A 57,671-nucleotide genomic window follows, 5' to 3' on the forward strand; every position below is an offset into this window, starting at 1 on the left:
AGTCCCAGTCCCAGTCCCAGTCCCAGTCCCAGTCCCAGTCCCAGTCCCAGTCCCAGTCCCAGTCCCAGTCCCAGTCCCAGTCCCAGTCCCAGTCCCAGTCCCAGTCCCAGTCCCAGTGCCGTGCCGTGCCGTGCCGTGCCGTGCCGTGCCGTGCCGTGCCGTGCCGTGCCGTGCCGTGCCGTGCCGTGCCGTGCCGTGCCGTGCCGTGCCGTGCCGTGCCGTGCCGTGCAGCAGGATCATGCATCGAACCCTACGCCCCTTAAAGCAGCGGCCGCGCCATGCTTGAGTCATGCGCGAAAAGTTTATGCGCATAAAGGTGCCTGCGCGTGACGGCTCGCGGGACACAATCATGGCCCGGATATGCCTCGATGCTGCTAACAGCTGGGCATGCAAAAGCGACGCGGCAAGACCAACCTAGAGAAACGGGACAGCGTCGAATCCGACACGACCGACGCAACACGAGCCCAAACCCGAGGGCGCAGTCTCACAACGCGCTGGATCCTAAAGTCGGCTCCTCCCCACTCGATACCCCATAGCGCCTGACATCTCTCAGGCGTCGCAAACCTATCGCCGTTGATCCCCTTCACACCCGCTACGCTTTCGCGCAACCACGCCGCACCCTTTATGCGCATAAACCTATCCGATCGGCTAATTCTTCTCGCGTTTACACAAAAACGATTGAAATGCAAATTCATCCAGGTAAAATCCTTTTGCGTCTAAAAAGAGGAGGTGAAGATTGGCAGCAGAAATCATCGCGGTAACTCAGCAGAAGGGTGGGGTCGGGAAGAGCACAATCGCGATGCACCTCGGGGCTGCGTTCCATGAAAAAGGCAAACGCGTCCTCGTCGTAGACGCAGATGGTCAAAACACCCTGGTCCATTGGGCCAGTGCATCATCAGACGGCGAAACCGGCATTCCCTTCCCAGTCGTCAACCTCTCCGAAGCCGGCAGCCAGATCCATCGCGAGATCAAGAAGTTCGTGGCTGACTACGACATCATCGTCGTCGACTGCCCGCCCTCCATCACCGAGAAAGTCTCCGGCGTCGTGTTGCTCGCGGCGAGCGTCGCGATCATGCCAACGTCGTCGTCGCCCGCCGACTATTGGTCGAGCGTCGGACTAGTGAAACTCGTGCAGCAGGCCCAGGTCATGAACGAGGATCTGCGGGCCGTCTTTCTGCTGAATAAGACCGAAGAGAAACGGATGCTGACGCGCGAACTGAAGCGTGCGTTGGAAGAGCTCGGTTTCCCACTGCTCAAGACCCAGATCCCGACGCGCGAAGCCTACAAGCAGGCAATGGCGTTAGGGCAGACAGTGCTTCAGATGAACGATCGCGGCGCCAAGCTCGCCGCCATCGAAGTACGGGCGTGCGCCAACGAGATCGCAGCCCTGCTCCCCTGAATTTATGCGCATAAAGGACCCTGAATGAAACCCTCCCAATTCGCCAAAGGCTTTCAAGCACGTCCTGATACGACTAGCAGCGAAAAGCGAACCGCTCTCGACCGCCTGAACGCGATCGACGGTTTGGTCAAGAATGGCGCCCCGACTGGCGATGTACCGAACCGCGTCATCCAGCCGGTCCTGTCCCAGGACGTCACCGAACTCGAAGCGGCGGATATCGCCAATGAGTCGGCCGCCTACCGCGCCTGGCGGATCGAACACGCGTACCGGCCGGGCCAGGTCATCGAACTCGCGCTCAAGACGATCAAACCGAGCCCGTTCAATCCGCGCCATTTCTATCTGAAGGCGTCGATTGCCGAGCTTGCTGTCAATCTGGCGAAGCAGGGCCAGCAGCAGGCAATTCACGTCATTCCCGATTACGACAACCCCGGCACCTACTACGTAAGCGATGGCGGCCGGCGCGTGCGGGCGCTTAAAGAAGCGAACAAGGAATCGGTGAAGGCGATCGTCATCGATCTGCCGATCGGCATCCAAAGCTATAAGCTCGGCTACGACCTCAACGTCCAGCGCGATTCGCAGACCGTGTTCGACAACGCCGTCGTCTGGAAACGCTTTCTCGACGATCGGCATTTCCAGAGCCAGAAGGAACTCGCCGAACATCTCGGTCTAGACGAGTCAACCATCGCGGTCGCCCTGTCGATTGCGAAGCTACCCGAGGCGGTGATGCATGAGATGGTCGCAAGGCCTGACCGCTTTGGTTCAAACATGGCGTATCAGGTGGGTCGCTATCACACCGCCCGCGGCGCCGACGCTACGCTGCGCCTGATCAACAAAATCCTCTCGGACGACCTGAGCACGCGACAGGTTGCGGACATCGTCAAGGGCAGAGCAAGCGCGCAGGAAAGCACCAAGCCGGCGGGTCGGCAGCGCTATGCGCAGCGTCTGGAAATCAAGCTCGGCGGCGTCTCAGTCGGCGATCTGAAATCGTATGGGGACGATCGAATCGAACTGCGCCTGAAGGGTCTCACGCGTGAAAAGCGTGACGACATCCTTCGTCAGATTGAAAAGATGCTGAAGTAACGAAGGGAGAGCATCGGCAGGAAAAGAAACGGCGGCACACGAAAGTGGCCGCCGTTTTTCTTGATGCGATCTTGACGATTACGCCGCGCGCGATTGGCTCAGCGTGAAGGCGAGCAGGTCGCCATCGGTGGGTTCGCCCCAGGTTTTGCGAGCCAGCCAATCGAAGAACGCCGTTTCGACGATCTTCGAATCCAGCCCACGACGACGCCAGTCGTCCCGCATGTGTGTGCCGAGATCCGGCAACACGTCGTCCTCAAACGACTTCCGCGCGATCTCCCGTTCGGACTCACCTTGCTCGTCGTAAAGCTCGCGCGCTTCCTTGCGCCGAACCGCCGAGTATTCGCCAAGCAGCCGCGCTTTCAGGTCGTCCGCCGGCGCAGCCACCGCGGCCTTACCGCCGCTACCGGAAGCCAGCGCCTCGACCGGCGGCGCATAGCCCTTCTTCAACGCATCCTTGAACAGAGCCGGTGCGCTACGCACAGCGGGCAAGGACGTGCTGCGCATACGTTGCTCAGTCATCTGCAACGCCGCACGAATCCGGTTTTCTTCGCTATCGGCGTACAGTGTTTGCGCTTCTTTCAGCGGAATGCCGATCTTCACCATCCGGTCGACCAGGGTGCTATCGAACACATTCGGGTGTTCGTCGAGTGCAAGCATGGGCTGCTTGCGCTCGGTCACACGGAACTGGATCTCGGCAACACGCCGCCCTTCGCGGTGTTCGATCAACTCGACGAAGATGTTGGTGACCGCATTCACCTCGGCGATGGCCGGCCGCAGGTAATCGCGTTTGAAGTACTTGTACTCGCGCTTCGCCTCGTCACCCGCTTCAGTGTCTGGCGTGCCGGAGAGAATAGGGCGCCACCATTCCCATGTTTCGCGCATCGTCAGATGGCTCGGGTTAGTCAGGTAGCGAACGCAGATCTCGTAAAGTGCGAGCCCCGCGCTACTACGCAACTGGCTCTGGAACTGCAGACTCAAGCGCGCATACTGAACCGGATCGAGCAGCTTCTTTTTGATCTTCGGCGCAAACGAGAACTCCACCCATACGCGGCGAGTGGTGGGATCTTCGAGAATTTCCGCGTCCGCAATCAGCGTGGAAATGCCCCATTTCCGGCCCGGCTTCTGGCTGGACGTACCGGTACTCCATTCGACCTGCACCGATACCATGCGCCGCAGGTGCTCTTTCACGAGCGCCGTATCGTTCGAATCGAATGCCGAATTGGCGACGATGTCGGACAGCAAGGCCCGATAGGTATCGCCGGACTCGTCAGCTTGCTGAGCGACGGCAAGGAGAACGTTGAACAGCTTGCGGGTGAGGAGCGTGATCTTGCCGCTCTTGGGCTGGATGGCGATCGCCTCGACGGCCTTACGTAATTCGGCCGAGCTCGGGCTGACTACATCTGTCTTCTTCGCGCGCTTCGTGGCCATGCGTCTGGTCGAGGAGGGATTTGGCGAGAGCATACCGGCTGTGGTGATACGCGTCTATAGCACGGGTCTCACCGTTCCCGGTGAAGTGAGTTTACGAGGCACAACTCACCTCGAGCAACTCCCGAAAACCCTCACCTCACCCGTTTCGCGCCAGGTTCAGGGCATCCTTACAGGTCGCGGCCTCCAGAAAATTGACCCATTTCTGACCTGCCGCGAACCGGAGCTATTCGATCCCGAATCTTCTCACCTCAAAAATTTTTCGTGAATTTTGGCTGCACGCACGTAGCGAGCGAGGCGCACTCGTACTCGATCGGTGGCTTGGATGCACTTCTGCCGATTTCAGCGGATAGGGGAGGGGAGAAATCCGGCAAGCGCGCCGGGCCTCTTCCTAAGCAGGCACCACGCCGAAGCCCGCCGGCACGCATATGCGTCGATTGCGGCCATGTGGCCTTCGGAGCACAGATGTACACGGCGATCGCCGCATGTTCGATTGAGCAAATGGCCCGTGAACCTGGCGGCAAGACACCTGATTCACGCGGCAGTGAGATCCGAATCGCGACAAGCTCCCCCGAAAAAGCTCACCTTAACGCTAGCTGAGCGCTTGGAAGGACGCGGCCTCCAGACCTGGGGCGCTGAAAAAACACCGATAAATAGTCCCGAAAAGCCTCACCTATGAGCCCGAAACAGGTCTACGCAGTGCATGAAAAAGGCCCCCCGAAAAACCTCACCTTTGCGCAGCGCACAAAAATTATCCAATAATTTCATCGACTTATGGGATCGCCATTCACCGAGCGAGCGGTACGCACTCCCGTATATCCTCACCTTTAGCAGCTTTTCAGTGAAATTCGACGTTTCCGGTCGCAACCCAAAGGGCCCCGAAAAACCTCACCTTAAGATTTTCGCAGTCACAAAATCAGAATGACTCTGACAGCGTCAGTAGGGCTTTTCCGGCCCGTTGTGGCGATTTCGGTCCTGTATTTCCTCACCTTAGCGAACACAAACGTCCCAAAAGGCTCCCGAAAAACCTCACCTCAGGTCCAAAACAGGCTTTTTGACGAGCCGGCTATCGCCTCGATCCAGGCCTCCCGAATTCGCTCACCTTTCCGCAAAGCGTGATCGACGACCCCGTCGACGCACCGAACCGAATTTCGGTCGAAATCAGCTTCAGCTCCCGCAAACCCTCACCTTAAGCGTCCAAATGCACAAAATTGAGGCAAAAATGACGCCTCGGTCCCGGAAAGTCTCACCTTCGGTTCGCGTTTTCTCCTGTCTTGACTCACCAATGGGGTTAACGAGGCCAAAATAAGGTCAAAAATTGGCGGCCGCAGTGGTCCCGAAAGCGCTCACCTTAAGGCCCATCGAGCTCCGCACCTACTTTTGAGCGCTGCCGGGCGATCCCGGACGCCCAGGTCCCGCAAAATCTCACCTTTAGCGAAACCGCACTTTTGGGGTAGCTCCTGAACCCGCTCACGTTCTGTCCCGGACCCCCTCACCGAGGCCCCCGAACCTCATCACTCAACACTCCCGCAAGACCTCACCACCTCTCCCGTAAAGCTTCACCTTGCCGGGCTGGAACGCCTGCCTGGTAAGGGTTTGCCATGGCGTTAACGTTTTTAACATGGGTTCAAAGGTGTTTACTTTTATTACTCTCTAGACTTTCCCCGCGCGTCCTTCGGACAAGACCGCTCCACCCCCACCGCTCCCATTACGCCTTCGTGAAACAGTGAGCGATCAAAAAGAAACTGTCGAAATCTCTTTATTTACAACGGCTTATTGGCTAGTCTTCGTTTTGTTTCACGGAAAAACCAAGCTCGCTCCGATCTTGTGACCTATCAGCAACGTCAAAACACGCCAGTTGGCCAAATAACACTCGTCCCCAACAAATACGTAGCAAACAATACGTAAATTGTTATGATTCATCCAATTCGAGCGACATCGAGGTATACATGAATCTGGACCAGGAACGGCAAGCCATCCGTGACGAGCTTGAATCGTTGAGGGCTAGCGGGGCACGGCGGCAAGAACTGTCGTTGCATGCTTGCAAGCGACTTTTCTTCGATTTGGGCATTCGCCCGTCCATGGCAGCCGTTCGCGACTTGACGCAAACAGGCAGCGCCAGCGACATCCCGAAGGACATCGACCATTTCTGGGAACGCATCCGAACGGTGTCACGCGTAAAAGTCGGCGCCGGCGCTATCCCGAAAGCACTGGAAGATCGCGCCGGTGAATTATTGGGCGCCCTTTTCGAAGAAGCCGTCGTGCATGCCCGCTCTACCCTCGACAGCGAACGGGAGGAAATTCGCGCCCAGGTCACCGTCGCCGACCAACGCGCCCGAGAAGCAGAAATTCGCCGCGACGTGTCGGAAGAAGCGATCAAGCGCAGCGAGCTCAGAGCCGAAGCCGCGTGGGAACGTGTTCGCGCACTCGAGACCGAGCTCTCCAGCGCCACCACACATGGGACCGCTCACCAGGAAGGTTTGCAGGCCACGGTCCGTCGACTCGACAGCGAAAACGAAACGTTGCGCCAACGCCTCGATGCCGAACAGGCCACTAACGCGGCGCTCCGCGACCGGATCGATGCGCTGCATGTCGAATTGCGCCAAAGCACCGAGCACTATGCGCAACAGATCAAGGACGCCGTCGCCGAAGCTGAGCGCCGTGTGAAGCCAATGCTGGTCGAACTCGATTCCTTGCGCAGCATGGCGGCCACCTACCAATCGGGGGTGCGTGACGCCAGTCGCAAGGAATTCGAGTTTATTCAGCAACTCGCTGCCGCTAAGGCGCGCGGCGACCGGCTCGACGCGCAGCTGCGCGAGCAGTCGGATGAAGTGGATGTTTTGACGAAAGAAGTTGCGGCGCTGCGCAGCCAGCAGGACATCGATCCCGCTGTTGCAAATCTGTTGTGTTCGCTGGTCGAAGCGGGCAGGCTCACGGCCGATGAGCTGGCGGTGATCGGTACCGCGGCGGACGGCCATGTCAGGCTGCCGTTGCGCTGCCCAAAATGTGAGGAAGGTGAGCCCGAGTTGTCGCAAGTGGATCACCGCTTCGAGTTGCAGTGTCCGGAATGCGATCACTCGTCGGGACCCGGCGAATCAAGGCTGGAGGCGGTTAGCCGGTTTTTGTCGAGTGGGTCGATTGCAGCTTCGGCGTGACCCTCGGCGCACACGTCATAACGGATAAATCGCCAAAGGTGAGGAAATTCGGGACCCGATGGGTGAGTATTTTCAGGACCCGCCTCCTCACCCTTTCCTCGTCAAACGCCCGTCGCGCCTAGGCGTGGGCAATGGCGGAGCGGCTGGATCCGGTTCATCGACGATCGGCAATTCCTGCTGATCCATCCACCTTTGCCATGCCCGATACAACCGGTTGGCAGACACGGCCTGGACAAATCCCAGCCACTGCCCGACCTGTTCCGCCTCAACTCCACTCTCGAATAGATCTGCCGCGAAGGTGTTGCGCAAAGTTTGTGGACTGGCGCGCGAGGCTCGCGACGCGGCAATGCCTGCGGCGTCGATTAACGCATCGACGCCGCGCAGCATGGTCGCCTTGTGCATTGGGCGTCCCGAAGGCGAAGCGGGAAAGACCAGATTGCCGGCCAGTTCGGAAAGCCGCCGTTCCGCGAGCCATGCGTCGAGAACGGCGGCCGCGAAGGGCGCGAGCCGGGTACGGCGCGTCAGCATCGGATTCGCGGACTCGATCGTGACCCACGGTGAGCCAACATTCACGCAACTAACCGTAAGTGCCGCCGCCTCTCCAGTCTTGACACCACCACCGAGAAACACAGCGATCAATGCACGGTCACGTCGCTCTCTCCAGCGCTGCGCCATGGACAAAACCGGCAAGGGCGAAAACAGATATGCAATGAGCGCGGCGCGTTCTGCATGATTGAGAAACCCGGTCGGCTCGTTATCGCGTGCATTCCGCCATGCTGCTTCGCCATCCTGAGCAATGAAACGTGCAGGATTGGTCGACGCGGATTCGATTTCGCGCACATGATCCAGCACCCGCTCGATGAGCCGCAAATACCGGACACGTTGCGGTTTTCGGATCTCAAGGCCGCCCACGAATTCCGCGATGGTTTGCGTATCGACCGTGACCAGACTCTTCTGGCGAACCGCAAGCCAGTCGAGGAAAAGCCCCCACTGCGCTTGATAGACTTCAGCAGAAGACCGCCTGAAATGTTGCTTGGCAAGCCACGCGTCGAACGCGATTTGCGGATCGCGGCGCCAGTCTTCCCGTTCCTGATCGAAGAGATCGGTTGACGGTGCAGGGCGTGGAACCGGGTCGGACAGATTAGGAGGTGACATACGCTATCTTTCCGTTAGTTGCGCATATTGTAGGTGGCAACCGATGAAAGTACAGCGCTTGGTTAGTCGCCCCATGCCCGTGCGTGCTTTAGCGGCGCGTCTTTAGAAGCCGGTTGTGCGGCACGGCGTGCCGCCTCTTCATAGGCCGAGACCGCGAATGCAAATACTGCAGGCAATGCCGTGGATGTACCGAAGTCCACCGCCTCGTCCGTTTCCGGATAGGGCAACTCGGACGGGCGCTGGAACAGCCCGAGCATGATCGCGTCGTGCCGGCTCGCAAACCCGAGGTCTGCCAACGCTTCGGCTTCGATTGCATGAAGCAGGCGCCACGAGAGCGGCACCTGCTGGACGATGTAGCGCGCGGCGATGTTGCGCACGATGTGTTCAAGATCGCGCGCCGCGGTTTGATAGCGCAGCGCGGCCAGAGCATGCTCGGCTTGTTCGGTGGTCAGGTCGTTCATTATCGGCTCCAGTCGACACCCTGTACTGTACAAATATACAGTGTCTCGCGCAACCTCGGCCGAGCGGACAATTCAGTCCAATTCAGACATCAACCTGCACCGGTGCGCCCACCCCTCAGCCGTGAATCACCACCAGCAATGCTTTCGCCTCGCCCTTCCCGGCGTTGCGGATTGCGTGCGGTTCGTCGGCGACATAGCGCGCGGTGTCCGCGGCCTTAAGCCGCTTCGTCGCGCCCGCCGCCTCGATCTCGATCGATCCCTGCAGCACGGTCAGATGCTCACGCGTGCCGGGTTCGTGCGCGTTCGACACCAGCGCCCCACCCGGCTGCAACGTCAGCTCGTACCACTCGAACTTGCCGGCCAATTCGATCGGACCCCAGACACGCAACTGATACTTGGCCTCGTGCCCGCTCAAAGTCGGGATGTCGTGCGGACCGGAGACGGCAATCGCCTCCGGCGCCTTCTGCGGCGCGAACAGCGAATCGAGACTGACGCCGAGGGCGTTCGTCAGACGCCACGCGACCGCGATCGTCGGATTGGCCTTGTCGCGCTCGATTTCCGATAGCATCGATTTCGACACGCCGGCCGCGCGCGACAGGTCGTCGAGCGTCATGCGCCGTTCGGCACGCAGACGCTGAATCTGCTCGCCGACGCGAGGCGGCGCCGCGATCGCCGGGACCGGAGTCGCGCCTGAAATGGGGGCCGCGTTGGCTGCTGCGCGGCGGATTCCCGAACTTGCCATTTACTGACCTATCGTTTAGAGTTGTTCGACATACCGGATTTTAGTTCGGAAAAACGAAAATATCCGATAAAACTGACAGCCGACTATAACAGCCCGCCTCGACGTCGAACATGCCGCAAGTGCCGGACATGTGCTGGACATGTCGGGGTGCACCACCCTTTCAGGAGTCTGGTTCATGCGTGACCTTTACCTCGCCCATCTGCGCGGCACACTCGAGCAAATTCGCGCCGACGGTTTTTACAAGAACGAGCGCGTGATCGCCAGCCCCCAGTCGGCTGACGTGCGTCTTGCGAACGGCGCGGAAGTGCTGAATTTCTGCGCGAATAACTATCTTGGTCTGGCCAACGACGAACGGTTGATCGAGGCCGCGAAGCTTGGCCTGGATAACGACGGCTTCGGCATGGCGTCGGTGCGCTTCATTTGCGGCACGCAAACAGTGCACAAAGACCTCGAAAAAGCGCTGGCCGCATTCCTGCAAACCGACGACTGCATCCTCTACTCCAGCTGTTTCGATGCGAACGGCGGTCTGTTCGAAACCCTGCTCGACGACAACGACGCCATCATCAGCGACGAGTTGAACCACGCGAGCATCATCGACGGTGTGCGGCTGTCGAAGGCGAAGCGCTTTCGCTACAAGAACAATGACCTCGCCGATCTCGAAGCGAGGCTGAAAGAGGCGGATGCCGCGGGCGCACGCTTCAAGCTGATCGCTACCGACGGCGTCTTCTCGATGGACGGCATCATCGCCGACCTCGCAGGCATTTGTGATCTCGCGGACCGCTACGGCGCGCTGGTGATGGTCGACGATTCGCACGCGGTCGGTTTCGTCGGCGAACATGGGCGCGGCACGCCGGAACATTGCGGTGTGCTGTCGCGCGTCGACATCATTACCGGCACGCTCGGCAAAGCACTGGGCGGCGCATCGGGCGGCTACGTTGCAGCGCGCCAGGAAGTCATCGATCTGCTGCGTCAACGCTCGCGTCCCTATCTGTTCTCCAACACGCTGACGCCGAGCATCGCCGCCGCCTCGCTGAAAGTACTTGAGTTGCTCGCCAGTGACGAAGGCGCGCAACTGCGTGCGCGCGTCCGCGAAAACGGCGCGCATTTCCGCCGCGCGATGAGCGCGCTCGGGTTCACGCTCGTACCCGGCGAACACCCGATCATTCCGGTCATGCTGGGCGACGCGCAACTTGCATCGAACATGGCAGACGCGTTGTTGAAGGAAGGCGTGTACGTGATCGGCTTCTCGTTCCCCGTGGTGCCCAAAGGTCGCGCACGCATTCGCACGCAAATGAGCGCCGCGCACACGGCGGAACAAATCGATCGAGCTGTCGACGCATTTGCGCGCGTCGGCCGTCAACTCGGTGTCATCTGAAGCGGGGGCGCACATGAAAGCATTGGCAAAACTCGAACGCGCACCGGGCCTCACGCTAACGGATGTGAAGAAGCCCGAAGTCGGTCACAACGACGTGATGATCCGCATCACGCGCACCGCGATTTGCGGCACCGACATCCACATCTGGAAATGGGACGACTGGGCGCAAAAGACGATTCCCGTACCGATGCATGTCGGCCACGAATACGTCGGCGAAATCGTCGAAATGGGTCAGGAAGTGCGCGGCTTTGCGATCGGCGATCGCGTGTCGGGCGAAGGACATATCACCTGCGGCTTCTGTCGAAACTGTCGTGCAGGACGCCGGCATCTGTGCCGCAATACGGTGGGCGTCGGTGTGAATCGAGAAGGCGCATTCGCCGAATACCTCGTGATTCCCGCGTTCAACGCGTTCAAGATCCCGCCTGAAATCTCCGACGATCTCGCCGCGATTTTCGATCCGTTCGGCAACGCAACGCATACGGCGCTGTCGTTCAACCTGGTCGGCGAAGACGTGCTGATCACCGGCGCCGGGCCGATCGGCATCATGGCAGTAGCGATTGCGAAACACGTTGGCGCACGCAATGTGGTGATCACCGACGTCAACGACTATCGCCTCGAACTTGCACGCAAGATGGGCGCAACGCGTGCCGTGAACGTCTCGCGTGAATCGTTGCGCGACGTGATGGCGGATCTGCACATGGCCGAAGGTTTCGACGTCGGGCTGGAAATGTCAGGTGTGCCGAGCGCTTTCACCAGCATGCTCGAAGCGATGAACCACGGCGGCAAGATTGCGCTGCTCGGCATTCCGCCCGCGCAGACCGCGATCGACTGGACCCAGGTGATCTTCAAGGGCCTCGAAATCAAGGGCATTTACGGCCGCGAGATGTTTGAGACCTGGTACAAGATGGTCGCGATGCTGCAGAGTGGGTTGGATCTGTCGCCGATCCTCACGCACCACTTCAAGGTCGACGATTATCAGGAAGCGTTCGCCACGATGCTCTCAGGTGAGAGCGGCAAGGTGATTCTCGACTGGACTGCTGCGTGATTTGAAACAGCGCTGCACTCAAGCGTAACTGCTGAAACAAAACGCCCGCACCGCGCTCACGCGCCTGCGGGCGTTTTTTCGAACTCAGCCTGAATACGCACATGAATATCGTCGCCGACAGCCGGATACCACGTCGACAAACCGAACTTCGCGCGGCTGAAATGCCCTTCCGCGGAAAAGCCGAGCGTGTCTTTTTTCGTGAGCGGATCGGGCGCGAAGCCATTGAAGGTCACATCGAGCGTCACAGGTTGCGTCACGCCGTGAATCGTCAGATCGCCGGTCAACGTGCCGCGCGATTCGCCGGTGCGCCCAAAGTGCGTACTGGTGAAGCGCAACTCCGGATACCGTGCGACGTCGAGCATGCTGTCGCTTTTCACCATCTTGTCGAGTAGCGGCACATTCGTATCGATGCTTGCGGCGTCGATCGTGATCGCTACGCTACTCTTGTCCATCCCGCCTTCGTTCCAGTCGAGTTGCCCCTGCCTGCGATCGAAGCGCATCGTAAAGCGCGAGTACTTGAAGTGATCGATGTCGAAGGTAATGCTGCAATGGTCCCGATCGAGATCGTAGCGGCCAGGCGGCACGCGTGCTTCGTTCTGGCTGACTGTATGGGTGAGCACCTGTAAAGGCGTGCAGGCCATCGAAGTCAGCAGCGCTGCGCTGAGCAACACACGTACCAGCGTTGTGCGCATAGGAGAGCGACTCATGAGATTCATTCCAGTTGATCGATCCTCATCACGATAGCAGCAAGCGTAGCAATCCGCCGAAGCGCATAAAAACTTGACGAAGGAGAATGATCGTTCTACCCTTCGCACATGGCTACTCAAAACCCAATCGAATCGGCTGCATCCGGCAGCGCGCGTGAAAGGCTGCTCGATGCCGCGGAGGCGTTGATCTACGCCGGCGGTATCCATGCCACCGGTGTCGATGCGATCGTCAAGCAATCCGGCACCGCGCGTAAAAGCTTTTACACGCACTTCGAATCGAAAGACGCGCTTGTCGCCGCCGCTCTGGAGCGGCGTGACGAACGCTGGATGAACTGGTTTATCGCGGGCACGTTGCAGCACGGCAAGACTGCGCGCGCGCACCTGCTCGGCATGTTCGACGTGCTGCGCGAATGGTTTGCGTCGGAGGACTTTCACGGCTGCGCGTTTCTGAACGCCGCCGGCGAAATCGCCTCCGCGGATGATCCGATCCGGATCGTCGCGCGTGAACACAAGGAACGCCTGCTCGTATTCGTGCGAACCCAGTGCGATGACTACGCGGCCGAATCGGGCATGGACGCGCGCCGCGCCGCGCGCTTGTCGCGCCAATGGCTCATCCTGCTCGACGGCGCCATCGCTGTGGCGTTGGTGAGCGGCGAGGCCGACGCCGCGCTCGACGCGCGAGCCGCCGCCGAAGCTTTACTCAATACCGAGTCCGCAAACGAATCGAACCCACTCGCAGGTAAATCCGCGAGCAAGTCCCCAAGTGAAGCCCGAAGCAAACGACCGCCATCCCGGCGTACAGAAACCTGACTGAGGAAACACACACCATGGCCGAGCCGATCGAAACCCGCCCGCCACTCCCGCCCTTCACACGCGAAACCGCGATCCAGAAGGTGCGCGCCGCGGAAGATGGCTGGAATACGCGCGACCCCGAACGCGTGTCGCTCGCGTACACACCGGATAGCGTCTGGCGCAACCGTGCCGAGTTCACGCATGGCCGCGCGGAGATCGTTGGCCTGTTGCGCCGCAAATGGGCAAAGGAACTCGACTACCGCCTGATCAAGGAACTATGGGCTTTCACGGATAACCGCATCGCCGTACGCTTCGCTTACGAATGGCACGACGACTCCAACAACTGGTTCCGTTCCTACGGCAACGAGAACTGGGAGTTCGATGAGCACGGGCTGATGGCGCGCCGTCATGCCAGCATCAACGATCTGCCGATCCGCGAGGCCGACCGTCTTTATCATTGGCCGCTCGGCCGCCGTCCTGACGACCATCCCGGCCTGTCCGACCTCGGCCTCTAGAGCTCTTCCCGCGATTGAAGGTGGACACCTGCCGGGTGTTCACCGCTCTGCCATCGGTTCTCCGTTATCGTTGCGTCTGCGCCGTGGGGCACGTGCCGTGCCCGCGCGCCCGAGCGTGTCCTCCACATCGCCCGTGCGGGTTGAGGTACAGTGCGCGACGGACGACAAGCAAGAATACCTAGAACATAGATGACACCGGCGTTCGATCGGTGGCGGAGAATACATGCATTTTCGTCAGACAAAAAAGCAGATTCGACACGCGGCCGTAGCGCTTGCCGCGAGCCTCGCCGCAGCGTCCGCTGCGCATGCGGGCAATTGGTGTGACGGCGGCGTATGGGTCGACGCCATGCTCGGCTCGTATCACATCAATCCCGACCCCAATACCCATTTCGAGCAGTTCAATCCTGGCCTTGGCGTCGAATGCTGGCTCAACAATCAATGGGCGTTGACTGCCGGCGGCTTCCGCAACTCTTTGCGGCGCCCTTCTTACTATGGCGGCGGGGTCTGGGCGCCGGAGTTCGCGCACTGGGGCATCGTGCGGATTGCGGCGATGGGCGGGATTATCTCGGGCTATAACTACGGCAACTGGGGTCTCGGCCGTAACCACACGATCGGGCCGGTGGTTGCGCCGATCGTGATGGTCGACTACAAGCGCGTTGGGGCTAACTTCATTGTGATTCCGCCGATCCCCTCGGACAATCTTCCGTTCACGATCGGGTTCCAGGTGAAGGTGAAGTTCTAAGCTGGCGTAATAAGCTCCGGGCCTGGCGTAAAAGGCCGCTTGCGAATGAGTGGGCGGAACCCGGCGCAAATATTCGCTACCGGTTCGGCACCTCACGCTCTATAACAGGTATTTGCAGGGCGATTATTCCGTGTCGACGGGTTCACGAAATCCGTTGACACTGCCAGTTAGCACGCCATCTTGCGCCCCGGGACCTCGGCTCGGCGCACTGCTCTCGCTATTTTCACCATCACCTAAAAAAACTTTGGCCTCGGGCAATTCGCCTGCGGACCCGAAGCGCGTTCGTGCGCCCGAAATTCCGCTATCCATGCGCTCTTCCGAGCCCGCGGATAACGAATCGCATCAACGAAAAACGTACCCTCAATTAAGGAGCCAAAAATGAAATTGCATCTGATGGCGGCTTCTGCCGCCGGATTACTCGTCATGGTTGGATTCGCGCATTCGCAAAGCATGCCGGCAACGCAACAACCTGCTCCACAGGAAAACGCAGCGACTCAAGCAGTTCCCTCGGACACGGCGACGCAGGCATACGGCGGCATGTCCGACACGAAAATGCAGAGCGGCTGGAAACATGTGAAGCCGTGCAGCACAGACCCGCAATGCAATATCTTCTTCGGTGGTAGTTGAAGGCAAGCTGATGTTGCGCGCGAAAAAAGCGGCAAACGGACGGGTTCGCGCCGGGAAATATGAGTGACATTTGCGGTCCTGCGCGACCATCCGTTCAAAGGTGAGCGATTCCAGGATGGTGAGGAATTCCAGGAGATGGTGTCATCGTGATCAAAGATGAGGATCGCCAGGAAATCTCGTCAACACCGCCAAAGGTGAGGAATTCCAGGAGACGCAGCCACCTCGACGAAAGGTGAGCCGTTCCAGGGAGCATGACATCACGTCTTTGAGAGGTGAGCGGTTCCAGGAGGTGTCGCCATATCAGCGAGAGGTGAGTCATCTCATGAGCCGAACTGCACCGTGGAAGAAAGCAAAGCCACGCCAAGGTGAGGCGTTCCAGGAGGTCGCTCGCCAAAGGTGAGCGATTCCAGGAGGTGAGCAATCGCCGCGTTGAGTGCGCACCTGAAATAAGGTGAGGATTTCCAGGGAGTCGTTGTCGTAGCCGTAGCCGTTAACAGACCACTACGACACTAAGTGCTTTCCCGCTCGATCAGACTGAACCCCACATCGATGATTGGCTCACTGCCAGCGCGATTTTCAATCCGATCGACCAGCATGGTCGCCGCAAGCGTTCCGATTCTCGTGCCGTCGACTCTCATGGTCGACAACGGTGGCGTGGTGTCCTTCGCGAAATTCAGATCACCGTAGCCAATCACACGCAGTTTCTCCGGCACTGAGATATCCCGGTACTCCGCTTCCATCAACACGCCCAGCGCCAGAATATCCGCGCCGCAAAAAACGGCGTCGATATCGGCGTGCGTGTCGAGCAAGCCTCTCAGCGCTCGTCGCCCGTCGCCCAGATTCGCAGGTGACTCGACCGTCACGACAGGGATGGAGGAGATTGCTTTGCCATTTCCGAACGCTTTGAGGAAAGCTTTGGTGCGGGCCTGCGCGCGCCGGTCGCTGGGCGTGACGACAGCGGGCCGCCGCACGCCACGCGTCTTCAGAAAGTCCGCGGCTGCCCTCCCGACGTTCTCATGAGAGAAGCCGACCAGCATGTCGATAGGCTCGCGTGTCAGGTCCCAGGTCTCGACGACAGGAATGCCGCACGCGCGCAGCTTTTGCCTCGCACTCTGGGAATGAATGACGCCGGTCAGTACGATGCCGGCGGGCCGTCGGCCGATCACCGCGTCAAGCAGGGCGTCCTCGCGCGACTCGTCGTATCCGCTTTGTCCAATCAGCAACTGGTAGCCTGCCGCGGCAAGCTCGGTCGTCAGGGCGCCGACGGTTTCCTGAAACACGCTCCCGGCCATCGCCGGAATCAACGCGACGATGAGATGGCTGCGAGTCGACGCCAGCGAACCGGCGATGAGGTCAGGCGTATACCCGGTTTGCCGGACGGCCGCCTGGACACGCTCCAGCGTATCGACCGAAACCAGTTCCGGCGTGTTCAGTGCGCGTGAGACGGTCACTTTCGTCACGCCGACGAGCGCCGCGAGATCGCTCAGCGTCACTCGGCCGGAATTCTTGCGGGCGCGCCGGGAGGCGCTGCGTTCGACAGGGGCAAGCAGGGTAGTAGGCGGTTTGCTCACGACGTGGATCACTCAGGCCCGAAAAAAGTTGCTGGCGATTATGGCAAAACCATACTACCATGCGTCGTATGTTACCGGTTACATGAACCGGTAACATCAATCAGAAAAAGGCGATTGGCGCGACCCGAGTGCGTGCGCCCAGAACTTGAGAGACAGGAGAGCAGCATGTCGCAGGCTGGTACGGTGTTGAGCGAGCCGCTGATTCGGCTTAACGCTGCGGACAATGTACTGATCGCGCGAGAATCGCTGTCGATCGGGCAGCAACTGTGCATCGGCGAGGCGACGATCCGCATCCGCGCGCAGGTCACCGCGGGCCACAAAGTCGCCGCCTGCCGCATTTCGCGTGGTGCGCCGATCCGTAAGTACGACACGGTCATTGGCCGCGCGGCTCGCGACATCGAGGCGGGTGATCACGTTCACACTCACAACGTCGAACTGATCGATTTCGAGCGCGATCCGGGCTTCTGTCTCGATGTGCGTCCGGTCGAGTACGTGGCGGAAGCTGAACGGGCCACATTCAACGGCATCGTTCGGCTCGATGGGCGAGTCGCGACGCGCAACTTCATCGGGATTCTGGCATCGGTCAATTGTTCGTCGACGGTTATCAAGAACATCGCCGCCTGGTTTACGCCGGAGCGGCTTGCACCTTATCCCAATGTCGATGGTGTGGTCGCGTTCGCGCAGACAAGTGGCTGTGGGATGTCCTCACCGAGCGAGCACTTCGACGTGCTGCGCCGGACGCTCGCCGGCTACGCGCGTCATCCCAATCTTGCCGGGGTGCTGATTGTCGGGTTGGGCTGCGAGCGCAATCAGGTGAGCGACCTGCTCGATTCACAAGGGCTTCATGTCGGTACGTCGGTCCACGCGTTGGTGATGCAGGACGAAGGTGGCACCCGGGCAACGATCGAAGCGGGGATCGCTGCCATACAGAAGATGCTGCCGTCGGCGAACGATATCGAGCGTCGCCCGGTGTCGGCGAGCCACATCAAAATCGGTCTCGAATGTGGCGGCTCCGATGGCTTTTCGGGCATCACGGCCAATCCGGCCCTAGGCGCGGCCATGGACATTCTGGTGCGCCATGGTGGTACGGCGATTCTTTCCGAAACCCCTGAAATTCACGGTGTCGAATACATGCTGACGCGCCGTGCGGTGACACCGGAAGTCGGCCAGAAACTGCTCGACCGGCTTGCGTGGTGGGAGCGTTATACACGCGGGCACAACGGTCAGTTCAACGGTGTCGTCGGCCCGGGTAATCAGAAGGGTGGACTCGCCAACATCTTTGAAAAATCGCTCGGATCGGCGATGAAAGGCGGCACAACGCCGCTGCAAGCCGTCTACGAATACGCCGAGCCGATCGATCAGGCCGGCTTCGTCTTCATGGATTCGCCAGGCTACGATCCCGTTGCGGTGACCGGGCAGATTGCAAGCGGCGCAAACCTGATCTGCTTCACGACCGGCCGCGGCTCCATGTTCGGCTCGAAGCCCGCGCCCACGCTTAAGCTCGCGAGCAACACGGCGATGTTCAAGCGGCTCTCCGACGACATGGACATTAATTGCGGACTTGTCCTTGATGGTGAGCGGTCAGTCGAGGAGATGGGGAAAGATATCTTCGAGCACATCCTGCGGGCCGCGTCGGGTGAGCGCACCCGTAGTGAATTGCTCGGGCTGGGCGATCACGAATTTGTGCCCTGGCATATGGGTATCGTGAGCTGAAACGCCACCTCATTCCTACAAAAAAAGCGGAGACAGAGATTGAACCAAGCCTTGCAACAGGCGCCACGCAGCAAAGTGCGCTGGCTGGTGGCCGGTCTGATGTGGTCGGCCATCGCCATCAACTATATCGACCGCACGGTGCTGTCCGCCGCGGCGCCCCATCTTCAGGCGGAGTTTCATCTCAGCGCGATGGAGATGGGCATCGTGATGTCGGCGTTTTTCTGGTCGTATGCGTTGCTGCAATTGCCTGCGGGCATGCTCGCCGATCGCTTCGGACAGAAGATCGTGCTGGGTGCGTCCGTGTTCTGGTGGTCGCTTGCGACGGCCGTTACCGGACTCGCCACCGGCTTCAAGTCCCTCGTGCTCCTGCGGGTCATGCTGGGCATCGGCGAAGCGGGCGCCTACCCCAGCAACGCGGGCATTGCCTCGCGATGGTTTCCGCGCAAGGAACGCGCAACGGTGGCCGGCATCTTCGATAGCGGATCGAAGCTTGGGGGCGCGGTGGCGCTGCCGCTGATCGCCTGGCTGCTGGCGACGTTCGACTGGAAGGTCACCTTTGCGATTACCGGTGTGCTGGGTCTCATCTGGTGCGTCGTCTGGGTGTTCGTGTTCAGGGATTCGCCGGCGGATCACAAACGCGTGAATGCGGCCGAGCTTGCCCATATCCGCGATGGCGAAGCGGTGTCGCGAAGCGACAGCGTGGGCGCGGCCGCCGATGTACCCTGGCACAGGCTGTTCGCGCATCGGAACATCTGGGCGATGTGCATCGGCTTCTTCATGATCAACTACAACTCGTACTTCTTCATCACCTGGCTGCCGACGTATCTCGTCAAGGAACGCGGCATGAGCCTGATGGAGATGGGCTTCATGGCTTCGCTACCGCTCGTCCTTTCGATGATCGTCGAGGTATTTGCGGGCTGGGCCTCCGATCGTGTGTATGCATCCGGAAAGTTGTCGCTCACCGCGACCCGAAAACTGTTCCTCGTGGTCGGTCTGGTGATGGCGTCGAGCATTGGACTTGCGGCGTTCGCCACTTCTCCGCTCGTGGCCGTCGCATTGCTCTGCGTGGCGAAGTCGGGCACGACCGTCGCCGCATCGCAGGTCTGGGCGCTACCGGGCGATGTCGCGCCGGGGAACATGGTGTCGCGGGTGGCGGGCATCCAGAACACCGTATCCAACATGGGCGGCGTGGTCGGTCCGATCGTCACCGGCGCGATCGTCGGTGCAACCGGCTCTTTCGTCCCCGCGCTGCTGTTCTCGTCGGGGCTGATCGTGATCGCGATCCTCAATTACCTGTTCCTGCTCGGAAAGGTGGAGCCCATTCAATTCAATCAAGTCCCCGTGGAGGCCAGAAATCGTGATGAACGCAACGTCGATGTCAGCGCTTAACCCATTCAAGGCGGCGCTTGCAAATGGTCAACGACAGATCGGCTTCTGGCTTTCGATGGCCGATGCGTACCTGGCCGAAGTCAGCGCGACCGCCGGCTTCGAGTGGCTGTTGATCGACGCCGAGCACGCTCCGAACGACGTGCGCAGTATTCTTGCGCAATTGCAGGCAGTCGCGCCGTATTCCTCCGAAGCCGTTGTGCGACCCGTGAATGGCGATCCGGCGCTGCTCAAGCGCTTACTCGATATCGGCGCACGTAACCTTCTCGTTCCGATGATCGATACCGCGGATCAGGCCCGCGCGTGCGTGGCCGCCGTACGCTATCCGCCTCACGGAATTCGTGGTGTGGGCAGCGCGGTGGGACGTGCGTCGCGCTGGAGTTCGCGGACCGACTACCTCGACATCGCGGACAGTGAAATCTGCCTGCTCGTGCAGGCTGAGACGGTCACCGCGCTCGACAATCTCGAAGCTATCTGCGCGGTTGAGGGCGTGGATGGCGTATTCATCGGGCCTGCGGATCTGGCCGCGTCGATGGGCCATCGCGGCAAGCCCGGCCATCCGGAAGTGCAGAACGCGATCGAAGCCGCGATGCGTACCATCATCGCTTCCGGCAAGGCTGCCGGCACGTTGACCTCCGACCCGGTGCTCGCGCGTCGCTATCTCGAGCTTGGATGCACGTTCGTCGCGACCGGCGTGGACATCCTTACGTTTGCGAACGCAGCACGCAAGCTCGCCCGGGAATTCATCGAGCAGTGAAGAATGGTGAGGAATTCCAGGAGATGGCGCCACCTCGACCAATGGTGAGGAATTCCAGGAGACGACATCATCTCCTTCAGAGGTGAGTCATTCCATAAGTCGAACAGCACCTTAGGAGCAGGCTAAGACGCGCTAAGGTGAGGAATTCCAGGAGATGATCTGCAAAGGTGAGCGATTCCAGGAGGTGAGAAATCGCCTCGCTGAGCGCGCACCTTAAATAAGGTGAGGATTTCCAGGGAGTCTTCGTCATGGTCGCCGTCGGTGATGCAGCGAGCGCTCCAAACCTCACCCTGATACGTGCAAGAGCAAGACCGATACCGCCAATCTCCTTACATCCTCTTCCATATACAAACAAAGGGTGAGCGCGGCAGCTTGCGTTGGGTCACGTCGCAAAGGCCGTGCTACCTGCGCCGCACGGCGATACACACCGCAGCTTGTGCGCACCAGAAGCGGCCAAACTTCGCCATCTTGTAACGCTCTCGTAAAACATGATCTTTCGCTCGTTGATAAGTTGCGGATAACGCGTGTCGTCGCCACTCGAGCAACGACTTTGCGTCACCGTAGATCTATCGATGGAGCAAGCATGAAGAAGCTGTTGGCAATCGCGGCACTGGCCGCACTGAGCGCAACCTTGAGCGGATGCTGGTGGGGGCCGCCTCCAGGTTGGGGCGGCGGAGGCCCGGGCGGGGGTGGGCCTGGTGGCGGCGGACCGCACGGTGCGATCGTCGTTCCTGGCCAAGCCGCTCAGGCCTAGGCCAGAAACTAGGCGGGAAACGTAAGCGTCACCACGAACCCGCCGGCGGCGGCGTTATCGGCATGAAAAACGCCGCCGTTATACCGCACGAGGCGCCGCACGATCGCGAGCCCGAGCCCGCAGTGCGCATCGCCGCTACGCGCTTCATCGAGTCGCACGAACGGTTGCAGCGCACGGTCCAGTTGACCGCTGGGAATGCCGCCGCCGTGATCGCGCACCTCGAGCGTGTACTGGCCGTCGCGGCGGGACGTCGAAATTTCCACCGGCGGCTCGCCGTAAGTGAGCGCGTTCTCGATCAGATTGGTCAGAATCCGGTCGAGATCGACAAGCGGCAACCCAAAACCATCGCCAGCTTGTAGATCGAGGCGCACGAGCGCGTCGTCCGCGAGGCTGTCGCCGTAATGCCGGCGACAGTGAGCATCGACGCTGGTGCTCGGCGAGGTATCCGCTGTCTCACGTGCGAAGTCGAGAAACTGCGTGACGATGCGTGACAACGACTCTGAGTCCCGCAGGAAACCGCGGCGATTCGCTTCATCAGGCAGCAGATCCGCGCGCACCTGCATGCGCGTGATCGGCGCACGCAGATCGTGCGCCACGCCGGCCAGCATCACCGCGCGCTCCTGCTCGGCCTGCGCAAGTTCATGCACCATCTGATTGAAGTCGCCGATTAGTTCTTTCAGCTCGCGCGGGCCGCTCGCCTTCACGACCGGCGCGCGATGGCCGACGCGGAACTCGCGCGCGGCGAGCGCCAGCCGGTGCAATGGCCGCTGCAATTGCCACGCGCCGAGCAGTGCGATGATCACTGCCAGCACCAGCATCGTCGCCGATGCGCCCAGGAAGCGACGCGCCGGCAGCGTCGCGTTTTGCATTTTGAGCCAGCCTGGATTGCCAGCGTAATGGACCCAGACCGTGCCGTTCTCGCCGTCGGATACGACCTGGCTGCCTGTTGGCAATTTCTCGCGCAAGTCGTGTTCGAACGGACCAGAAGTGTTCTCACACGGCGCGGGACAGCCATACCGGATCGCGTCTTGTGCGCTCACATAGGACACGCCGAGCGTTGCCGCGACGTGGGAAGCGGCGAGCGGGCCGTCGCGTCCCGCCTCAACCGCGAGCAGCAAAGCGCGTTGCGCATGGCCCGCGTCGATCTGGCCGCGGTCACGGTCTACGAGAACGATTGCGGTGATGTGCACCAGCACGATCAGGCTCACCGTCATCAACGCGAGCCGGCCAAACAGTGTGTTAAAGGGATTCTTCATCGTCATTGCTGCCGGGCACGAACATATAGCCGATGCCGCGTATGGTCTGGATCCGGCGCGGATTGGCCGGGTCGTCTTCAAGCAGACGGCGCAGGCGCCACACCGGTACGTCGATACCGCGTTCGGTTACTTCTGAGTTCGGCCCATGCAGCAGATCGACGAGCTTCGAGCGCGACAGCGTTTCCATTGGATGCGCGGCGAGCACTTCCAATAGCGCGTACTCGCCGCCGGTCAGCTTGAGCGCTTCGTCATCGCGAAACAGGGTGCGCCTCGCGAAGTCGAGCCGGAAGCGGCCGAAGCGCAGCGCTTCACGCTTTTCGAGCACCGTAGCCGTGGACCCCGATGGCTGCGCATGCCGGCGCAACACCGCGTGAATACGCGCGAGCAGTTCCTGCGGCATGAACGGCTTGCCGAGATAGTCGTCGGCGCCGAGTTCCAGACCTACTATGCGATCCACGCCGTCCGCGCGCGCCGTCAGCATGATCACGGGAATCGTGTCGCCATGCGCACGCAATTGCCTGAGCGCGCTGAGTCCGTCGACGCCCGGCATCATCAGATCGAGCACGATGATCGACGGCCGCTCGCGTTCCAGCCGGCGTGCCAGATGGTTCGCGTCGTGCAACACGGACATCTCGATGCCGCGTTGTTGAAAGAAGGTTCTGAGCAGGTCACGAAGGTCGGCGTCGTCGTCGACCAGTAATACCTGGATGGGCGTGTCTGACATGGCTGGGCCCTGATCGATGAGGACAATTGACGGACGGCGCGGCCACGCGCCTATCGCACGCCGCAATATAGCGAATCGCGCGGCGGCAGCGGTTTCGGGTTCTTATCTGCGCTTACAGTTTATTACGGTGGCTGCCTTCGGTTCTATCTGGCTGCGTGACGCAGCCATTACCGGTCAGCGTCACGCCGCCCGATTCATCGCAACACCATCCGCCTCGTTACAACTCGTAATCCTCGCCTAAGCCACCGTAAGACGCCGCTCACTATGCTGGGCCACTTCTCGCCGCTGGTGGCGTTACGCGGTTTCTTCCGGGCTCAGTGGGTTGATTTGCGTGCAGATTCAAGCGCGCGGTCGACCGATACGTTTTCACTCGCCCCGCTTTAGCGAACAACGCATGCCAGACGGCCCTTTGTCGAATTGAGTCGAAGGATGCCCACAGCATGCCGAATAACCCTAGCGCGTCCGGACCTTCCTCGCGCGTACTGAGATTCACCTATCTTGCCGCCACAGTCGCCGTCGCCACGTTTTGGCTGGCGGGTTGCGGCGAGCAGGCGCCGCATGGCCCGCCACAGTTGATCCCCGAAGTTGGCGTCCAAACGATCGCGCCGCACGCCGTGGTGTCGAGTACCGAATTGTCTGGGCGACTGTCGGCGATCCGCGTCGCCGAAGTCAGGCCGCAGGTCGAAGGCATCGTCCGAAAGCGCCTCTTTACAGAAGGCTCGCTGGTTGCGGCCGGGGCGGTGCTGTATCAGATCGACCCGTCCAGCTACCAGGCAACTTACGACCAGGCCGTCGGCACGCTGGCCAAAGCCGAGGCGACAGCGAGCGCCGCGCAGACCAAGGCCACCCGCTACGCCGAACTATCGAAGATCGAAGGCGTGAGCAAGCAGGACTATGACGACGCCGTCGCCTCCCTGGAGGAAGCGAAGGCCGACGTGGTCGCCGACCGTGCCGCATTGAAGACCGCCGCAATCAACCTTGGCTACACGAAGGTCGTTGCGCCCATCGCGGGACGCATCGGCAAATCGAGCGTGACAGAAGGCGCGCTCGTCACCGCGGAGCAGACCACCGCGCTCGCGACGGTCCAGGCGACGACCGAGATGTATCTCGACGTCACGCGCTCTTCCGCCGACTGGTTGCGGCTGCAGAAAGAATTCGCCAGTGGCCAGTTGCAACAGGCGGGCTCGGACGGCGCAGTCGTTCATCTCGTGATGGAAGACGGCAGCACGTACGCGCAGCCAGGCAAGCTGCTGTTCTCCGATATCACCGTCGACGCCACCACCGGCTCGGTCACCTTGCGCTGCGTGTTCCCGAATCCGGATGGCGTGCTGCTGCCCGGCATGTTCGTACGCGCCCGGCTCGAAGAGGGCGTGAACCAGCAGGCGATTACGGTGCCGCAACTCGCGGTCTCGCGTGCATCCGACGGCTCGGCGAGCGTGCTGACGGTCGGTGCCGACAACAAGGTCACGCAAACGCCCGTCACGGCGGACACCGCTTCAGGCGCCGACTGGCTCGTCACGCGCGGCCTCAAGGCAGGCGATCGCGTGATCGTCGCCGGATCGCAGAAAGCGCGCGCGGGTGGCGTTGTGAAGCCGGTTGAATCGCCTGCCAATTCGGGTGCGCCCGCCACCGCGGACACGACGTCGGCCGCACATAGCTAAAGCGAGACACTCATGGCAGGTTTCTTTATCAATCGACCGATCCTCGCGTGGGTCATCGCCATCGTCATCATGATGATCGGCGGTGCCTCCATCGGGACGCTTCCGGTCGAGCAGTATCCGAGCGTGGCGCCCGTCTCCGTGCAGATCACAGCGACGTATCCGGGCGCCTCGGCTGAAACCGTGGCGACCACCGTCACGCAGGTGATCGAGCAGAAACTAAGCGGCATCGATCATCTGCTCTACATGTCGTCCACCAGCAGTTCGGCCGGGCAGGCCACCATCACGCTCACGTTCCAGCAGGGCACCAATGCCGACATCGCCCAGGTGCAGGTACAGAACAAGGTCGAGCAGGCCAGCTCGTCGCTGCCGCAGACGGTTCAGGACCAGGGCGTGCAGGTGGCAAAGGCAGCCAACGCGTTTCTGATGATCGTGTCGCTCTCGTCCTCTGACGGCAGCATGAATTCCATCGATCTCGGCAACATCATCGCAACGCAGATTGAAGACCCGCTCACGCAGATCGACGGCGTCGGCGACGTCACGCTGTTCGGCGCGCAGCACGCCATGCGCATCTGGCTCGATCCGGTGAAGCTGCAGGCCGTCGGTCTGACTGCCGGCGACGTCACCACCGCGATTACGAATCAGAACGTGCAACTCTCGGTCGGCCAGATCGGCGGCTCGCCCTCCACGAAGACGCAGGCGCTCAACGCGACCATCTCGGCATCGAGCCTGCTCACCACGCCCGCGCAGTTCGGCGCGATTCTGCTGCGCGTGAATAGCGACGGCTCGAAGGTCATGCTGAAGGACGTCGCGCGGGTCGAGGTCGGCGGCGACGACTACAGCACCGACTCGCGTCTGAACGGCAAGCCGGCGGCCTCGCTCGCGGTCAAACTCGCGAGCGGCGCGAACGCGATGAGCGTAGCCAAAGCGGTCCGCGCGAAGCTGAACGAAATGAGCGGGCAATTGCCGCACAACGTGGTGGTCGACTATCCGTACGACACTACGCCGTTCGTGCGCATTTCGATCGAAGAAGTGGTGAAGACGTTGATCGAAGCGGTGATGCTGGTCTTCGTCGTGATGTACGTGTTCCTGCAAAATCTGCGCGCGACGTTGATCCCGACCATCGTCGTGCCCGTTGCGTTGCTCGGCACATTTGCTGTGATGTCGGCAGTGGGCTTTTCGATCAACGTGCTGTCGATGTTCGGGCTCGTGCTTGCGATCGGGCTGCTGGTGGACGACGCGATCGTGGTCGTGGAAAACGTCGAGCGGCTGATCGCGGAAGAGGGCCTATCGCCGGTCGAAGCCACGCGTAAGGCGATGAAGCAGATCACCAGCGCACTGGTCGGCATTACGACCGTGCTGATTGCCGTGTTTATTCCGATGGCGTTTTTCTCGGGGTCCACGGGCGCGATCTACCGGCAGTTCTCGATCACGATCGTCGCGGCGATGCTGCTTTCCGTGTTTCTCGCATTGACGCTGACACCGGCGCTGTGCGCGACCATGCTGCGGCGCGCGGACGTCGAGCACCACACGAAGCGCGGCGTGCTCGGCTGGTTCAACCGTGTGCTGACTCGTGGAACCGATCGTTACGACTCGACGGTTGCGCGTGTGATCGGCAAGCCGATGCGCTATATGGTGATCTACGTGCTGATTGGGGGCGTGGTTGCGCTGCTCTTCATGAAGCTGCCGTCGTCCTATCTGCCGGACGAGGATCAGGGGATCATCATCACGTCGATTTCCGCGCCTGTCGGCACGCCCGCCGCGCAGACGCTGGAAGTCGTGAAAAAAGTCGAGGCGTATTACCTCGGTCTGCCGCAGGTGGACAAGATCATCGCGCTGACCGGTTTCAGCTTTAACGGCTCGGGGCAGAACAACGGCCTTGCATTCGTCAGACTCAAGGACTGGAGCACGCGGCGCGGCAGCGATGGTTCGGCGGCGGCGATCATCCAGCGCGCCAACATGCATTTCGCCGCCTCGCACGACGCGCAGATTTTCGCGCTCAATCCGCCGGCCATTCAGGAGCTTGGGACGCAGAGCGGTCTCGACTTCGAACTGGAAGATCGCGCCGGGCAGGGCCACGACAAGCTGATGGCCGCGCGCCAGCAATTGATCGCGCTTGCCGCGCAGGACAGCGCGCTAGCCGGCATGCGTCCGGGCGGCCTCGACGATACGCCGCAGTTCCATGTGGATATCGATCGCGAGAAGGCGAGTGCGCTTGGGCTTTCAATCGCCGACGTCAACGACACCTTGCAGACCGCGTTCGGCTCGACTTACGTGAATAACTACGTCGATACGGGACGCATCCAGAAGGTCTACGTGCAGGCCGACGCACCTTACCGGATGATGCCGTCCGATATTGGACGGTGGTATGTGAAGTCCAGCACGACGAGCAGTTCGAGCACGAGTACCAGCACTTCAAGCAGCTCGACCACAAGCACTAGCAGTACGACCACCACAAGCTACGACGGCCAGATGGTCCCGTTCTCCGCGTTCGCTACAGGCAAATGGACCTTCGGGCCGCCGCAGATCGAACGCTTCAACCGCACGCTGGCGATGGAAATCACCGCGCAAACCGGTGCGAACACCAGCACGGGCCAGGCGATGGCCGCCGTCGACGCGCTCGTGAAGAAGCTGCCCGCCGGCTATGGCATCGACTGGACCGGGCAATCGTACCAGGAACGCCTTGCCGGATCGCAGGCGATCTACCTGTACGCGATTTCGCTGGTCGTGGTGTTTCTCTGTCTGGCCGGTCTGTACGAGAGCTGGTCCATTCCGATCGCGGTGATTCTGGTTGTGCCACTCGGGGTGCTCGGCGCGGTACTGGGTGCGCATATTCGCGGACTGTCCGACGACATCTACTTCAAGGTCGGCTTGCTCGCGACCATCGGGCTCTCCACCAAGAACGCGATCCTGATCGTCGAATTCGCCAAGGATCTGCAGGCGCAGGGCCGCAGTCTGATCGACGCCACGCTGGAAGCCGCGCGATTGCGTCTGCGGCCGATTCTGATGACCTCGCTCGCTTTCGTGTTCGGCGTATTGCCGCTTGTCATCAGCACAGGCGCCGGCTCGGCGAGCCGGCATGCGATCGGCACCGGCGTGATGGGCGGCATGATCGCCGCGACGCTGCTCGCCATCTTTTTCGTGCCGGTGTTCTTTGTCGTCGTGCGCCGCCTGTTCGGCGAACACGGCGATGCCAAGCAACAGGAAGGTGTTGAATGATGAGACTCAAATTGAGCGCATGCATGGTGGCGTTTGCCGTTGCCATGCTGACGGGGTGCACGCTGGACCCGCACTATGAACGGCCCGCGGCACCCGTCGCGGTGGCTTATCCAAAAGGCGAGGCGTATGAGAGCACTAGCGCTGCGGCAGCTTCCACCGCGGCTTCAGGAACGGCTTCAGGAGCCGCAACGCCGGCCACGACTACTACCGCACCGCCGCTTGCCGCCGACGTGGCCTGGCGCAGCTTCTTTCGCGACGAGCGTCTGCAACGGCTGATCCAGATCGCGCTCGACAACAACCGCGACCTGCGCGTCGCCGCGTTGAACGTAGCCGAGTACGAAGCGCAATACCGCATCACGCGTGCCGCGCTCGCACCGTCGATCAGCGCGAGCGGCAGCCTGACTCGCGAGCGCACTTCAGGCGTGACGAGCAGTTCCAGCGACGTGAGCGTGGGCACCACGTCATGGGAGATCGACTTCTTCGGACGCTTGCGCAGCCTCGAGCGTCAGGCGCTCGAAAACTATCTCGCGACGGACGCCTCGCGGCAGAGTACGCAGATCAGCCTGATCGCGACGGTAGCGACCGACTACCTGACGCTCCTGTCCGACGAACGTCTCCTGCAAATCACCGAAGACACGGTCAAGGCGGACCAGTCGACGTACGACGTGACCAAGCGCATTCAGCAGTTGGGCAATTCGTCGATGCTCGACGTGCAGCAAGCGCAAAACTCGTTGGCGAGCGCGAAGGCGAGCCTTGCGTCTTACCGGCGCGCCGTCGCGCAGGACCGCAACAACCTGGTCGCCGTGCTCGGCGCGCCGATTCCCGACGACCTTCCACCCGCCCGCGAATTTGACGACGAGTCGATGTTCGCCGACATCGGTGCGGGCGTGCCTTCGTTGTTGCTCACCCGTCGTCCCGACATCGTGCAGGCGGAACATGCGCTGAAGGCGGCGAACGCGAACATCGGCGCCGCGCGCGCTGCGTTCTTTCCGAAGATCGAGCTGACGGCTTCGGCTGGCACATCGAGTTCGACGCTTTCAAGTTTGTTCAAAGCGGGCACGGGCGCCTGGGCATTTGCGCCGAGCGTGTCGGTGCCGATCTTCGATTACGGCAGCAACAAGGCATCGCTCGACGTCGCCAAGATCGAGAAGCAGATCGAGGTCGCCGATTACGAGAGCGCCATTCAGACAGCGTTCAAAGAAGTCTCGAACGCGCTGACAGCGCGTGCCACTTACGTCGATCAGGTGGAGGCGGATCGCGATTATGTGACGTCGGCGCAGCGGTACTACACGCTTGCTCAGGCGCGCTACAAGGCGGGCACGGACAGCTTCCTCACGTTCCTCGACGCGCAACGCACGCTCTACACCGCACAGCAGCAACTGGCATCGGATAGTCTGTCGCGACAGGCCAATCTTGTGACCTTGTACAAGGTGCTCGGCGGCGGCTGGGAGGGGAGCTGAAAGCCGAAAGGTGAGAACATTCGGGAGCGCGTGAGGTGATAATGTTGCTACCTGTCGACGCACTTTCGATTCGAAGGTGAGAAGATTCGGGAGGCCTGCGCCAAACGCAAACGCAGTCATCTGCGCGTTACTTTCCATTCATATGGAGCACGTTCCCAATGACGCCTGACGCTTTCGGTGAAGAAATCAAGGCAGCGCTGGCTCCGCACGCGGATGCCGGGCGCGCCGTCGCGATGCGCGCCTACATGCGCGACCAGTTCGACTTCATCGGGGTGCCGACGCCGCTGCGGCGCAAAGCGATATTGCCGGTCTTCAAGCGGCTGCCTGTTGAAAACGCGAAACACCTGCTCGCGTGCGCGCGTGTCTTATGGGCGATGCCGCAGCGCGAATACCAATACGCGGCTACTGATCTGCTGGCGCGCAAGTGGAAGACGTTGGCGATCGCGGACATCGAGCATCTGCTAACGATCGCTCAACGCAGCGCGTGGTGGGATTCGATCGATCCGCTGGCGGGTGTGGTCGGCGACATTCTGAAGTCGGCACGCGGACAGACGCCGCACGCGCAGGCATGCATGGACGCGGCGCTCGATCATGAATCGTTGTGGGTTCGCCGTATCGCGATGATTCATCAACTCGGCTGGCGTGACGATACGGACGAGACGCGTTTGTTTGGCTATGCGCGCTCGCTCGCCGCAGAGCCGGACTTCTTTATTCGCAAGGCAATCGGGTGGGCGTTGCGGGACTATGCGTGGCATGCGCCTCACGCAGTCGGCGGTTTCCTGATGACCGCGCGAGACATCCTGTCACCGCTTACGTTGCGTGAGGCGTCGAAGCATCTGCCGCCGATTCGCTGATACGTTGAGCGTGAAACATTTGCCGTTCAGTGCGCGAGGCGCGTCAACGCAACGCGGGTGTTGGTAAAAAAACCGCAGGCCGCGGAGCGCAAAGTAGCAGCCGTTTACGGCGTCGAAACTAAAAACTTTAGAAGAATATTTAAGCTCTCGGGTGTGGCCAAACGCTCTGTAGTCATCGCTTAGTAATATGCGCCAGCAATACTCGGCAGCGCTGCAAGCTTGACTCAAATTAGCAAATAACGCGCTGCCCCGATCGAGGGCGGACGCGAAGGCCATACCCCCGGGGGTTTCACATGACTATCCGTCATCGCATCACGCTATTGGTTGTCTTGATGTTCGTCGCCTTGTCGGCAATCGGTGGCTACGCCGTGTACCAAACGCGCGGCAGCGCAGGCGAAGTGCGCAAGGTGACCGAGGGAGTTGTCCCCAGCGCGCTGGCTTCCGCCGACCTCGTCTCCCAAGTCAAAGACGTACAGCTCGCGACCATGACCTTGGTCTACGCGCCGGACGCCAACATGGTCGCTCAGGCACAAGACGAACTGAAGAAGAAAAAGGCCTCGTTGCAACAGGCTCTCGCGCTGCAAGGCAAAGATGCCGCGAGCCATGCCCAGCAAGGCCTTGTCTCCCAGGCCAACGACAGCCTCGAGAACTACTTCTCCGCAATCGCCGAGACGGCGAAGATGAAGGCCGACGGCAAGAACGAACTCGCGCAAGCGTATCTGTTCGCCAACGTTGCCCAGTATCGCGACGAACTCGAAGGCATTGTCGAAACCCTGCGTGTTGAGAAGAACCGCCAGAAAGACGATGCGATCACCGCACTGAACGCCACGCTTGCCACCACCACGACGGCCATCGCCATCGTTACCGGTATCGCGATCATTCTGCTGACTTTCATCGGTACGCTGCTCTACCGTCAGATCACCCGTCCGCTCAGCCGCATGCAGGCCATGATGAGCGAGATCGCGTCGAGCCAGGATTTCACGCGTCGCGTGCCGGTGGGTCGACTGGATGAGATCGGTCATTCGATCGTCGCCTTCAACGGCATGATCGAAAAGATTCAGGAAAGCTCGGCGCAACTCAAGCAGAAAACCGCCGACATCCAGGCGATGTTGCAGAACATGCAGCAAGGTATCTTGACGGTGGTCGACGGCGCCGTGATCCACTCTGAGTACTCTGCGTATCTGGAAGACATCTTCGAAACGAAAGACATCGCCGGGCGTGGTCTGATGGATCTGGTGTTCTCGGATACCGATCTCGGCTCAGACGTGCTCTCGCAAGTCGATGCGGCTACGCATGCCTGCCTCGGCGAGGACTGCATCAATTTCGCGTTCAATCAGCATCTGCTGGTCGGTGAAATTTCGAAGCGCATGCCCGATGGTCGCGTGAAGATTCTCGACCTCAGCTGGTCGGCAATCACCGACGAAAACGACGTTATCGGGCGTTTGATGCTGTGCGTGCGCGACGTTACCGAACTGCGCAAGCTCGCCGCGGAAGCCAGCGAACAGCGCCGCCGTCTCGACATGATCGGTGAGATTCTCGCGGTGAGCGAAGAGAAGTTCCATCACTTCATTGAAAGCTCCGCCGGTTTCGTCAGCGAGAACGAGCGCATCATCCGCAAGCACTCAGAAGCGGACCATGCAGCGATCGCCGAACTGTTCCGCAACATGCACACCATCAAGGGCAATGCGCGGACCTATAACCTGGCGCATCTGACCAACGTCGTTCATGAAACCGAGCAGAGCTATCACGAACTGCGCCAACCGGATGCGGACCGCTCGTGGGATCAGGAACACCTGATGCAGGAGCTGACGCGCGTGCGCGAGGCGATCGAGAGCTACGCGAAGATCAACGAACATAGCCTCGGCCGCAAGAGCAAGGCCGGAGCGAATAACGCCGGCAATGCGGGTCGCTATGTGATGGTCGAGAAGGAGCAGATTCAGCAGACCTTGAGCATGCTGGACAAGACGAACGCCGGCGAACTCCACGAATTGCAGTCGATGCGCGACGCGCTGCGCCAGACCTTGCGCGCGTTGGGTAGCGAAAGCGTGAGGGACGCGCTCTCCGGTGTGCTGGATTCGCTACCTTCGTTGGCGCAGGAACTGGGCAAGCCGGCGCCGGCCGTACGCATCGACGACAACGGCTACCGTCTGCGTGGCCAGGCGGGCGGCACCCTGAACAACGTGTTCATGCATCTGCTGCGCAATTCGATGGACCACGGCATCGAAACCGCTGAGGCGCGCAGCGCACACGGCAAGACGCCGGCCGGCACCATCGATATCGAAGTGGGCGTGGACAACGGCGCGCTGCAGATCACGCTCAGCGACGACGGCCGCGGCCTCGCACTCGAACGGATTCGCGGCATTGCCGTCGAGCGCGGCTGGATCGGCAGCGACGAACACCTGAGCGACGAAGCCATCGCCGAATTCATTTTCCGGCCAGGTTTCTCGACCGCCGCAACGGTGACGGAAGTATCGGGCCGTGGCGTCGGTATGGACGCGGTGCGCGACTTCCTCAAGCGCGAGAGCGGCCGCATCGAACTGCGCTTTACCGATGACCACAAGGGCGCTTCGTTCCGTCAGTTCCAGACGATCGTCTGCCTGCCGGATAGCTTTGCCGTCGACACGCTGGGTGTGGCAGCGCGCGGCGATGCGGGTGAACTGCAACTCGACGCAATGGCGGATTGAACGTTGGCAGAACGCGGATTGACGCGCTTCGCGACGGACTTCGGAAGGATAGGTTGTGATTCAACAGTACGTATTGGCGGCGATGGCAGGCAGCGCGGTGACCGCGCTGCTGGCTTTTGTCGTGCACAAGTTGCAAAGCGCGAGGCTGACGGCACGGTTGCGTGACGAAGCAGATGCACGGCTCAAGGCGTTATCGGCGGAACAGGCGGACCACGGCGAAGCGATTCGCGAACGCGAACAAGCCGCGCAGGAGATGGAAGCCCTGGCCGCAAAGTTGCGCGAGGAGTTGAGGCAGCAATCGGCCAGCGTCGACGAACTGCGTGCAACGTTGAAAGCAGCGACTGACGACAAAGACCAGTGGGCGCATCAAGCCCGACAGATCGCCGCCGAGGCCGCGCGTCTGAAGAGCCTCGGCGCGACATTCGAGCGTTGGCACGAGCAGATGATTTCGCTGATGACGCAGAACCACGACATGCACGCGAAGAATCAGGAGCTGTCGTCGATCGTCCGGCATGTGGTGATCGTGTCGCTGAATGCGTCGATCGAGGCCGCGCGCGCGGGCCCGGCCGGACGCGGCTTCGCCGTAGTGGCGAGCGAAGTTCGCGCGCTCGCTGCGCGTTCTGAGGAATTGTCGAAAAGCTATCGCGACAGCCTGCACCGCAACGATCTGACCACTACCTCCACGTTTCAGGACATCCAGGCGGGCGGCAAGATGATCGCGGCGTCGCTCTCCAGCGTCGAATCGCTCGCCAATCAGTTCCACTCGAAGCTGCACCAGGTGCCGGCGTGATCACGAGCCAGGCGAAGGACAGCTTCGAACGCATTTTCCGCAAGGCGGCACAGGCGCGTTTGCCGCAGGATTCCGGCGATACGTGTGAGATCACGCCGCTCGCCGAGGCCAGCGCGGGCGCAACGAAGGACACTCAGGTGGTCGTGCTGACCATCTCGTCGATCGTGTTCAGACTGCTGCTGATCCTGCATTTCGACGAAAACGACAGCACCCGCGGCTACTACCTGAAAGAAGGCGACGAGCGGCCGTTTCAGGAAGCCTTTCTGGAAATCTGCAATCTGTGTTGCGGCGCGATGAATCAGGAACTGCTGCGCTATTTCCCGGACCTCGGCATGTCGACGCCTTATGTCTTGAGCGCGCGTTGTCTGGGGCATCTGCCGGCCTTGAAGCCGGGTTTGCTGTCGTCGTATTCGGTCACGCTTAACGGTTCCGTGCAGCTTGCCGCGACGGTATGCGTCTGCGCCCATGCGCCGATCGACTTCGTGGCCGACACGAGCGCAATCGAAGAATCCAGCGGTGAGCTGGAGTTGTTTTGAGAGTTTGGTGTTGACCATGACGTCGATATCCGCAGCGAGCAGGAACGCGAAATGAACATGAACAAGCCGGTCAGCAAGGTGCTGGTGCTCGACGATTGTCCCGTGCACAAAGAGGCGCTGAAGCGCTTTTGCGACGAGCACAATCTGGTTGGCGTGAAGGTCGGCAAGAACCGCTTGCAGTCGGTGCTGCGCTCGAACATCGATCTGGGCGCGGTTCTGTTTGCTGAAGGCTACGGTGGCTCAGCCGAAGCGAGCGCCGAGATCGCAATCAGGATCAACGCGGTGCGCCCCGAGTTGCCGATCATCATCCGGCGGGATAACGATTCGAGCGTCGAGAGTCTGCCGGAGAGTTTGCGCCGTGTGGTCTGCGCGGCCTACGTCGCACACGATATGGCGCCCTTGCGCAAAGTGATCGACGAATACATCTTCAGCCTGGACTATCCGAACGCGCTGGTGCGCGGCATCGCCGACATGACGCAGGCGATTCTCGGCGACGTGTTCAAGGACCTGAGCATCACGTGCGACACGCCTTATATCGTGCGCGACCGGATCATCTTCGGCGAGGTGTTCAGCCTGATTCCGCTGGAAAGCGCGTGGTGCCGCGGTTACATGATGATGCAGGCGGAAGAGGCGCCGATTCTCGAACTGATCGATCGTTATCGGATGAGCGAGCACGCGGAAGACGGCGAAGCAAACTTCCGCGATCTGAATGGCGTGCTCGGTGAAGTGACCAATCTGATCTGGGGGTCGTTCAAGAATCGCTATGTCGGCGATGCGGACGCCTGGCTGCGCAGCCAGGTGCAGGTGCCGCTGCTGGTGAATCACAAGCACAAGTACATCTCGTTCGGCAGCGGCAACCCGCAGCTGTGTTTCACGTACTCGCTGACGGACCCGCAGACGGGCCGCTCGGTCAAGCTGCATCAACGTTTTGTGTTCAGCCTGAGCTGGTCGCCGGAGGACTTCAAGGAAGTCACGGACGACGTCGGCGCGATGGTCGAAGCGGGCGAACTGGATCTGTTCTGAATGTTGTCATAGGAAACAAACATGTCGAAAATTCTGGTGGTAGATGATTCGAGCACGGTGCGCGACGAAGTGGCCGGCTTTCTGAAGAAGAACGGTCTGGATGTCGATACTGCAGTGGACGGCAAGGACGGCCTCGCGAAACTGAAGGCCAGCCCGGGCATCAAGCTGGTGATCAGCGACGTCAACATGCCGAATATGGATGGCCTGACGATGGTCGAAAAGATTCGCGGCGAACTCGCAAACACGACCGTCAACGTCATCATGCTGACCACCGAAAGCAGCCCGGCGATGAAAGAGCGCGGCAAGGCGGCGGGCGTGAAAGGCTGGATCGTCAAGCCGTTCAAGGGCGACGCGGTGCTGGAAACGTTCCGCAAGCTGGCGAGCTAGACGCCGCATGCCGCGGCGGGCCGGCCAAAGGTGAGGGTTTTCGGGAGCCTGCGCGCCGGTGATTTGCAAAGCATGATTCGCTATAACGGCGGCGCTTGAAACACGCTAGTCTGCGAGCATGTGCCAACTGCTCGCCCTCAGCTGCGCCGAACCCACCGACGTCAGTTTTTCGCTGACGGGCTTTGCGGCGCGCGGCGGCCTCACCGACCATCACGTCGACGGCTGGGGCGTGGCGTTCTACGAGGACCGCGCGTGCCGCGTGTTCGTGGATGAGAAGCCCGCGTATCAGTCGCCGGTGGCTGAGTTTCTGAAGAGCCATCCGATCAAGTCGCGCAACGTCGTCGCGCATATTCGCAAGGCGACTCAAGGCGGCGCGCGCGTGGAGAACTGCCATCCGTTCATGCGCGAGTTGCGCGGCCAGCAATGGGTGTTCGCGCATAACGGCGACCTGCAGCCGCTCGGTGAACCGGAGCAAGGTCCGTATGCACCGGTCGGCACGACCGACAGCGAAGCGGCGTTCTGCTTCATCATGAATCGCCTCTACGCGCATTTCGCCAATCATGCAGACACCGATGACATCGACGCGGTATTCGACGTTATCGAGCAGGCGACGCACGCACTGAACCCGTATGGCATTTTCAACTTCGTGCTTTCGAACGGCACGGCGCAGTTCGCGTATTGCTCGACGCGTCTGTCGTACGTGATACGTCACTGGCCGTTTTCGAGCGCGCGTCTCGTCGATGGCGATCTTTCAGTCGATTTCGCCGAGCGTGGCACGCCGGCAGATCGCACGGCAGTGATCGCCACCACACCGCTCACCGATGAAGTCTGGACCATCTGCCAGCCCGGCGATCTGTTGATGTTCCGCAGCGGCGCACTGTTGCGGCGCGCGCATGTCCCCGTTCCCGCCGAAGTCCTCGCGACCGCGAAATACGCACCTTCCGAACTGTCCGCCATCCCGGCGTGACATCACGCCAACGCGTGGCCTTAGAAGCGCCCACGCTACCGGCACTTTCATATTCATCGAAGAATTCGTTAGTTTGCCGACACAAATTCCTCTCGTATCGTTTCGCCAGATTTAAACAAATACAACATTGATACGGGAACTCCAAAAATGAAACGTCTTTCTCTCCTCGCATTGCCGGCAGGTCTTTTGTTTGTTGCCGGCGCTCAGGCACAGAGCAGTGTCACGCTGTACGGCATCGTCGATGCCGGTATTGCCTATGTTCACAACGCACAAAACGCGAGCGGTCAGAATCAGTCGACGCTCGTGAAATTCAGCAGCGGCAATCTGTCTGGCAGCCGTTGGGGCCTCAAAGGCACCGAAGACCTGGGCGGTGGCCTCGCCGCTGTGTTCCAGCTCGAGAATGGTTTCAACATCGGTACGGGCGCGCTTGGACAGGGTAGCCGTGAATTCGGCCGCAAGGCGGTGGTCGGCTTGTCGAGCGGCACGTGGGGAACGGTTACCCTCGGACGTCAATACGACCCGGTGGTCGATCTGGTTCAAGGCCTCACGGAAGACAACTACTTCGGCGGCGTGTTTGCCACGCCCGGCGACCTCGACAACTACGACAACAGTCTGCGTGTAAGCAACTCGGTCAAGTACGTGAGCCCGTTGTTTGCCGGCTTCCAGGTCGAGGCGCTGTACGGCGTGGGCGGTGTTGCGGGTGCGACCGGCAGCGGCCAGACGTATAGCTTCGGTGCGGCCTATGCGAATGGACCGCTTTCGCTTGGCGCAGGCTATTTCTACGCGAATGGCGGCAACACCACCACGGCGAATGTGCGTACGTGGACCAGCAGTTCCGATTCGCTGTTCAACACAGTCATCAACGCGGGCTTTGCGAGCGCTAAGTCGATTCAGATCGTGCGGGTGGGTGGACAGTATGTGATCGGCGCGGCAACGGTCGGTGCAGCTTACTCGAACACGCAGTACGCGAACGACACGTTCTCCGCTTTCAGCAGCACCGCCAAGTTCAACAACGGCTCGGTGTTCTTCAACTATCAGATCACTCCGGCCTTGCGCACGGGCGTTGGCTATAACTACACTTCGTTGACGGGCCCGAGCTCGGCGCATTACAACCAGGTCAACCTCGGTGCGGATTATGCGCTGTCGAAGCGCACCGAACTGTATGCACTGGCGGGCTACCAGAAGGCGAGCGGCAACACGTTGAACGCGAGCGGCAAGGTGGTGAGCGCGCAAGCCTCGATCGGCAGTTACGGCGTGAATTCAGGGACGAACAGCCAGGAATTGGCGATCGTCGGCATCCGCCACAAGTTCTGATTGCCTGGTTGAATGAGCCGGCTGCTTGATGGCGGCCGGCGTCTTGAATGTCTTCATAAAGCTCAAAGGTGAGAATATTCGGGAGCGTGATGCGTCAGCGCACACGTGAGCCGCACCGCATCACTCCTACTCACCTTCCGACAATTCCGCCGAGACTCGCGCAAGCATTTGCCAAGCAGATCCGCTACCAGTGCGGAACGCGAGCGCCTGACACACACCGCCTCTTACCTGGGTATGCAGATTACCCGGCCCCTACTCGATCCCTCCCAAAGGTGAGAGTTTGCGGGAGTAGCCGGTTCGGAACCATCGGCGGCCCGCCCAGCATGCCTTTGCGGCCTGCCCCTAAGCTCGAAAGGTGAGCGTTTTCGGGAGCGCTCCGATGCGCACTTCGCGCCCAACCCCACTCGTTCCGTACCAAAGGTGAGATTTTTCGGGAGCCGGCGCGTGCGTCGCACGTGACTTCACGAGCTTTCCCATATCACGTTCGGTGTTGAAAGAGTTGGGAAGAAATTGCCAACCTTGGGGGCTGTTCCGCGTTTTGAGAATAGCGGCATACAGGGAAGATGGCGACGCGGACGACAAGCGGTCAGCGGATTTGCTATTCCCGCAATCCATCGCCTGTCTCTGAAAACCGATCGTCTCCTGGAATCAGTTGGATGAGTCAGCACATTCTCTTTGTTGGCGCCGATGCCGGTTTAACGGCAGTAGTGGGCGAATCTTTACGCGGGCAAGGCTGCGGCGTGTCCGCACGTCCGCATTGCGGCGGACTGAAACACGTGGTCGAGACGGAGCGGCCGGCGTTGCTGGTGCTCGACGTCTCAGCGCCGCACGGCGACGGCCTTGCCGTACTGCGCGATTTGCGCATGAGCGGCAACGACGTGCCGGTGATTTTGCTGTCGGCGAGCAGCAAGGCGATCGATCGCGTGATCGGTCTCGAGCTCGGCGCCGACGATTTCATGAGCAAGCCCGCCGACCCTGCTGAACTGCTCGCCCGTATCCGCGTGCTGCTGCGCCGGCGTGGCGCGCTCGCGCCAGGCGCGCCGGAAACGCGACCGCCGTACCGCTTCGGACGTTGCGAGCTGAACTTCTCCGCACGCGAATTGCGCCGTGACAACGAGCATTTCGCGCTGCGCAGCTCCGAGTTCGCATTGCTGAAAATCTTCGTCAATCACGCGATGACCGTGCTCACGCGCGTGCAACTCAACGAGAAACTACGCGGCAATAGCGTGCTGCATCAAGGGCGGAGTCTCGATGTATCGATCTGGCGGCTGCGGCGTCTGATCGAGATCGATCCTTCCGAACCGCGCTATGTGCAGACGGTGTGGGGACGCGGCTATGTGTTCGTGCCGCACGGCGAGATTGGAGCGGCCGAGCGCGACGCGATGGTTGCGCCCGGCGTGTGAGGTTCGGCTTCTCCGCCGCAGGCGGGCATGATTGCCGCAATCGAGAAATTCAGATTGCGCACGAGTGAATTAGGGCAATGGTCCGAGCATCTCGGCGAACCGCCGCGCCGCTTCGAGACCGAAACGAGTGGGCAGCAGCTTTACATCGCGATCATGCTCGACGTCGAAACCCATCCGCCACGCAGCGATTCGTTTGCCGTAACAGATCAGCGTATCCAACGACTGCATGACGAAGACAATCGCCGGCAGTACCTGGCCGTACAGCGCTTCGGCTTGTGCAACGTCGCCACCGACGAACGCCCGGTAGATTCGCTGCTGCCAGTCGAAACAATCGGGCGCCACGATCATGCCCGCGCATCCGGCACGCAGATTGTCGAGCAACTCCATGCCGCCACGCCCGTTGAGCACGGGCATCAGATGGCCGACGCGCGCCACCGTTTCCGCCAGCACGATCGACGGACCTTCACCCTTGAGCAGGCGGAAGTTCGGGCACTGTGCGGCGAGACGTTCTAGGCTTTCGGCCGACAAGCCGACGCCGAGATATTCGGGCGCATTCTGAATGCCGACCGGCACGCCGAGTCCGTTCATCACGTCGGCGAAGAAGTTGAAATAGAACGCCTCGGGTTGCGGCGGCGCGCCGGCGGCCAGCGCAGGCGGCTGCAGGATCAGCCAACTTGCGCCTTGTGCAATCGCGTAGCCAGCCAGATCGCGCTGGGCCTCAACTGAACTGCCGCTTACCGTGACTGCGAGCGGCAGCGTGCCGCCGCTGTCTTCGATTGCCCACTGAATGATCTGTTCGCGCTCGATTCGGGAGAGCTTGTTGACTTCGGTGGCGAGTCCGAGCACGGCCACACCAGGAGCCTGGGCGCGCACGACGGCTTCCATCTGTCGGCGCATCGCGTCGCGGTCCAGATGGTTGTCTCGATCGAAGAATGCGTAAAGGATCGGATAGATTCCGGCGATGCTGCTCGAATGAACGGAAGCTTGGTTCATGACGTCCGCTCAATGCGAGTCGCGCGGCACTGCCGCACCGCTGGAACCGACGAGGAATGCCAGGTCGGCTCCCAGATTGGCCTGCTGGACCGTCTCGACATACAGCTTGTACCAGCCGCGTGCGGGCGGTTCCGGCGCCTTCCACTCCGCTCGGCGGCGCTCGAGCTCCGCATCGTCGATATCCAGATGCAGGCGTCGCCCGGCAACGTCGAGTTCGATCATGTCGCCATCGCAAACGAGCGCCAGAGTGCCACCCGCGGCCGCTTCGGGCGCTACGTGCAACACGACTGCGCCGTAGGCAGTGCCGCTCATCCGGCCGTCCGAAATGCGCACCATGTCGGTAATGCCCTGCTTCAGAACCTTGGTGGGGAGCGGCATGTTGCCTACCTCGGCGAAGCCGGGATAGCCCTTCGGGCCCGCGCCTTTGAGCACCATCACGCAGCTGGCGTCGATGTCGAGGCTCTCGTCGTTGATGCGTGCGTGCAGGTCCTCGACGTTTTCAAACACCACGGCGCGGCCGCGATGCTGCAAGAGTTCGGGCGTGGCCGCCGATGGCTTGATGACCGCGCCATCCACTGCAAGATTGCCTTTGAGCACGGCAATGCCGGCCTTCGGCTTAAACGGCTCTGCGACCGGAAAGATTACCTTGCGGTCGAAGCATTCTGCGCGACTCACGTTCTCCCAGATGCTGCGGCCGTTTACCGTCAACGCGTCGCGATGCAACAGTTGCGCCTCGCCGAGTTCGCGCAGGACGGCGGGCAAGCCGCCGGCATAATAGAAATCTTCCATCAGGAATTCGCCGGAGGGTTGCAGATTCACGAGGCACGGCACATCCGAACCACGTTCCCAGTCTTCCAGCTTCAGGTCAACCCCGATACGTCCCGCTATCGCCAATAGATGCACCACGGCGTTGGTCGAGCCACCGATCGCCGCATTCGTGCGGATCGCGTTTTCGAACGCTTCGCGCGTGAGAATCTTGCTCATTGTGAGGTCCTCACGGACCATCTCGACGATGCGGCGTCCCGCCATATGAGCCAGTACCTGACGGCGCGCGTCGACGGCGGGAATCGCGGCGTTGTGCGGCAAACCCATTCCGAGTGCTTCGACCATCGAGGCCATGGTCGACGCCGTGCCCATGGTCATGCAGTGCCCGCGCGAGCGGTTCATACAGCTTTCCGCCTCGATGAACTCTGCCATCTCCATCTTGCCCGCTCGCACTTGCTCTGACATTTGCCAGACGCCGGTACCCGAACCGATGGTCTCGCCCCGGTAACGGCCGTTCAGCATGGGGCCGCCCGAGACCGCCAGTGCGGGAAGGTTGCACGACGCCGCGCCCATCAGCAGCGCGGGCGTGGTTTTGTCGCAGCCGCATAGCAGGATGACGCCGTCGATCGGATTGCCGCGAATCGACTCTTCGACATCCATGGACGCGAGGTTGCGAAACAGCATCGCCGTAGGCCGCAAATTCGATTCACCCAGCGACATGACCGGAAATTCGAGCGGGAAGCCGCCTGCTTCGTAGACGCCTTTCTTGACGTATTCGGCGAGTTCGCGGAAATGCGCATTGCAAGGCGTCAATTCAGACCACGTATTGCAGATGCCGATGACGGGCCGGCCATCGAACAGATGATGCGGTAGGCCCTGATTCTTCATCCACGAGCGATGAATGAAGCCGTCTTTGTCGGCTTTGCCGAACCAGGCCTGGCTGCGCAGTGGCTTTTTGGGTGAGGTGCTCATGGTCGTCTCCTTCACGCACTCGCGGAATCGACAGAGCCTCCGCGTATTCAGGTTCTTCGAACGGCCGGATGCCGTTCGAACCGAGCGTGGTTATCGGGTAACTCTATGGGCGGTGCGGCGCTTCGTCAACTTACTTTTCCGCTGTCCCACTATGCAGAAATTTACTTATCTCTAGATTAGCTTTGCTAACTAATGTAGTCACGCCATTGAATTGGGCAGCGTCGTGTACGGTCAGTCAGGTGGATTGGTGGAGAAGCGCCGAGCGTGGCGCGATGGTTGCGCCCGGCGTGTGAGTATCGGCTTCTCAGCCGGAAGATCAGCCGAAAGGTGAGGTTTTACGGGAGCACGAAGCTCGCGTATCAGGCCTGCTTCGCGACCTCGCGAATGTCGGCCACCGGTGTTTGGCCGAATGCATCGCTGAAGGCGTAATCGAGCAACTGGGTGGCGCATTGTTCGGGCGTCGAAAGCTGACCGTTGCGCTTGAGGTCTTCGAATTTTTCGCGCATCGGAAACTGTTCCTCGCCGCTGCCGCGAATTTCAGCTTGCATATTCGTATCGATCACGCCCGGCGCCAGGCTGCAGATACGCAGTGCGCGATTCGCGTCGAGTGCAACGGCGCGTGCATGATGATCGAGCGCGGCCTTGGTCGCGCAGTAGATGCTCCAGCCGGGATACGCATTGCGCGCCGCGCCGCTGGAAATATGCATGATGCGGCGGTCGGTCGCGTCGACGCTGGCCGCGGCGAGTGCGCTCGCCAGCATCAGCGGCGTGGCCACGTTCAGACTCACGGCGGTCGCGATGTCGGCGGCGTTCTGGCCTTCGATCGGACCGATTGGCTGAACCATGCCTGCGTTGTTGATCAACAGTACGCTCTGTGCGCCGCTGACGAAGCCGCGCAGTGCATCGGTTGCGATCCACTGCGCGACGCACGTGGGGTCCGCAAGCTCGAGCTCGATTTCGTCGAGCAGTGCCGGGAAACGCTCTTTGAGCCTGGCGTGACGCGAGCGGGACAAACCCAGTACCGCGACGCCGCGCGTCAGCAGTTGTTCGGCAAGAGATGCACCGAGGCCGCGAGTGTGGCCGGTAACGATCGCACGGATCGGAGAAGAGGGAGACATGTCGTTCCTTGTGATCGTTCGCTTGAGAAGGCCGTCATTTTCTCACGCTATGTCTGATGCTTGCAGCGGTGCTGGTCTTCAGGCTGCATGCCGGCGGCGCGCTAACGGCTCTCCTGAATGGTGCCCATGCCGCCGTCATCCTGCTTCCCTCAGGCGGAGCGAAAGCGCTCGCGATATTGCATCGGCGTGACGCCGATTCGTTTCGTAAAGACAATGCGCATCCGGTCTGCGGTGCCGAAACCGCAGTCATACGCAATCGCCTTGAGCACGGCATCGCTGCTTTCGAGCAACTTGCGCGCCGCATCCACGCGAGCACGTTCGACGAATTCATGCGGCGTCACCCTGGTCTCCTGCACGAACACACGGGCGAAATTCCGTGCGCTCATTCCGGCGACGTCCGCCAGTTGTGCGACCGTAAAGCTCTCGCGAATTCGCTCCATGACGTGTGCCTGCACTTTGGCAACCGGTGAGGTGTCGTCCGCCGGTGCGGTCAGGTACGGGCTGAACTGCGATTGACCTCCTTGTCGCTGTGCAAACACCACCAGCCGTTTGGCGACGGCGAGCGCCGTATGCGGACCATGATGTTCGGCGACCAACGCTAGCGATAGATCGATGCCCGCCGTGACGCCCGCCGACGTGACCAGGTTGCCGTCGCGCAGATAGATCCGGTCGAAATCGACATGGGCCCGCGGAAACTGCTCGGCGAGTTGTGCGGCGTGCTGCCAGTGCGTCGTGACTTTGCGCGCGTCGAGCAGCCCCGCATGGCCGAGCGCGAACGCGCCGGTGCAGATCGAGCCGAAACGCTCGCATTGTGTGGCGACTCGCGACAACCAACCCAGCAAACGTGTGTCGGGCGCGGCGCCGTCGGGCAATGCGGGGCCGCCTGCAACCAGCGCAAGGCCAAACGGCCGGCGTGCCTGGTCGAACGTGGCATCGGCGACGAGCGTCATGCCGTTGGACGCACGCAGCGGACCCGGCTCCGCGCTTAGCAGCGTGACCTCGTAGCGATCCTGCGGCGCGATGAAGCGATTGGCTTCGGAGAACACATCGACCGGACCGGCGACGTCGAGCGCCTGCACGCCTGGAAAGATCGCGATCGCGACGGTAGGCATCGAATGCTCTCCTTTGACGATGGATAGGAATCCGCGGCCCGCGGCAGTCAACGCGGTGCGTTTGGCAGTGTTCAACGGTCCGCGACGATTGCCCGCGACGGCCTGCTGACCAATACTGAGCTTCATTGGACGCGCTGCTCGACGGGTCAAATAAGCAGCCAGAAAAAGCATCGCGGACCAGCATACCAAACGCGCTGTCGAGTCACAAAGACCGCGCGTCAGGTTCACTCAAGTCTTTCATGGAGCACTTCACATGACCACGATCGCAGGCATCCAGATTCCCGACAGCATGATGGCGCGCGAAGCCACGCAGCTCGTGCGCGACACCGAAACCGAGTTGCTTTACCACCATTCGCGGCGCGTGTTCCTGTTCGGCTCGCTGGCCGGCGCGCGCAAGCAACTCAAGTATGACCCCGAGCTGTTGTACATCGGCGCGATGTTTCATGACATGGGGCTCGTCGCGCCGTATAGCAGCGAGCATGATCGCTTCGAGGTGGACGGCGCGAACGCGGCACGTGATTTTCTGCAGCGCCACGGCATCGGCGAAGACGATATCGAGCAGGTGTGGAACTCGATAGCGCTGCACACCACGCCTGGGATTCCGCAATATATGAAGCCGGTGGTCGCGCTGGTGACCGCAGGTGTGGAGATGGACGTGCTGGGTCTCGCCTATGACGAATTCACCGAACACCAGCGCCATGAAGTGATCCACGCCCACCCGCGCGGCGCGCATTTCAAGGAAGGCATCATCGACGCATTCGCGCATGGCACGATCCACAAGCCGGAGACGACCTTCGGTAACGTGAAGGCGGACGTGCTGGCACTGAAGGACCCGCATTACCATCGCGAGAATTTCTGCACGATGATTTTGGGGTCGTCCTGGAAGGATTAATTAGTCGGCGTGCCGCGGCGAAAATGACAGCCGCGCAGAAGAAATATTATCGGTGCAATTTTCGTCCAGCATGTCATTTCCAGTCAGCGTTCGCGACTAAGCCAATGAAACACCCGGTCGATCGTGTGCAGCGGTCAGCCGAGGGTGTTGCATCCTCAGACCCGGTATGTGCAACGGATCGACCGCGGCAAGCCAGTCTGAGCACTTGAGTGTCGCTTATGCAGCCCTCCTTGAAGCCGGGCTGCTCACGTAAGACTGGAGATGAAATGAAATCGATCCGAGCCGCACTGATGTGCGGATTGCTGCCGCTCGCGCTTGTAGCGGGTTCTGTGCAAGCACAGGGAATAGGACGCGCCGGCACCTATCTGATGCCACCCGAGTACAGCATGATGATGGACAAGCTGAGCCCTGAACAGCGCGCTCAGGCCATCGGCATCCAGCAAAAAATGATGCAGATGGACATGGAGTTTCAGGACACGATGGCGCAGATGGAGATGAAGCACGCGCACGAGATGATGCAGATGCAAAATCAACTGCTGGACATTTTCAAAGGCCATTGACGCTCACTGCGGTTCGACCGGTTCGCGTGTGGACTCACGTCAGGCGCGGCCCGGTCATCCCCTGCCATGCAACGCGGCAATCTCCTGCAAATCGAGATCCCGCTCCAGTTCGGTTAGCAGTTCATCGTGAATCATGCCCGACCGATGCATCCGCAACAACTCGATGCGACCGGCCGCCACGGCGGCGAGCACAACGTCGTAATGCGCGACGCGAACGTCGGCGGGATATTCCGTCACGTGCTGGTAGGTGTCCGTCATCTGCGCCCGATAGCTGTATTGCTCCAGTAGGCGTGGATGAATTACTTTTCCGTCGGCGTCGTGCACAAGCGGTTGGATCGCGGCGAGTTGTGCCGCTTCGAGCCTCGCCCACGCCTGAGGCTCGGTCAAATGCTGCTCGTTGTGCTCCTTCACGCGATCCAGTTTGACCCAGCGAATCAGCGCGCCAATCGTGGTCCCTTGTCCGAGCACGGTCACGAGAATCACCGCGAACGAGGCGACCAGAATCAGATCGCGCCCCGGCATGGCCTCGGGTAACGAGAGCGCGATCGCCAGCGTCACCACGCCACGCATGCCGGCCCAACTCGTCACCGTCGACGAGCGCCAGTCGAGCGCAATGGTTGCGCGCCGCGTCACCTTGCACACGAGTCCCTTCAACCATTCGACGGCAAACACCCATACGAAGCGCGACAGCACGACGGCTGCGATCACTGCGCCGACAGCGGGTGCGAACGCGGTCAACGCATCTCCGACGCCGCCCAGCCGCACGATCACGCCGCGTAGCGACAGCCCGATCAGAAGGAACACGAGCGCTTCCATCAGGAAGATCAGGACTTGCCAGAAAGCCGTGCCGCGCATGCGCACCGAGGCAGAGAAAACTTCATGCTGATGCCAGCCGAGCACCATCCCGCAACTGACGGTCGCGATGACGCCTGAGACGTCCAGCATGTCGCCGGCGATGTAGCTGAGCCACGGGGAGAGTGCGGATGCAGTGATGATGAGGTAGACGTCGTCGAGGTAGCGCAGCAGCCTGACGACCACGAAGCCGATCGCGATGCCCACCGCCACGCCACCCAGGCCGAGCACCGCAAACCGCTCGACCGCGTGTTGAGCGTTGAACGTGCCGGTCAGCGCGGCCGCGACGGCGAAGCGGAACAGCACGATGCCGGCGGCGTCGTTGAGCAGGCTTTCGCCTTCGAGGAGCACCATCAACCGGCGCGGCAGCGCGACGCGTTCCAGTACGGCCTTCGCGGCGATGGCGTCAGGCGGTGAGACGATCGCGCCCAGCGCGAAGCACGCGCTCCACGGTAAAGACGGCACGACCCAATGCACGACCATGCCGACCGCGAGGGTCGTGAAGGCGACAGCGCCGATCGCTAGCAGCAGGATGCCGCCGAAATTGCGCTTGAATTCGTCCCATACGGAGAAGTACGCGCCGTCCATAAGGAGCGGCGGCAGGAACACGACCAGGACCAGTTCGGGATCGAGGTTGATGCGAGGGAGTCCGGGCACGAAGGCCATCGCGGCGCCGCCGACCAGAAGTGCCGCGGCCGGAGGGAGTCGCAGCCGCTTGGCGAGCAGTTGGAGACCGATCATCGCGCCGAGCGACAGCAGGACGAGTTTGAAGCCCATGACGGAGGACATGCGGGAGCCTCGGCGGGTGGCTGGGGATTACTTTTTATCACAGAGTACGGTCGTTGCCTGCGGTCGAGCAGACGGACGATACACCTATCGCATCAAGTACTTGAGTTGACTGTGCGCAGGTTCCCCTGCGTCACCGCTATTCCTGTTATCGCCGGTGGCAAGTGTCGATGACTGACAGGCGCTTGCGTGGTGTCCTACGAACTGTTGTGAACTCCAATGAATGCATATTTGTGAATATGCAGTGAGATCGTAATTTTAGGAATTGTCGGATAGTGGAGGTGGAATGCTCCTTATAGGGTGCTTGGGCTTCAACCAAGTACAACTAATAAGGAAGACTATGAAAAGTAAAAAAATTGCTGGTAATCCAGCAAGCATGGCAACCCGCCTGATGGCCGCATTCATGTTGCTTATGTTCGCGTTTGGCGCCAACGCGGCTGATTGCAACGCGGTGTGGACAGCAGCCGGTGCAAAACCGGGATCGCCCACCTGCCGGTGGGATGCGTACGCCGGCGTACCAGGCGGCATGCAGTACTACAACTGCCTAAGTTTTCCGCTTATCGACGCATGGTGTGCAACACCCACTACGGAAGAACCAGAAGCGAGCTGTCCCGTTGCTGACCCGGTGTACCCGGGCAATGGCGCTGTCACCTTGACTGAAGCGGACTTTGTCAGCGGCGACGACATTCCGATGCAGTTCACGCGGACCTACCGGTCCAAGTCACTAGGTAATCACGCCACGGCGATGGGACCGGTCTGGTTCCACAGCTGGCAACGCAACCTGGGGCTCGCGAGCGCCAACAGCGGTAGCTCGTCCAAAGTGCTGGCGTATCGCGAGAACGGTGAACCTGTCACATTCATCTGGTCAGCGGGCACCTGGCGCACGGCGGGTTTTACCGGTCTGGCGCTCGCGCAGCACGGCTCCGGATGGACGCTGACCGATCTCAAGACCGATACCGTCGAATCGTATTCGGCCCAGGGCGTGCTGCTTTCGGAGAGCCTGAAGACGGGATTTGTCCGAACGCTGACCTACGGCGGCTCAGGGCTGCTGACCACGATCACACAGCATGCAGCAGGCACGGATGCAAAAAACGACATCACACTTCGCCTCGATTATGACGACAGGAACCGTCTCTCACGCCTGAATGACCCTTTGGGTCGCATGACGCAGTACGGGTATGACGCGAATGGCAATCTTGTTTTGGTTACCTGGCCTGATGGCTATACGCACCGCTATGTCTACGACGACACCCGCTTCAAGAACGCGCTGACGGGTGAAATCGATGAGGCCGGCAACCGCGTTGCGACGTGGAGCTACGACACGCAGGGTCGTGCGGTGGCGGTCACGCATCCTAATGCTGCACAAAACGCGCAGTTCGCCTACAACACCGGCTCGACGGTCATCAGCAGCCGCAAAGGTGCGACCACGCTGAGCATGTCGTCGATTGGTGGACTGCTACGGCCTACGGGGACCACCTCCGTTGCGGGCAATAGCAGTTCGACATGGGACGCGTCGGGCAACCTTCTGAAAGACGCGGACGCAAGCGGCGGTACTACTGAGTACAGCTACGACGACATTGGACGGCCAGTTCGGGCGACAGTGAAAAGTGCGTCTGGTACGTCGATATCCACGATCCGTTATGCCGACGCAACAAGTCTGCGTCCGTCGATGATTGCGTCACCGAAGCTGATGCAATCCTTCGTATACGACGCAAACGGTAATACGACCGGGGTTAGCGAGATACCGACTACCGACCCGACCGGCGCCAGCGCCTTCGACGCACGGAGGGCGGACGGTGTGGCGATGACGTACGGGATAACTTATGACGTATTTAACCGGCTCGCGTTCGTTCAGCAGATGGCGGACGGAAAGGTCGCCGGACAGTGGAAAGTCACGCGCGACGCAACGGGCAACGCCTTTGCGATCATCGTGCCAGGTGAGCTTCCAGAAGCTACGGAGATGATCTCGCGTGATGCGGCCCACCGCGTTCTGTATGGCTATAACCCGACTGGCGACTTTTATCTTCGATACGACCGGCGCGCACGCATTGACGTATTCAAATTCAATGAAAACGCGAGTCCTGCAAACGGCGGTATCCGCCGCGTGTTCAAGGTCAGGTTCGGCTATTCACCAGACGGCCAGGTCGTGTCGCGCACGGGTACGGTTGCAAAGGAGGGCAGCGTTCTTGATCTGAACGACGGCACGGATATTCCGATCAGCAGCGATGAAATCAACCAGTGGATCGATAACTATAACTACGGCGATTCTCCGGTAGGGCCGCCGGCCAATCTCCAGGGCGCGCGTCGGTTGCTGGGCGATAACTTCCTGGGTACGTCGACCGTATGTAGCGGATGCCATTTCTCGGCGGGACTGATTGACGGTACTGTGCGCGGTATCGCGATGGTCTACCGGCTGCTGCAGAACCCGGCAATCAGATATGGCATCGGCCAGGGCGCAAGGAAGGCTGCTGAAAACTGGGAGCGCATCAAGGAGATGTGCAAACCCGCCGCGGAGACGGAGGTTGATGGGATTCCGCCGGGGCGGATCACATCGGAATACACTGATATCACAACGGGAGGTAGTATTCGCAACGTCCGAACCGACGTTGGCAAAGCGGAGTTTGAGGCAAATCTCATAGAGAGTGGCTATGTGCAATCTCTTAGTAAGGATGGCAAAGCAGATATCTTTTCAAAGGACGGCGCGCGTTACACCGTCAGAGAAGATTCAAACGCTGGATACCCTACCGCCGAGTATGTACCCGCCGGTTCACCGCGCGGCACAATAAAGATACGGCTCCCAAAATGAACGACATTGACTTCATTAGTGATTCAGCGACTTTCTTACCACTTTGGGAGCGCGCGAACGCAAGTACGAAAACACTGGCCAACATTCCGTCTACGGACCTGCTTTATTTTGATTCCGTCGATATATCGACTCAAAAATTCTTCGATCTCATTCAAGCGATGCTTGCGTTCAAGGGTACAACGGACTTTGCCTCGCTAGTTCTGAAGCCGGACCCGTTTAGTTATTTTCATTTTCATTTCGGCAAGTACCCTGGTTTTGTGCATCGTGCTGAACACACCGACGACGACTTCTTTGAGTCTTGGCAAAAGGATCCGGGGGACAGCCCAGCGGACTGTCTTTGGGCGAACTCAGAACGATATGCAGTCTTGCCGATCCCGGGCGATTGGTTTGTGTACGCAGACAGAAAATGGGAAATGGGCGTATTGTCGGGTCCTCCGGATATTATTTCGTTTGCCCGCAAGTTCTATCCATTTTTTCTTGATCCTGGGGAAGGCTTCAATATTGCGGGTTAAATCAAGCTGAAGCGGGCTTCCACTTGATACGGAGAGGCGCGAGGGATCGCGCCATTTCCGTACATCCGACAAGCGCGTATTGCAGTATGTGGACCGTGCGAGCGAGCCACGGGTCGCAATCAGCGCAGTTGAGTTAGTGCCGGCTTACTCCGGTATATCCCCATGCTGGCTCAAGTCAGCCAACCTCAAGATCCGGCTAGCTATGCGATGAGTAACATTGATTTCATCCAGGACCGCGAAACGTTCTTGTCCCTTTGGCAGCGTGCGTGTGCGTGCGCGCAGACACTGGCAGTGACTCACGTCTCGGATTTGCTTCACTTTGATTCTTCAAACATTGGCACGCAGGTTTTCCGTGACCTTGTTCGAGACATCGCGAACTTTAAGGGAACAGGTGAATTCGCTGTAATCGTTCTGAATCCCGATCCGTTTAGCTACTTTCATTTCCATTTTGGTAAGTATCCGGGATTCATCGTTAAGGCGCACCACAACGACGATGACTTTTTTGAAATACTGATGATGGACCCCGGAGACAGTCCGGCCGACGCGATTGGCTTCTATTCGGAGCAGTATGTTGTCTTGCCGATTTCGGGCGAATGGTTCATGTTTGCAGATCGGGCATGGAATGGGGGTACTGGTGTCCTGACAGGTCCGCCTGACGTGATGACGTTCGCGAGGGAGTCTTTCGCGTTCTACGAGAATCCGGACCAAGGCTTCCGATCGACCTGAACCTGGTTCAGGTTACTTTTAACGTTCGGCCGGCGCCACGCTCTTTTCCCTTGCGTCTAATCACCGGGCGCAAGGGGGTACAAGCCGCTCGGTCTGGTAACAAGTTGCGATGCCGGTGCCAGCACGTAGATTCCTTGCCGTCGCTGGCTTTGCTCCGGCTGGGTCAGCATGCGCCACAGTCAAAATACGGCTTCCAAAACCATGAACACGATTGACTTCATACACAAACGGCGCGAGTTCATGCCGCTTTGGGAGCGCGCGACTGCGGAAGTCCGGATGCTTCGCGACAGGTCGTCAACAGAGTTGCTGTACTTCGATACCATCGATCTCCAGACTCAAAAGTTCTTTGAACTTATCCGAACGCTACTCGCGTTCAAGGGTACGACTGACTTCGCCACGCTGGCCTTGAAGCCTGATCCGTTCGATTACTTTAATTTTCATTTTGGAAAATATCCGGGCTTCATGCACCGGGCGGAAAATACGGATGAGGAATTCTTCGAATTTCTATTGGAGGACCCAGGTGGTAGCCTTGCCGATTCCTTGGGAACCAACTCCGAACACTATGTCGTGATGCCCGTGCCGGGTGAGTGGATCGCCTTTGGCGATAGGTCATGGGGCACAGGGGTGCTGTACGGGGCGCCGGATATCATGGAATGCGCGAGGAGTTTTTATCCGTTCTTCATCGCACCTCCGAACGGCTTCCGGATTAAGCCGTAATCAACCGTCCGTTCACGCCAGATAGAAGGTTGCCAAGCGGGCTGTCGGATGCATCGACTCGGCAGAATGTATTTGCATCAATGGCTTGATGCCGTTGTGGGACAGTTGTCCACAGGCTTGATCACAAATTATGTGGACAACTCGCCGTTGAGGTTGCCGCACCTCAAACGACGGCTCCATTGCCTGGTTCTTTGGGCGCGTCAAATCGTGAGGGTTGATCGATGCTCACTCGCGAGCCGCCAAGGGATACTTCTGTTGCTTCAACTACTTGGCTGGGATGTGCGGCGGTTGTCCACAGGCTTGCCAACATTTTATGGGGACAAGTTTTTTTGTCCGCTACGCCACCGTTCTTCGTGTCTACGACGTTGGAAAACAGAAGAAGCCCAACGCCGCAAGCGCGCGACTCATGCCGCGGCCCTTAGCAAAAGACCCCTCAAGCCTTCAACACCGAAGCCGCCACGTCTTCCCGCGATTGCACCTGCAAAACCGCATCCCGCTTATCGAGCAAGTGCTGACGAAGAATTGCGCTCAACTTCTTCCCATCTCTGGCCTCGAGCGCCTTCAACATTTCATCATGATCATGAATCGCACTATCCCACTTGGGGATCTGAAAATTCGACCGGAACCGCAACGCCTGCAGACGCCGATTAACCGCGACATAAGTCTGCCGCAGTGCTGAATTCCTCGCCGCTTCATTGATCTTGTCGTGAATCGCTTGGTTGCGGCTGTAGTACCCAGCCAGATCGTTCTGCGTCCGGCAAGCCAGCATCGCGTAGTGCAACGCTTTGATTTCGGCGAGCTCCGCAGCCGTCATCCGCTCCGCTGCCAGTTCGCCGGAAAAAGCTTCAAGACCGCTCATCAGCTCGAAGGTCTCGCGCAACTCCGCTTCCGACATTTTCGACACTGACGCACCGCGGTTCGGCGAAATCTCGATCAGCCCTTCCGCAGCCAATACCTTCAGCGCCTCCCGCAGCGGCGTGCGCGAAATCCCAAGCGTCTCGCACAACTCGCGCTCGTTCAGTTTCTTGCCCGGCTCGAGCACCCCCTCGACGATAAAGCGGCGAATGTGCTCCACCACCGTGTCGTGCAAACGCTGACGCTCGACCTTCGGCATCAGCGGAGAAGCGGCTACACCTGCATCGAAATCCGAATTTTGCATACAAAAGCCCTCAACATCGTGTTAGGTACGATTTTATCGGAACCATGCAGATTAGTTAATAGCACGGGTAAACACCGGTATCAGCAGGCGATTTTCGCCTTGGGATCGTCACGGATCATCTGATATAGTTTTTTGCATGCAAAATTCAATCGGAGGAGCCCAATGCTCAAGCTAGACTTTCACCCCGCTGGCCGTCACTTCCTGCAGATCCCGGGTCCGAGCCCGGTGCCCGATCGCATTCTCCGTGCGATGAGCTATCCGACCATCGATCACCGCGGCCCCGAGTTCGGCGAACTCGGTCTGAAGGTGCTCGAAGGCATCAAGAAAATCTTCAAAACGCAGCAACCGGTGGTGATCTATCCGGCCTCCGGCACCGGCGCGTGGGAAGCGGCGCTATCGAACACGCTGAGCCCTGGCGACCACGTGCTGATGTTCGAAACCGGTCACTTCGCGACGCTGTGGAAAAAGATGGCGGAAAGCCTCGGGCTGAAGCCGGAGTTCCTCGGCCTGCCTGGTATCGAAGGCTGGCGGCGCGGAGTTCAGCCGCAGATGATCGAAGAGCGTCTGCGCGCCGACACGCAACACGCGATCAAGGCCGTGTGCGTCGTCCATAACGAAACCTCCACGGGCGTCACCTCGGATATCGCCGCCGTGCGCCGCGCGATCGACGCCGCCGGTCACCCGGCGCTGCTGCTGGTCGATACGATCTCGGGTCTCGCCTGCGCCGACTATCGGCATGACGAATGGGGCGTCGACGTCACCGTGTCCGGCTCGCAAAAGGGTTTGATGCTGCCGCCGGGCATCAGCTTCAACGCGATCTCGCCGAAGGCATTGGTCGCCAGCAAGCAGGCCAAACTGCCGCGCAGCTTCTGGGACTGGACCGACATCGTCGAGATGAACAAGACCGGTTACTGGCCGTACACGCCGAACACGAACCTGCTGTATGGGCTTCATGAGGCGCTGGAGATGATTCTCGGCGAAGGGCTCGACAACGTGTTCGCCCGTCACGAGCGTCTCGCCGAAGCCACCCGCCGTGCGGTTCGCGCGTGGGGTCTGGAGATCCAATGTGCCGATCCCGCTGTGTATAGCCCGGTGCTCACCGGTGTGATCATGCCCGAAGGCATCGATGCCGACGCCGTGCGCAAGCTCATCTACGAACGCTTCGACATGTCGCTCGGTACGGGCCTCGGCAAGATGAAAGGCCGCATGTTCCGCATCGGCCATCTCGGCGACTGCAACGACCTGATGCTGCTGGCGACGCTGGCCGGTTGCGAAATGGGCCTGCGGCTCGCGGGTGTGCCGCTCAAGGAAAGCGGCTTGCCTGCCGCTATGGAGTGGTTGAGCCAGCCGACCAAAGCCTCGGGGCTGAAAGCGGCGGCCTGAGCGATGGAGCGCCACGCGCATCGGTGCTCACCGCATCGGTGCGTCAGCGCCTCTGCCTGACAGGCAACAAGTAGCAGGCAGCAAGTAGCAGGCAGCAAGCAACAGGCATCTCGCAGCAAGGGAAGGCGGGGAGCACTTCCCTTACGAAGCCGCACATAGAACGCGGCTCATGGACAACATGCGATGGACCCACAGCGCAGGCCGCTGGCGGGCGAAGACGCAGCGCGCCATTCCAGGCGCGCCGTCGATAGACTGCAATGGAGAGAGACGATGAAGCGGTTTCGTGTGAGCAGTGCGACCAGTATCGTTCTAGTGATGCTATGCATCATGTACTTCATCACTTACCTCGACCGCGTCAACGTCAGCACCGCGGCCGCAGGATTCGGCAAGGAATTCGGCCTCTCGCATACGGAAGTGGGCCTGGTGTTTTCGGCCTTCGCTTATCCGTATCTGATTTTCCAGATCATCGGCGGCTGGGTCAGTGACCGCTTCGGTGCAAAACGCACGCTGATTTTCTGCGGTGCTATCTGGGGCGTGGCGACTTTGCTGACCGGTTTTGCGGGGGGTCTCGTTTCGTTGCTGGCCGCGCGTGTGTTGCTCGGTTTCGGTGAGGGCGCCACGTTCCCTGCTGCGACGTCCGCGATGGCGCGCTGGGTCGCGAAAGAAAAACGCGGCTTTGCGCAGGGCATCACCCACGCGGCATCGCGTATCGGCAATGCGGTTGCGCCTGGCCTGATCGTGCTGGTGATGGCGACCTGGGGCTGGCGCGAATCGTTCTATATCTGCGGCGTGTTCAGCCTGCTGTGGGTGGCGGTGTGGGCGTTCACGTTCACCGAACATCCGAAAGATCATCCGCGTATCACGACCGAGGAACTCGAAGTGCTGCCCGCGCCGAAGCCGAAAGCGGCCGGCGTGCCTTGGGGAAAACTGTTTCGCCGCATGTGGCCGGTCACGATCGTGTACTTCTGCTACGGCTGGACCTTGTGGCTGTTCCTCAGCTGGATTCCGCAGTACTTCCTGCACAGCTATCACCTGCAACTGCAAAAGTCGGCGATCTTCGCATCGGTCGTGTTCTTTGCCGGTGTACTCGGCGATACGCTCGGCGGCATTGTGACCGACTGGATCTTCACGCGGACCCGCAGCCTGAAGCGTGCCCGGAGCTGGATGGTGTCGGTGTGCATGTTCTTTTGTCTGCTCTCGCTGATCCCGCTGATGTTCACGCACGATCTGTATCTGTCGATGGCGTGTCTCGCTTCGGGCTTCTTCTTCGCCGAAATGACGATCGGCCCGATGTGGGCGATTCCGATGGATATCGCGCCGGAATACTCGGGCACCGCGAGCGGCATGATGAACACCGGCTCGGCATTGGCCGCGATCATCTCGCCGGTGGTCGGCGGATTTCTGATCGACTACTTCGGTAGCTGGGAGTTGCCGTTCGTCGGCAGCATGCTGTTGATGGCGATCGGCGTGGTGCTCGCGTTCCGCATGCAGCCGGAAAGCAAGTTCGCGCTCAATGCCGCCGATGAAGCACACGCCACCACGGGCGTGGGTGCATAAGCAGACCGCGCACCGTTCCCTCTCTTCGCATTCAAAGCAATGACAACATCACTGAGTCAACGTCTCGCCGACGCGCGCCGCAATCACCTGACGCTCGATGCGCTGCCGCCTGAGCAAACGCCCGCCGACAGCGCTGCCGCCTACGCGATCCAGCACGAGATCCTGCGCGTACTGGACGCGCCGATCGGCGGCTGGAAGATCGGCGCGAAGTCCGACAGTGGCCCGATCCAGGGTGCACCGCTGCCTGCGAACGATTTGCATGCCGATGGCGCACGATTGCCGCGTGAAGCGTTCGCCCCGCTGGGACTCGAACTGGAGATCGCATTCCGTTTCGGCCGCCGCTTCGAGCCGTCGACAACACCCTATAGCGAAGCCGACGTGCACGCAGGTATCGGCTCGATCGGCGCGACCATCGAGATCGTGGCGAGCCGTTACGCTGACTGGCCCAAAGCCGACAAGCTTGCCCAACTCGCGGATTTGCAGAATCACGGCGCGTTGATCGTCGGCGAATTTACGCCGTATCGCGAGGATTTTCCGTTTGTGGCGCCGTCGCTGCAGTTCAGCTTTGACGGGAGTGATGTGGTGGCGACGACGCCCGCCAATCCGGCCGGTGATCCGCGACGCCTGCTGACGTGGCTTGTCAACCACGCCACCTCGCGCGGCATCGCGGTCACGCCGGAGATGGTCGTCACCACCGGTTCATACACCGGCATGTTTTTTCCGCAGAGCGCAGGCACAGCGAGCGGGCGTATTGAAGGGCTCGCGCCGATCAGCCTGACGCTGTACTAGCCCGCTTTCTTATAGGCCGACGATATGACGAACCCCACTTCCGCTTTACTCGTCAAGCCGATCCATCTGGTGCCGTCCGCCGCGCGGCTGACGTCGCCGCTCGCGCAGCATCTGCGCAAGTCTTTGCGTGGCGACGTGCTGTTCGATGCGGCGAGCCGCGGCCGTTACTCCACCGATGCGTCGATCTATCAGGTCACGCCGATCGGCGTGGTGGTGCCGCACGATCAGGACGATCTGCGCATCGCGCTAGAAATTGCACGCAGCGAGAAAGTACCGTTGCTCGCGCGCGGCGCGGG

49 protein-coding genes and 1 pseudogene (1 of these 50 running past the window's edge) are annotated in these 57,671 nt (G+C 60.5%); 35 read left to right on the forward strand and 15 right to left on the reverse strand.

From position 1 onward, the window contains the following. Window positions 1–244: pseudogene (locus KHO33_RS02750) on the reverse strand (hypothetical protein); the annotation flags it as partial. A 492-nt stretch (window positions 245–736) separates the two neighbouring features. Here KHO33_RS02750 and parA point away from each other — a divergent pair. Further along, entirely contained in the window at window positions 737–1,399 is a 663-nt protein-coding gene (gene parA, locus KHO33_RS02755) for a ParA family partition ATPase (protein WP_054034704.1), read from the forward strand. Between the two features lie 24 nt (window positions 1,400–1,423). Beyond that, window positions 1,424–2,479: a ParB/RepB/Spo0J family partition protein gene (locus tag KHO33_RS02760; RefSeq protein ID WP_054034705.1), complete on the forward strand. Its 1,056-nt coding sequence runs from the start codon at window positions 1,424–1,426 to the stop codon at window positions 2,477–2,479. Between the two features lie 78 nt (window positions 2,480–2,557). Here KHO33_RS02760 and KHO33_RS02765 read toward each other — a convergent pair whose 3' ends face one another. Next, window positions 2,558–3,907, reverse strand: coding sequence for a replication initiation protein (locus KHO33_RS02765; RefSeq protein WP_054034706.1), 1,350 nt, complete (start codon window positions 3,905–3,907; stop codon window positions 2,558–2,560). Between the two features lie 1,946 nt (window positions 3,908–5,853). Here KHO33_RS02765 and KHO33_RS02770 point away from each other — a divergent pair. Then, complete coding sequence (locus KHO33_RS02770) at window positions 5,854–7,059, forward strand: DNA-binding protein (protein WP_200561175.1); 1,206 nt, start codon at window positions 5,854–5,856, stop codon at window positions 7,057–7,059. Between the two features lie 87 nt (window positions 7,060–7,146). Here KHO33_RS02770 and KHO33_RS02775 read toward each other — a convergent pair whose 3' ends face one another. From KHO33_RS02775 to KHO33_RS02785, 3 genes are all read right to left on the reverse strand, one after another. Further along, a complete protein-coding gene (locus KHO33_RS02775) occupies window positions 7,147–8,214 on the reverse strand; it encodes a tyrosine-type recombinase/integrase (RefSeq protein ID WP_200561177.1) in 1,068 nt (355 codons plus the stop codon). Window positions 8,215–8,276: 62 nt separating this feature from the next. Next, window positions 8,277–8,675, reverse strand: a complete 399-nt coding sequence (locus tag KHO33_RS02780; protein ID WP_054034709.1) for a DUF2471 family protein — start codon at window positions 8,673–8,675, stop codon at window positions 8,277–8,279. 115 nt (window positions 8,676–8,790) lie between these two features. Beyond that, window positions 8,791–9,417 (reverse strand): helix-turn-helix domain-containing protein, encoded by a 627-nt coding sequence (locus KHO33_RS02785; RefSeq protein ID WP_054034710.1) that lies wholly within the window; start codon window positions 9,415–9,417, stop codon window positions 8,791–8,793. A gap of 175 nt (window positions 9,418–9,592) precedes the next feature. Between KHO33_RS02785 and KHO33_RS02790 the strand changes: the two genes are divergently transcribed. Both KHO33_RS02790 and tdh read left to right on the forward strand, forming a co-directional pair. Next, a complete protein-coding gene (locus tag KHO33_RS02790; protein ID WP_200561179.1) occupies window positions 9,593–10,792 on the forward strand; it encodes a glycine C-acetyltransferase in 1,200 nt (399 codons plus the stop codon). 13 nt (window positions 10,793–10,805) lie between these two features. Further along, window positions 10,806–11,837: an L-threonine 3-dehydrogenase gene (tdh, locus tag KHO33_RS02795; protein WP_028195988.1), complete on the forward strand. Its 1,032-nt coding sequence runs from the start codon at window positions 10,806–10,808 to the stop codon at window positions 11,835–11,837. Window positions 11,838–11,893: 56 nt separating this feature from the next. Here the strand turns inward: tdh and KHO33_RS02800 are convergent, their stop codons facing one another. Beyond that, window positions 11,894–12,544: a YceI family protein gene (locus tag KHO33_RS02800; protein WP_200561181.1), complete on the reverse strand. Its 651-nt coding sequence runs from the start codon at window positions 12,542–12,544 to the stop codon at window positions 11,894–11,896. A gap of 108 nt (window positions 12,545–12,652) precedes the next feature. Here KHO33_RS02800 and KHO33_RS02805 point away from each other — a divergent pair, with 108 nt between their 5' ends. The 4 genes from KHO33_RS02805 to KHO33_RS02820 all read left to right on the forward strand — a co-directional run bounded on the left by KHO33_RS02805 (window position 12,653) and on the right by KHO33_RS02820 (window position 15,220). After that, a complete protein-coding gene (locus KHO33_RS02805; protein ID WP_200561183.1) occupies window positions 12,653–13,354 on the forward strand; it encodes a TetR/AcrR family transcriptional regulator in 702 nt (233 codons plus the stop codon). Window positions 13,355–13,371: 17 nt separating this feature from the next. Then, the gene (locus KHO33_RS02810) at window positions 13,372–13,851 is read left to right on the forward strand and encodes a nuclear transport factor 2 family protein (protein ID WP_115779251.1); all 480 of its coding nucleotides are present in this window, start codon (window positions 13,372–13,374) and stop codon (window positions 13,849–13,851) included. Window positions 13,852–14,074: 223 nt separating this feature from the next. Next, on the forward strand, window positions 14,075–14,593 hold the full coding sequence (locus tag KHO33_RS02815) for a hypothetical protein (RefSeq protein ID WP_200561185.1): 519 nt from the start codon (window positions 14,075–14,077) through the stop codon (window positions 14,591–14,593). A 378-nt stretch (window positions 14,594–14,971) separates the two neighbouring features. Then, window positions 14,972–15,220 carry a hypothetical protein gene (locus tag KHO33_RS02820; RefSeq protein ID WP_054034714.1) on the forward strand — a complete coding sequence of 83 codons (249 nt, stop codon included), beginning with the start codon at window positions 14,972–14,974 and terminating at the stop codon, window positions 15,218–15,220. Between the two features lie 509 nt (window positions 15,221–15,729). Here KHO33_RS02820 and KHO33_RS02825 read toward each other — a convergent pair. Further along, window positions 15,730–16,707, reverse strand: coding sequence for a LacI family DNA-binding transcriptional regulator (locus tag KHO33_RS02825; protein WP_200561638.1), 978 nt, complete (start codon window positions 16,705–16,707; stop codon window positions 15,730–15,732). 249 nt (window positions 16,708–16,956) lie between these two features. Between KHO33_RS02825 and KHO33_RS02830 the strand changes: the two genes are divergently transcribed. The 4 genes from KHO33_RS02830 (at window position 16,957) to KHO33_RS02845 (ending at window position 21,401) form a co-directional block, all read left to right on the forward strand. After that, window positions 16,957–18,504 carry a UxaA family hydrolase gene (locus KHO33_RS02830; RefSeq protein WP_200561187.1) on the forward strand — a complete coding sequence of 516 codons (1,548 nt, stop codon included), beginning with the start codon at window positions 16,957–16,959 and terminating at the stop codon, window positions 18,502–18,504. A 99-nt stretch (window positions 18,505–18,603) separates the two neighbouring features. Beyond that, a complete protein-coding gene (locus tag KHO33_RS02835; RefSeq protein WP_200561640.1) occupies window positions 18,604–19,893 on the forward strand; it encodes an MFS transporter in 1,290 nt (429 codons plus the stop codon). Beyond that, on the forward strand, window positions 19,880–20,647 hold the full coding sequence (gene hpaI / locus KHO33_RS02840; protein ID WP_200561189.1) for a 4-hydroxy-2-oxoheptanedioate aldolase: 768 nt from the start codon (window positions 19,880–19,882) through the stop codon (window positions 20,645–20,647). The genes KHO33_RS02835 and hpaI overlap by 14 nt, the downstream gene beginning before the upstream one ends. Window positions 20,648–21,230: 583 nt before the next feature. After that, window positions 21,231–21,401 carry a hypothetical protein gene (locus KHO33_RS02845; RefSeq protein ID WP_172737627.1) on the forward strand — a complete coding sequence of 57 codons (171 nt, stop codon included), beginning with the start codon at window positions 21,231–21,233 and terminating at the stop codon, window positions 21,399–21,401. 8 nt (window positions 21,402–21,409) lie between these two features. Here KHO33_RS02845 and KHO33_RS02850 read toward each other — a convergent pair whose 3' ends face one another. Together KHO33_RS02850 and KHO33_RS02855 are read right to left on the reverse strand one after the other, a co-directional pair. Continuing rightward, window positions 21,410–22,657, reverse strand: coding sequence for an ATP-binding protein (locus KHO33_RS02850; protein WP_200561191.1), 1,248 nt, complete (start codon window positions 22,655–22,657; stop codon window positions 21,410–21,412). Next, window positions 22,641–23,381 carry a response regulator gene (locus KHO33_RS02855; protein ID WP_054034716.1) on the reverse strand — a complete coding sequence of 247 codons (741 nt, stop codon included), beginning with the start codon at window positions 23,379–23,381 and terminating at the stop codon, window positions 22,641–22,643. The genes KHO33_RS02850 and KHO33_RS02855 overlap by 17 nt, the downstream gene beginning before the upstream one ends. Window positions 23,382–23,821: 440 nt before the next feature. Here KHO33_RS02855 and KHO33_RS02860 point away from each other — a divergent pair, with 440 nt between their 5' ends. From KHO33_RS02860 to KHO33_RS02915, 12 genes are all read left to right on the forward strand, one after another. Then, the gene (locus KHO33_RS02860) at window positions 23,822–25,042 is read left to right on the forward strand and encodes an efflux RND transporter periplasmic adaptor subunit (RefSeq protein ID WP_200561192.1); all 1,221 of its coding nucleotides are present in this window, start codon (window positions 23,822–23,824) and stop codon (window positions 25,040–25,042) included. 12 nt (window positions 25,043–25,054) lie between these two features. Then, entirely contained in the window at window positions 25,055–28,258 is a 3,204-nt protein-coding gene (locus tag KHO33_RS02865; protein WP_200561194.1) for an efflux RND transporter permease subunit, read from the forward strand. Beyond that, a complete protein-coding gene (locus tag KHO33_RS02870) occupies window positions 28,258–29,718 on the forward strand; it encodes an efflux transporter outer membrane subunit (protein WP_054034719.1) in 1,461 nt (486 codons plus the stop codon). The genes KHO33_RS02865 and KHO33_RS02870 overlap by 1 nt, the downstream gene beginning before the upstream one ends. A 158-nt stretch (window positions 29,719–29,876) precedes the next feature. Beyond that, window positions 29,877–30,572, forward strand: coding sequence for a DNA alkylation repair protein (locus KHO33_RS02875; RefSeq protein WP_200561196.1), 696 nt, complete (start codon window positions 29,877–29,879; stop codon window positions 30,570–30,572). 293 nt (window positions 30,573–30,865) lie between these two features. Further along, on the forward strand, window positions 30,866–33,256 hold the full coding sequence (locus KHO33_RS02880) for a HAMP domain-containing protein (protein ID WP_200561198.1): 2,391 nt from the start codon (window positions 30,866–30,868) through the stop codon (window positions 33,254–33,256). 55 nt (window positions 33,257–33,311) lie between these two features. After that, on the forward strand, window positions 33,312–34,046 hold the full coding sequence (locus KHO33_RS02885; RefSeq protein ID WP_054034722.1) for a methyl-accepting chemotaxis protein: 735 nt from the start codon (window positions 33,312–33,314) through the stop codon (window positions 34,044–34,046). Next, window positions 34,043–34,582, forward strand: coding sequence for a hypothetical protein (locus KHO33_RS02890; RefSeq protein ID WP_054034723.1), 540 nt, complete (start codon window positions 34,043–34,045; stop codon window positions 34,580–34,582). The genes KHO33_RS02885 and KHO33_RS02890 overlap by 4 nt, the downstream gene beginning before the upstream one ends. Before the next feature lie 51 nt (window positions 34,583–34,633). Continuing rightward, on the forward strand, window positions 34,634–35,605 hold the full coding sequence (locus KHO33_RS02895; protein WP_200561199.1) for a chemotaxis protein CheX: 972 nt from the start codon (window positions 34,634–34,636) through the stop codon (window positions 35,603–35,605). A gap of 21 nt (window positions 35,606–35,626) precedes the next feature. Further along, a complete protein-coding gene (locus KHO33_RS02900; protein WP_028196001.1) occupies window positions 35,627–35,992 on the forward strand; it encodes a response regulator in 366 nt (121 codons plus the stop codon). Between the two features lie 118 nt (window positions 35,993–36,110). Then, the gene (locus tag KHO33_RS02905) at window positions 36,111–36,959 is read left to right on the forward strand and encodes a class II glutamine amidotransferase (protein ID WP_200561201.1); all 849 of its coding nucleotides are present in this window, start codon (window positions 36,111–36,113) and stop codon (window positions 36,957–36,959) included. A 147-nt stretch (window positions 36,960–37,106) separates the two neighbouring features. Then, window positions 37,107–38,273, forward strand: coding sequence for a porin (locus KHO33_RS02910; RefSeq protein WP_200561203.1), 1,167 nt, complete (start codon window positions 37,107–37,109; stop codon window positions 38,271–38,273). A 656-nt stretch (window positions 38,274–38,929) separates the two neighbouring features. Further along, window positions 38,930–39,676, forward strand: a complete 747-nt coding sequence (locus tag KHO33_RS02915; RefSeq protein WP_200561205.1) for a winged helix-turn-helix domain-containing protein — start codon at window positions 38,930–38,932, stop codon at window positions 39,674–39,676. Between the two features lie 69 nt (window positions 39,677–39,745). Here KHO33_RS02915 and KHO33_RS02920 read toward each other — a convergent pair whose 3' ends face one another. The 4 genes from KHO33_RS02920 to KHO33_RS02935 all read right to left on the reverse strand — a co-directional run bounded on the left by KHO33_RS02920 (window position 39,746) and on the right by KHO33_RS02935 (window position 44,636). After that, window positions 39,746–40,669, reverse strand: coding sequence for a dihydrodipicolinate synthase family protein (locus tag KHO33_RS02920; protein ID WP_234475120.1), 924 nt, complete (start codon window positions 40,667–40,669; stop codon window positions 39,746–39,748). A 9-nt stretch (window positions 40,670–40,678) separates the two neighbouring features. Next, window positions 40,679–42,406 (reverse strand): IlvD/Edd family dehydratase, encoded by a 1,728-nt coding sequence (locus KHO33_RS02925; protein ID WP_200561207.1) that lies wholly within the window; start codon window positions 42,404–42,406, stop codon window positions 40,679–40,681. 359 nt (window positions 42,407–42,765) lie between these two features. Continuing rightward, complete coding sequence (locus KHO33_RS02930; RefSeq protein WP_200561209.1) at window positions 42,766–43,524, reverse strand: SDR family oxidoreductase; 759 nt, start codon at window positions 43,522–43,524, stop codon at window positions 42,766–42,768. A gap of 149 nt (window positions 43,525–43,673) precedes the next feature. Then, window positions 43,674–44,636 carry a GlxA family transcriptional regulator gene (locus tag KHO33_RS02935; protein ID WP_200561642.1) on the reverse strand — a complete coding sequence of 321 codons (963 nt, stop codon included), beginning with the start codon at window positions 44,634–44,636 and terminating at the stop codon, window positions 43,674–43,676. Between the two features lie 253 nt (window positions 44,637–44,889). On the opposite strand from KHO33_RS02935, the gene KHO33_RS02940 reads away from it, so the two are divergent. Together KHO33_RS02940 and KHO33_RS02945 are read left to right on the forward strand one after the other, a co-directional pair. Further along, a complete protein-coding gene (locus KHO33_RS02940; protein WP_093634363.1) occupies window positions 44,890–45,528 on the forward strand; it encodes an HD domain-containing protein in 639 nt (212 codons plus the stop codon). Between the two features lie 218 nt (window positions 45,529–45,746). Further along, window positions 45,747–46,088, forward strand: coding sequence for a hypothetical protein (locus KHO33_RS02945; protein ID WP_054034728.1), 342 nt, complete (start codon window positions 45,747–45,749; stop codon window positions 46,086–46,088). 54 nt (window positions 46,089–46,142) lie between these two features. Here the strand turns inward: KHO33_RS02945 and KHO33_RS02950 are convergent, their stop codons facing one another. Further along, the gene (locus KHO33_RS02950) at window positions 46,143–47,729 is read right to left on the reverse strand and encodes a Na+/H+ antiporter (protein WP_200561211.1); all 1,587 of its coding nucleotides are present in this window, start codon (window positions 47,727–47,729) and stop codon (window positions 46,143–46,145) included. 301 nt (window positions 47,730–48,030) lie between these two features. Here KHO33_RS02950 and KHO33_RS02955 point away from each other — a divergent pair, with 301 nt between their 5' ends. The 4 genes from KHO33_RS02955 to KHO33_RS02970 all read left to right on the forward strand — a co-directional run bounded on the left by KHO33_RS02955 (window position 48,031) and on the right by KHO33_RS02970 (window position 52,487). Next, window positions 48,031–50,532 (forward strand): DUF6531 domain-containing protein, encoded by a 2,502-nt coding sequence (locus KHO33_RS02955; RefSeq protein WP_234480341.1) that lies wholly within the window; start codon window positions 48,031–48,033, stop codon window positions 50,530–50,532. After that, window positions 50,529–51,044 carry a hypothetical protein gene (locus KHO33_RS02960; RefSeq protein WP_200561213.1) on the forward strand — a complete coding sequence of 172 codons (516 nt, stop codon included), beginning with the start codon at window positions 50,529–50,531 and terminating at the stop codon, window positions 51,042–51,044. Before KHO33_RS02955 ends, KHO33_RS02960 begins: the two co-directional genes overlap by 4 nt. A gap of 162 nt (window positions 51,045–51,206) precedes the next feature. Continuing rightward, the gene (locus KHO33_RS02965; protein ID WP_234475122.1) at window positions 51,207–51,770 is read left to right on the forward strand and encodes a hypothetical protein; all 564 of its coding nucleotides are present in this window, start codon (window positions 51,207–51,209) and stop codon (window positions 51,768–51,770) included. Between the two features lie 201 nt (window positions 51,771–51,971). Then, window positions 51,972–52,487 (forward strand): hypothetical protein, encoded by a 516-nt coding sequence (locus KHO33_RS02970; RefSeq protein ID WP_200561215.1) that lies wholly within the window; start codon window positions 51,972–51,974, stop codon window positions 52,485–52,487. A gap of 433 nt (window positions 52,488–52,920) precedes the next feature. Here KHO33_RS02970 and KHO33_RS02975 read toward each other — a convergent pair whose 3' ends face one another. Further along, complete coding sequence (locus KHO33_RS02975; protein WP_054034730.1) at window positions 52,921–53,646, reverse strand: GntR family transcriptional regulator; 726 nt, start codon at window positions 53,644–53,646, stop codon at window positions 52,921–52,923. A 162-nt stretch (window positions 53,647–53,808) separates the two neighbouring features. Here KHO33_RS02975 and KHO33_RS02980 point away from each other — a divergent pair, with 162 nt between their 5' ends. The 4 genes from KHO33_RS02980 to KHO33_RS02995 form a co-directional block, all read left to right on the forward strand. Beyond that, window positions 53,809–55,029, forward strand: a complete 1,221-nt coding sequence (locus KHO33_RS02980; RefSeq protein WP_200561217.1) for a pyridoxal-phosphate-dependent aminotransferase family protein — start codon at window positions 53,809–53,811, stop codon at window positions 55,027–55,029. A gap of 270 nt (window positions 55,030–55,299) precedes the next feature. After that, window positions 55,300–56,586: an MFS transporter gene (locus KHO33_RS02985; protein WP_200561219.1), complete on the forward strand. Its 1,287-nt coding sequence runs from the start codon at window positions 55,300–55,302 to the stop codon at window positions 56,584–56,586. 39 nt (window positions 56,587–56,625) lie between these two features. Then, window positions 56,626–57,375 carry a 2-keto-4-pentenoate hydratase gene (locus KHO33_RS02990; RefSeq protein WP_200561221.1) on the forward strand — a complete coding sequence of 250 codons (750 nt, stop codon included), beginning with the start codon at window positions 56,626–56,628 and terminating at the stop codon, window positions 57,373–57,375. Between the two features lie 24 nt (window positions 57,376–57,399). Then, a protein-coding gene (locus tag KHO33_RS02995) for an FAD-binding and (Fe-S)-binding domain-containing protein (protein WP_200561223.1) crosses the window boundary here: on the forward strand, window positions 57,400–57,671 show its 5' portion. Its footprint extends 2,749 nt past the window's final position; only the first 272 of its 3,021 coding nucleotides appear in the window; the start codon lies at window positions 57,400–57,402; its stop codon lies beyond the right edge, outside the window.

It is taken from the genome of Paraburkholderia nemoris, from assembly GCF_905221015.1.
In the GTDB taxonomy this organism is placed as follows: Bacteria; Pseudomonadota; Gammaproteobacteria; order Burkholderiales; family Burkholderiaceae; genus Paraburkholderia; species Paraburkholderia nemoris.

Bases quoted from the DNA above. Each gene is read 5' to 3' on its own strand.
- KHO33_RS02760 (WP_054034705.1), top strand. From the start codon at position 1,424: ATGAAACCCTCCCAATTCGCCAAAGGCTTTCAAGCACGTCCTGATACG.
- KHO33_RS02765 (WP_054034706.1), bottom strand. From the start codon at position 3,907: ATGGCCACGAAGCGCGCGAAGAAGACAGATGTAGTCAGCCCGAGCTCG.
- KHO33_RS02770 (WP_200561175.1), top strand. From the start codon at position 5,854: ATGAATCTGGACCAGGAACGGCAAGCCATCCGTGACGAGCTTGAATCG.
- KHO33_RS02775 (WP_200561177.1), bottom strand. From the start codon at position 8,214: ATGTCACCTCCTAATCTGTCCGACCCGGTTCCACGCCCTGCACCGTCA.
- KHO33_RS02780 (WP_054034709.1), bottom strand. From the start codon at position 8,675: ATGAACGACCTGACCACCGAACAAGCCGAGCATGCTCTGGCCGCGCTG.
- KHO33_RS02785 (WP_054034710.1), bottom strand. From the start codon at position 9,417: ATGGCAAGTTCGGGAATCCGCCGCGCAGCAGCCAACGCGGCCCCCATT.
- KHO33_RS02790 (WP_200561179.1), top strand. From the start codon at position 9,593: ATGCGTGACCTTTACCTCGCCCATCTGCGCGGCACACTCGAGCAAATT.
- tdh (WP_028195988.1), top strand. From the start codon at position 10,806: ATGAAAGCATTGGCAAAACTCGAACGCGCACCGGGCCTCACGCTAACG.
- KHO33_RS02800 (WP_200561181.1), bottom strand. From the start codon at position 12,544: ATGAGTCGCTCTCCTATGCGCACAACGCTGGTACGTGTGTTGCTCAGC.
- KHO33_RS02805 (WP_200561183.1), top strand. From the start codon at position 12,653: ATGGCTACTCAAAACCCAATCGAATCGGCTGCATCCGGCAGCGCGCGT.
- KHO33_RS02810 (WP_115779251.1), top strand. From the start codon at position 13,372: ATGGCCGAGCCGATCGAAACCCGCCCGCCACTCCCGCCCTTCACACGC.
- KHO33_RS02815 (WP_200561185.1), top strand. From the start codon at position 14,075: ATGCATTTTCGTCAGACAAAAAAGCAGATTCGACACGCGGCCGTAGCG.
- KHO33_RS02820 (WP_054034714.1), top strand. From the start codon at position 14,972: ATGAAATTGCATCTGATGGCGGCTTCTGCCGCCGGATTACTCGTCATG.
- KHO33_RS02830 (WP_200561187.1), top strand. From the start codon at position 16,957: ATGTCGCAGGCTGGTACGGTGTTGAGCGAGCCGCTGATTCGGCTTAAC.
- KHO33_RS02835 (WP_200561640.1), top strand. From the start codon at position 18,604: ATGTGGTCGGCCATCGCCATCAACTATATCGACCGCACGGTGCTGTCC.
- hpaI (WP_200561189.1), top strand. From the start codon at position 19,880: ATGTCAGCGCTTAACCCATTCAAGGCGGCGCTTGCAAATGGTCAACGA.
- KHO33_RS02845 (WP_172737627.1), top strand. From the start codon at position 21,231: ATGAAGAAGCTGTTGGCAATCGCGGCACTGGCCGCACTGAGCGCAACC.
- KHO33_RS02850 (WP_200561191.1), bottom strand. From the start codon at position 22,657: ATGAAGAATCCCTTTAACACACTGTTTGGCCGGCTCGCGTTGATGACG.
- KHO33_RS02855 (WP_054034716.1), bottom strand. From the start codon at position 23,381: ATGTCAGACACGCCCATCCAGGTATTACTGGTCGACGACGACGCCGAC.
- KHO33_RS02860 (WP_200561192.1), top strand. From the start codon at position 23,822: ATGCCGAATAACCCTAGCGCGTCCGGACCTTCCTCGCGCGTACTGAGA.
- KHO33_RS02865 (WP_200561194.1), top strand. From the start codon at position 25,055: ATGGCAGGTTTCTTTATCAATCGACCGATCCTCGCGTGGGTCATCGCC.
- KHO33_RS02870 (WP_054034719.1), top strand. From the start codon at position 28,258: ATGAGACTCAAATTGAGCGCATGCATGGTGGCGTTTGCCGTTGCCATG.
- KHO33_RS02875 (WP_200561196.1), top strand. From the start codon at position 29,877: ATGACGCCTGACGCTTTCGGTGAAGAAATCAAGGCAGCGCTGGCTCCG.
- KHO33_RS02880 (WP_200561198.1), top strand. From the start codon at position 30,866: ATGACTATCCGTCATCGCATCACGCTATTGGTTGTCTTGATGTTCGTC.
- KHO33_RS02895 (WP_200561199.1), top strand. From the start codon at position 34,634: ATGAACATGAACAAGCCGGTCAGCAAGGTGCTGGTGCTCGACGATTGT.
- KHO33_RS02900 (WP_028196001.1), top strand. From the start codon at position 35,627: ATGTCGAAAATTCTGGTGGTAGATGATTCGAGCACGGTGCGCGACGAA.
- KHO33_RS02905 (WP_200561201.1), top strand. From the start codon at position 36,111: ATGTGCCAACTGCTCGCCCTCAGCTGCGCCGAACCCACCGACGTCAGT.
- KHO33_RS02910 (WP_200561203.1), top strand. From the start codon at position 37,107: ATGAAACGTCTTTCTCTCCTCGCATTGCCGGCAGGTCTTTTGTTTGTT.
- KHO33_RS02915 (WP_200561205.1), top strand. From the start codon at position 38,930: ATGAGTCAGCACATTCTCTTTGTTGGCGCCGATGCCGGTTTAACGGCA.
- KHO33_RS02920 (WP_234475120.1), bottom strand. From the start codon at position 40,669: ATGAACCAAGCTTCCGTTCATTCGAGCAGCATCGCCGGAATCTATCCG.
- KHO33_RS02925 (WP_200561207.1), bottom strand. From the start codon at position 42,406: ATGAGCACCTCACCCAAAAAGCCACTGCGCAGCCAGGCCTGGTTCGGC.
- KHO33_RS02930 (WP_200561209.1), bottom strand. From the start codon at position 43,524: ATGTCTCCCTCTTCTCCGATCCGTGCGATCGTTACCGGCCACACTCGC.
- KHO33_RS02935 (WP_200561642.1), bottom strand. From the start codon at position 44,636: ATGCCTACCGTCGCGATCGCGATCTTTCCAGGCGTGCAGGCGCTCGAC.
- KHO33_RS02940 (WP_093634363.1), top strand. From the start codon at position 44,890: ATGACCACGATCGCAGGCATCCAGATTCCCGACAGCATGATGGCGCGC.
- KHO33_RS02945 (WP_054034728.1), top strand. From the start codon at position 45,747: ATGCAGCCCTCCTTGAAGCCGGGCTGCTCACGTAAGACTGGAGATGAA.
- KHO33_RS02950 (WP_200561211.1), bottom strand. From the start codon at position 47,729: ATGTCCTCCGTCATGGGCTTCAAACTCGTCCTGCTGTCGCTCGGCGCG.
- KHO33_RS02960 (WP_200561213.1), top strand. From the start codon at position 50,529: ATGAACGACATTGACTTCATTAGTGATTCAGCGACTTTCTTACCACTT.
- KHO33_RS02965 (WP_234475122.1), top strand. From the start codon at position 51,207: ATGCTGGCTCAAGTCAGCCAACCTCAAGATCCGGCTAGCTATGCGATG.
- KHO33_RS02970 (WP_200561215.1), top strand. From the start codon at position 51,972: ATGAACACGATTGACTTCATACACAAACGGCGCGAGTTCATGCCGCTT.
- KHO33_RS02975 (WP_054034730.1), bottom strand. From the start codon at position 53,646: ATGCAAAATTCGGATTTCGATGCAGGTGTAGCCGCTTCTCCGCTGATG.
- KHO33_RS02980 (WP_200561217.1), top strand. From the start codon at position 53,809: ATGCTCAAGCTAGACTTTCACCCCGCTGGCCGTCACTTCCTGCAGATC.
- KHO33_RS02985 (WP_200561219.1), top strand. From the start codon at position 55,300: ATGAAGCGGTTTCGTGTGAGCAGTGCGACCAGTATCGTTCTAGTGATG.
- KHO33_RS02990 (WP_200561221.1), top strand. From the start codon at position 56,626: ATGACAACATCACTGAGTCAACGTCTCGCCGACGCGCGCCGCAATCAC.